The sequence below is a fragment of the Rhizobium sp. UFLA01-1127 genome (assembly GCF_059803845.1).
This window is the reverse complement of record NZ_JAUQTZ010000001.1, coordinates 57338-111925: the sequence shown is the minus strand read 5'-3', so window position 1 is coordinate 111925 and position 54588 is coordinate 57338. Positions and strand designations below refer to the sequence as shown.

Annotated in this window: 60 protein-coding genes (1 of these 60 running past the window's edge); 31 read left to right on the top strand and 29 right to left on the bottom strand. The window is 60.3% G+C overall.

From position 1 onward, the window contains the following. Nucleotides 1-84 precede the first annotated feature (84 nt). Complete coding sequence (locus tag Q4Q11_RS00555; RefSeq protein ID WP_112513335.1) at nt 85-705, bottom strand: hypothetical protein; 621 nt, start codon at nt 703-705, stop codon at nt 85-87. 313 nt (nt 706-1018) lie between these two features. On the opposite strand from Q4Q11_RS00555, the gene thrC reads away from it, so the two are divergent. From thrC to Q4Q11_RS00535, 4 genes are read left to right on the top strand one after another with little or no spacing between them, the layout of a single operon-like run. Continuing rightward, on the top strand, nt 1019-2416 hold the full coding sequence (thrC, locus tag Q4Q11_RS00550; RefSeq protein WP_498568233.1) for a threonine synthase: 1398 nt from the start codon (nt 1019-1021) through the stop codon (nt 2414-2416). 20 nt (nt 2417-2436) lie between these two features. Next, nucleotides 2437-3735, top strand: a complete 1299-nt coding sequence (locus Q4Q11_RS00545; RefSeq protein ID WP_498568232.1) for a M16 family metallopeptidase — start codon at nt 2437-2439, stop codon at nt 3733-3735. A 50-nt stretch (nt 3736-3785) separates the two neighbouring features. Beyond that, the gene (locus Q4Q11_RS00540) at nt 3786-4400 is read left to right on the top strand and encodes a GNAT family N-acetyltransferase (protein WP_112513332.1); all 615 of its coding nucleotides are present in this window, start codon (nt 3786-3788) and stop codon (nt 4398-4400) included. Continuing rightward, the gene (locus tag Q4Q11_RS00535) at nt 4397-7309 is read left to right on the top strand and encodes a sensor domain-containing phosphodiesterase (RefSeq protein ID WP_112513331.1); all 2913 of its coding nucleotides are present in this window, start codon (nt 4397-4399) and stop codon (nt 7307-7309) included. Before Q4Q11_RS00540 ends, Q4Q11_RS00535 begins: the two co-directional genes overlap by 4 nt. Nucleotides 7310-7445: 136 nt before the next feature. Here the strand turns inward: Q4Q11_RS00535 and Q4Q11_RS00530 are convergent, their stop codons facing one another. The 3 genes from Q4Q11_RS00530 to Q4Q11_RS00520 all read right to left on the bottom strand — a co-directional run bounded on the left by Q4Q11_RS00530 (nt 7446) and on the right by Q4Q11_RS00520 (nt 9530). Further along, nucleotides 7446-8501, bottom strand: coding sequence for a zinc-binding metallopeptidase family protein (locus Q4Q11_RS00530; protein ID WP_498568231.1), 1056 nt, complete (start codon nt 8499-8501; stop codon nt 7446-7448). A 136-nt stretch (nt 8502-8637) separates the two neighbouring features. Further along, complete coding sequence (locus Q4Q11_RS00525; protein WP_112512351.1) at nt 8638-8829, bottom strand: CsbD family protein; 192 nt, start codon at nt 8827-8829, stop codon at nt 8638-8640. Nucleotides 8830-8924: 95 nt separating this feature from the next. After that, entirely contained in the window at nt 8925-9530 is a 606-nt protein-coding gene (locus Q4Q11_RS00520; protein ID WP_112512299.1) for a YqgE/AlgH family protein, read from the bottom strand. Between the two features lie 140 nt (nt 9531-9670). On the opposite strand from Q4Q11_RS00520, the gene Q4Q11_RS00515 reads away from it, so the two are divergent. Together Q4Q11_RS00515 and Q4Q11_RS00510 are read left to right on the top strand one after the other, a co-directional pair. Continuing rightward, nucleotides 9671-10498, top strand: coding sequence for a protein-disulfide reductase DsbD domain-containing protein (locus Q4Q11_RS00515; protein ID WP_498568230.1), 828 nt, complete (start codon nt 9671-9673; stop codon nt 10496-10498). Nucleotides 10499-10581: 83 nt separating this feature from the next. After that, nucleotides 10582-11067, top strand: coding sequence for a peroxiredoxin (locus Q4Q11_RS00510; protein WP_113213744.1), 486 nt, complete (start codon nt 10582-10584; stop codon nt 11065-11067). Between the two features lie 44 nt (nt 11068-11111). Here Q4Q11_RS00510 and Q4Q11_RS00505 read toward each other — a convergent pair whose 3' ends face one another. Continuing rightward, complete coding sequence (locus tag Q4Q11_RS00505) at nt 11112-11420, bottom strand: type II toxin-antitoxin system RelE/ParE family toxin (RefSeq protein WP_498568229.1); 309 nt, start codon at nt 11418-11420, stop codon at nt 11112-11114. Further along, entirely contained in the window at nt 11421-11768 is a 348-nt protein-coding gene (locus Q4Q11_RS00500; RefSeq protein WP_498568228.1) for a type II toxin-antitoxin system ParD family antitoxin, read from the bottom strand. A 79-nt stretch (nt 11769-11847) separates the two neighbouring features. On the opposite strand from Q4Q11_RS00500, the gene Q4Q11_RS00495 reads away from it, so the two are divergent. The 4 genes from Q4Q11_RS00495 to Q4Q11_RS00480 are packed head-to-tail and all read left to right on the top strand — an operon-like array spanning nt 11848 to nt 14544. Next, nucleotides 11848-11976 (top strand): hypothetical protein, encoded by a 129-nt coding sequence (locus Q4Q11_RS00495; RefSeq protein WP_498568227.1) that lies wholly within the window; start codon nt 11848-11850, stop codon nt 11974-11976. Then, complete coding sequence (locus Q4Q11_RS00490; RefSeq protein ID WP_498568226.1) at nt 11973-12755, top strand: metal ABC transporter ATP-binding protein; 783 nt, start codon at nt 11973-11975, stop codon at nt 12753-12755. Before Q4Q11_RS00495 ends, Q4Q11_RS00490 begins: the two co-directional genes overlap by 4 nt. Then, a complete protein-coding gene (locus tag Q4Q11_RS00485) occupies nt 12752-13624 on the top strand; it encodes a metal ABC transporter permease (protein WP_498568225.1) in 873 nt (290 codons plus the stop codon). Before Q4Q11_RS00490 ends, Q4Q11_RS00485 begins: the two co-directional genes overlap by 4 nt. A gap of 17 nt (nt 13625-13641) precedes the next feature. Then, the gene (locus tag Q4Q11_RS00480; protein WP_498568224.1) at nt 13642-14544 is read left to right on the top strand and encodes a metal ABC transporter substrate-binding protein; all 903 of its coding nucleotides are present in this window, start codon (nt 13642-13644) and stop codon (nt 14542-14544) included. Between the two features lie 49 nt (nt 14545-14593). On the opposite strand, the gene Q4Q11_RS00475 is transcribed toward Q4Q11_RS00480, so the two are convergent. After that, nucleotides 14594-14902 carry a Dabb family protein gene (locus tag Q4Q11_RS00475; RefSeq protein ID WP_112512306.1) on the bottom strand — a complete coding sequence of 103 codons (309 nt, stop codon included), beginning with the start codon at nt 14900-14902 and terminating at the stop codon, nt 14594-14596. Nucleotides 14903-15027: 125 nt separating this feature from the next. Next, the gene (locus Q4Q11_RS00470) at nt 15028-15927 is read right to left on the bottom strand and encodes a LysR family transcriptional regulator ArgP (protein ID WP_498568223.1); all 900 of its coding nucleotides are present in this window, start codon (nt 15925-15927) and stop codon (nt 15028-15030) included. Between the two features lie 99 nt (nt 15928-16026). Here Q4Q11_RS00470 and Q4Q11_RS00465 point away from each other — a divergent pair, with 99 nt between their 5' ends. Further along, nucleotides 16027-16635 carry a LysE/ArgO family amino acid transporter gene (locus tag Q4Q11_RS00465; protein ID WP_113213748.1) on the top strand — a complete coding sequence of 203 codons (609 nt, stop codon included), beginning with the start codon at nt 16027-16029 and terminating at the stop codon, nt 16633-16635. Nucleotides 16636-16662: 27 nt separating this feature from the next. On the opposite strand, the gene rnhA is transcribed toward Q4Q11_RS00465, so the two are convergent. The 5 genes from rnhA to Q4Q11_RS00440 all read right to left on the bottom strand — a co-directional run bounded on the left by rnhA (nt 16663) and on the right by Q4Q11_RS00440 (nt 20602). Next, nucleotides 16663-17103: a ribonuclease HI gene (gene rnhA, locus Q4Q11_RS00460; protein WP_498568222.1), complete on the bottom strand. Its 441-nt coding sequence runs from the start codon at nt 17101-17103 to the stop codon at nt 16663-16665. Continuing rightward, nucleotides 17100-18065 carry a homoserine kinase gene (locus Q4Q11_RS00455; protein WP_498568221.1) on the bottom strand — a complete coding sequence of 322 codons (966 nt, stop codon included), beginning with the start codon at nt 18063-18065 and terminating at the stop codon, nt 17100-17102. Before Q4Q11_RS00455 ends, rnhA begins: the two co-directional genes overlap by 4 nt. Nucleotides 18066-18258: 193 nt before the next feature. Next, nucleotides 18259-19266, bottom strand: a complete 1008-nt coding sequence (gene ispH, locus Q4Q11_RS00450; protein ID WP_112512353.1) for a 4-hydroxy-3-methylbut-2-enyl diphosphate reductase — start codon at nt 19264-19266, stop codon at nt 18259-18261. 162 nt (nt 19267-19428) lie between these two features. After that, a complete protein-coding gene (locus Q4Q11_RS00445; RefSeq protein WP_498568220.1) occupies nt 19429-20214 on the bottom strand; it encodes an SURF1 family protein in 786 nt (261 codons plus the stop codon). Continuing rightward, nucleotides 20183-20602, bottom strand: a complete 420-nt coding sequence (locus Q4Q11_RS00440) for a DUF983 domain-containing protein (RefSeq protein WP_113213750.1) — start codon at nt 20600-20602, stop codon at nt 20183-20185. Before Q4Q11_RS00440 ends, Q4Q11_RS00445 begins: the two co-directional genes overlap by 32 nt. A gap of 151 nt (nt 20603-20753) precedes the next feature. Here Q4Q11_RS00440 and Q4Q11_RS00435 point away from each other — a divergent pair, with 151 nt between their 5' ends. Further along, nucleotides 20754-21404: a chloramphenicol phosphotransferase CPT family protein gene (locus Q4Q11_RS00435; protein ID WP_498568219.1), complete on the top strand. Its 651-nt coding sequence runs from the start codon at nt 20754-20756 to the stop codon at nt 21402-21404. A 56-nt stretch (nt 21405-21460) separates the two neighbouring features. Here Q4Q11_RS00435 and Q4Q11_RS00430 read toward each other — a convergent pair whose 3' ends face one another. The 6 genes from Q4Q11_RS00430 to coxB all read right to left on the bottom strand — a co-directional run bounded on the left by Q4Q11_RS00430 (nt 21461) and on the right by coxB (nt 26777). Further along, nucleotides 21461-22339 carry a cytochrome c oxidase subunit 3 gene (locus Q4Q11_RS00430; RefSeq protein WP_498568218.1) on the bottom strand — a complete coding sequence of 293 codons (879 nt, stop codon included), beginning with the start codon at nt 22337-22339 and terminating at the stop codon, nt 21461-21463. Nucleotides 22340-22402: 63 nt separating this feature from the next. Next, on the bottom strand, nt 22403-23014 hold the full coding sequence (locus Q4Q11_RS00425; protein ID WP_498568217.1) for a cytochrome c oxidase assembly protein: 612 nt from the start codon (nt 23012-23014) through the stop codon (nt 22403-22405). A 9-nt stretch (nt 23015-23023) separates the two neighbouring features. Next, entirely contained in the window at nt 23024-23161 is a 138-nt protein-coding gene (locus Q4Q11_RS00420) for a cytochrome c oxidase system small membrane protein (RefSeq protein WP_498568253.1), read from the bottom strand. Then, nucleotides 23161-24120, bottom strand: coding sequence for a heme o synthase (locus Q4Q11_RS00415; protein WP_498568216.1), 960 nt, complete (start codon nt 24118-24120; stop codon nt 23161-23163). Before Q4Q11_RS00415 ends, Q4Q11_RS00420 begins: the two co-directional genes overlap by 1 nt. A 58-nt stretch (nt 24121-24178) precedes the next feature. Continuing rightward, nucleotides 24179-25873: a cytochrome c oxidase subunit I gene (gene ctaD, locus Q4Q11_RS00410; RefSeq protein ID WP_112512316.1), complete on the bottom strand. Its 1695-nt coding sequence runs from the start codon at nt 25871-25873 to the stop codon at nt 24179-24181. A 13-nt stretch (nt 25874-25886) separates the two neighbouring features. Then, nucleotides 25887-26777 carry a cytochrome c oxidase subunit II gene (coxB, locus tag Q4Q11_RS00405; protein WP_113213753.1) on the bottom strand — a complete coding sequence of 297 codons (891 nt, stop codon included), beginning with the start codon at nt 26775-26777 and terminating at the stop codon, nt 25887-25889. Nucleotides 26778-27113: 336 nt separating this feature from the next. Between coxB and Q4Q11_RS00400 the strand changes: the two genes are divergently transcribed. Together Q4Q11_RS00400 and tldD are read left to right on the top strand one after the other, a co-directional pair. Further along, nucleotides 27114-27737, top strand: coding sequence for an invasion associated locus B family protein (locus tag Q4Q11_RS00400; protein ID WP_112512355.1), 624 nt, complete (start codon nt 27114-27116; stop codon nt 27735-27737). 63 nt (nt 27738-27800) lie between these two features. Beyond that, entirely contained in the window at nt 27801-29216 is a 1416-nt protein-coding gene (tldD, locus tag Q4Q11_RS00395) for a metalloprotease TldD (protein ID WP_498568215.1), read from the top strand. A 16-nt stretch (nt 29217-29232) separates the two neighbouring features. Here tldD and Q4Q11_RS00390 read toward each other — a convergent pair whose 3' ends face one another. Continuing rightward, the gene (locus Q4Q11_RS00390) at nt 29233-29538 is read right to left on the bottom strand and encodes a nucleoside triphosphate pyrophosphohydrolase family protein (protein WP_112512356.1); all 306 of its coding nucleotides are present in this window, start codon (nt 29536-29538) and stop codon (nt 29233-29235) included. 108 nt (nt 29539-29646) lie between these two features. Further along, on the bottom strand, nt 29647-30939 hold the full coding sequence (locus Q4Q11_RS00385) for a serine hydrolase (RefSeq protein WP_498568214.1): 1293 nt from the start codon (nt 30937-30939) through the stop codon (nt 29647-29649). Nucleotides 30940-31165: 226 nt separating this feature from the next. Between Q4Q11_RS00385 and Q4Q11_RS00380 the strand changes: the two genes are divergently transcribed. Then, entirely contained in the window at nt 31166-32224 is a 1059-nt protein-coding gene (locus tag Q4Q11_RS00380) for a polysaccharide deacetylase family protein (RefSeq protein WP_498568213.1), read from the top strand. Between the two features lie 3 nt (nt 32225-32227). On the opposite strand, the gene pdxH is transcribed toward Q4Q11_RS00380, so the two are convergent. Further along, entirely contained in the window at nt 32228-32848 is a 621-nt protein-coding gene (gene pdxH, locus Q4Q11_RS00375; protein WP_112512321.1) for a pyridoxamine 5'-phosphate oxidase, read from the bottom strand. A 64-nt stretch (nt 32849-32912) separates the two neighbouring features. Between pdxH and Q4Q11_RS00370 the strand changes: the two genes are divergently transcribed. The 4 genes from Q4Q11_RS00370 to Q4Q11_RS00355 all read left to right on the top strand — a co-directional run bounded on the left by Q4Q11_RS00370 (nt 32913) and on the right by Q4Q11_RS00355 (nt 36398). After that, a complete protein-coding gene (locus Q4Q11_RS00370) occupies nt 32913-33371 on the top strand; it encodes an RT0821/Lpp0805 family surface protein (protein ID WP_112512322.1) in 459 nt (152 codons plus the stop codon). 307 nt (nt 33372-33678) lie between these two features. Beyond that, nucleotides 33679-34842, top strand: a complete 1164-nt coding sequence (locus Q4Q11_RS00365) for a DnaJ domain-containing protein (RefSeq protein ID WP_498568252.1) — start codon at nt 33679-33681, stop codon at nt 34840-34842. A 122-nt stretch (nt 34843-34964) separates the two neighbouring features. After that, entirely contained in the window at nt 34965-35783 is an 819-nt protein-coding gene (fabI, locus tag Q4Q11_RS00360) for an enoyl-ACP reductase FabI (RefSeq protein WP_069613741.1), read from the top strand. A gap of 18 nt (nt 35784-35801) precedes the next feature. Beyond that, complete coding sequence (locus tag Q4Q11_RS00355) at nt 35802-36398, top strand: histidine phosphatase family protein (protein WP_112512323.1); 597 nt, start codon at nt 35802-35804, stop codon at nt 36396-36398. Nucleotides 36399-36510: 112 nt separating this feature from the next. On the opposite strand, the gene Q4Q11_RS00350 is transcribed toward Q4Q11_RS00355, so the two are convergent. After that, nucleotides 36511-36771, bottom strand: a complete 261-nt coding sequence (locus tag Q4Q11_RS00350) for a DUF1344 domain-containing protein (RefSeq protein ID WP_112512324.1) — start codon at nt 36769-36771, stop codon at nt 36511-36513. 374 nt (nt 36772-37145) lie between these two features. Here Q4Q11_RS00350 and aroC point away from each other — a divergent pair, with 374 nt between their 5' ends. Together aroC and ribB are read left to right on the top strand one after the other, a co-directional pair. Then, on the top strand, nt 37146-38243 hold the full coding sequence (gene aroC / locus Q4Q11_RS00345) for a chorismate synthase (RefSeq protein ID WP_498568212.1): 1098 nt from the start codon (nt 37146-37148) through the stop codon (nt 38241-38243). Between the two features lie 10 nt (nt 38244-38253). Then, nucleotides 38254-39357, top strand: coding sequence for a 3,4-dihydroxy-2-butanone-4-phosphate synthase (gene ribB, locus Q4Q11_RS00340; protein ID WP_498568211.1), 1104 nt, complete (start codon nt 38254-38256; stop codon nt 39355-39357). 177 nt (nt 39358-39534) lie between these two features. Here ribB and Q4Q11_RS00335 read toward each other — a convergent pair whose 3' ends face one another. Continuing rightward, a complete protein-coding gene (locus Q4Q11_RS00335; RefSeq protein WP_498568210.1) occupies nt 39535-40779 on the bottom strand; it encodes an argininosuccinate synthase in 1245 nt (414 codons plus the stop codon). Nucleotides 40780-40917: 138 nt separating this feature from the next. On the opposite strand from Q4Q11_RS00335, the gene Q4Q11_RS00330 reads away from it, so the two are divergent. Next, nucleotides 40918-41379, top strand: coding sequence for an Lrp/AsnC family transcriptional regulator (locus tag Q4Q11_RS00330; protein ID WP_498568209.1), 462 nt, complete (start codon nt 40918-40920; stop codon nt 41377-41379). Nucleotides 41380-41497: 118 nt separating this feature from the next. Here the strand turns inward: Q4Q11_RS00330 and Q4Q11_RS00325 are convergent, their stop codons facing one another. Both Q4Q11_RS00325 and Q4Q11_RS00320 read right to left on the bottom strand, forming a co-directional pair. Further along, nucleotides 41498-42094, bottom strand: coding sequence for a GNAT family N-acetyltransferase (locus tag Q4Q11_RS00325; RefSeq protein WP_498568208.1), 597 nt, complete (start codon nt 42092-42094; stop codon nt 41498-41500). Continuing rightward, nucleotides 42094-43287: a winged helix-turn-helix domain-containing protein gene (locus tag Q4Q11_RS00320; protein ID WP_498568207.1), complete on the bottom strand. Its 1194-nt coding sequence runs from the start codon at nt 43285-43287 to the stop codon at nt 42094-42096. Before Q4Q11_RS00320 ends, Q4Q11_RS00325 begins: the two co-directional genes overlap by 1 nt. Nucleotides 43288-43394: 107 nt before the next feature. Here Q4Q11_RS00320 and Q4Q11_RS00315 point away from each other — a divergent pair, with 107 nt between their 5' ends. From Q4Q11_RS00315 to Q4Q11_RS00305, 3 genes are read left to right on the top strand one after another with little or no spacing between them, the layout of a single operon-like run. Next, nucleotides 43395-44072, top strand: coding sequence for an energy-coupling factor ABC transporter ATP-binding protein (locus Q4Q11_RS00315; protein WP_498568206.1), 678 nt, complete (start codon nt 43395-43397; stop codon nt 44070-44072). After that, nucleotides 44072-44674, top strand: a complete 603-nt coding sequence (locus Q4Q11_RS00310; RefSeq protein ID WP_498568205.1) for an energy-coupling factor transporter transmembrane component T family protein — start codon at nt 44072-44074, stop codon at nt 44672-44674. The genes Q4Q11_RS00315 and Q4Q11_RS00310 overlap by 1 nt, the downstream gene beginning before the upstream one ends. Before the next feature lie 28 nt (nt 44675-44702). Beyond that, nucleotides 44703-45260, top strand: coding sequence for a biotin transporter BioY (locus Q4Q11_RS00305; RefSeq protein WP_498568204.1), 558 nt, complete (start codon nt 44703-44705; stop codon nt 45258-45260). Between the two features lie 121 nt (nt 45261-45381). Here the strand turns inward: Q4Q11_RS00305 and Q4Q11_RS00300 are convergent, their stop codons facing one another. After that, nucleotides 45382-45783 (bottom strand): thioesterase family protein, encoded by a 402-nt coding sequence (locus Q4Q11_RS00300; RefSeq protein ID WP_112512330.1) that lies wholly within the window; start codon nt 45781-45783, stop codon nt 45382-45384. 168 nt (nt 45784-45951) lie between these two features. On the opposite strand from Q4Q11_RS00300, the gene Q4Q11_RS00295 reads away from it, so the two are divergent. The 4 genes from Q4Q11_RS00295 (at nt 45952) to dxs (ending at nt 50197) form a co-directional block, all read left to right on the top strand. Further along, nucleotides 45952-46893 carry a histone deacetylase family protein gene (locus Q4Q11_RS00295; protein ID WP_498568203.1) on the top strand — a complete coding sequence of 314 codons (942 nt, stop codon included), beginning with the start codon at nt 45952-45954 and terminating at the stop codon, nt 46891-46893. A 2-nt stretch (nt 46894-46895) separates the two neighbouring features. After that, on the top strand, nt 46896-47147 hold the full coding sequence (locus Q4Q11_RS00290) for an exodeoxyribonuclease VII small subunit (protein ID WP_069613731.1): 252 nt from the start codon (nt 46896-46898) through the stop codon (nt 47145-47147). 84 nt (nt 47148-47231) lie between these two features. Then, nucleotides 47232-48155 (top strand): pirin family protein, encoded by a 924-nt coding sequence (locus tag Q4Q11_RS00285; RefSeq protein ID WP_112512332.1) that lies wholly within the window; start codon nt 47232-47234, stop codon nt 48153-48155. Between the two features lie 125 nt (nt 48156-48280). After that, a complete protein-coding gene (gene dxs / locus Q4Q11_RS00280; RefSeq protein WP_112512333.1) occupies nt 48281-50197 on the top strand; it encodes a 1-deoxy-D-xylulose-5-phosphate synthase in 1917 nt (638 codons plus the stop codon). A 146-nt stretch (nt 50198-50343) separates the two neighbouring features. Here the strand turns inward: dxs and Q4Q11_RS00275 are convergent, their stop codons facing one another. Together Q4Q11_RS00275 and Q4Q11_RS00270 are read right to left on the bottom strand one after the other, a co-directional pair. Further along, on the bottom strand, nt 50344-52290 hold the full coding sequence (locus Q4Q11_RS00275; RefSeq protein WP_112512334.1) for a methyl-accepting chemotaxis protein: 1947 nt from the start codon (nt 52288-52290) through the stop codon (nt 50344-50346). Between the two features lie 311 nt (nt 52291-52601). Continuing rightward, complete coding sequence (locus tag Q4Q11_RS00270) at nt 52602-53609, bottom strand: DUF4424 domain-containing protein (RefSeq protein ID WP_498568202.1); 1008 nt, start codon at nt 53607-53609, stop codon at nt 52602-52604. A gap of 110 nt (nt 53610-53719) precedes the next feature. Between Q4Q11_RS00270 and Q4Q11_RS00265 the strand changes: the two genes are divergently transcribed. After that, the gene (locus Q4Q11_RS00265) at nt 53720-54460 is read left to right on the top strand and encodes a TlyA family RNA methyltransferase (RefSeq protein WP_498568201.1); all 741 of its coding nucleotides are present in this window, start codon (nt 53720-53722) and stop codon (nt 54458-54460) included. Continuing rightward, nucleotides 54457-54588: the beginning of a class I SAM-dependent RNA methyltransferase gene (locus tag Q4Q11_RS00260; RefSeq protein ID WP_498568200.1), read on the top strand. The gene runs 1119 nt beyond the window's last position; 132 of the gene's 1251 nt are visible here — the first part of the coding sequence; the start codon lies at nt 54457-54459; the stop codon falls past the right edge of the window. The genes Q4Q11_RS00265 and Q4Q11_RS00260 overlap by 4 nt, the downstream gene beginning before the upstream one ends.

Genomic DNA, 54588 nt, shown 5'->3' with positions numbered 1-54588 from the left:
ATAGGCAATAGATGTTGCTGCTAAGGGCCGGCGGCAGCAAGGACAAGGTGACCTTTGCCTACTGCCTACTGCCTGACCCCAACCTCAGTGGCGCTTCTTGCGCACCGGCCTTTCACCCTTCACAGGCTTCTGCGGCCCCTGATCGAAACCGATCTGTACGATGGTGAAACCGCCCGAACCTGCGGCAACCTGGATGTCGCTATAGTCGAAGAGGAACTGGGTCGCAGTTTCCCCCGGCGGGATTTCTGCGACATAGTTGATGGTCTTGCTGAAAAGGGCTTTATCGTTGTCCATGACGGCAACGTGGATCGGCAAATTCACCTTCCCGGAGCTGCCCATCGGGCCGGTAACCAGGCGCCCTTGCGCGACGACGTGAATGCCGAGGTTTGTGCCATCGCTCGTGCACTGGCGGGTCGCCTGCGCAAGCGAAGCTTGATATATCAACTGGTTCGCATCGTCCTTGGCGCCTTTGGCGTAGGTGCGATAGACCGAGTCTTCGTCGCGGATGACCGCCTGCGGGCACTTGCCGGCGACGTAGGTCTGAGCGGCGGCCGGAGCCGCGCTGGCTGCTCCCGCTTGCGGTGCCACCGTAACATCCGTTGCCGGCTGCTTGTCACTGTTGCCGCCGATACCGAGAGTGCTGCAACCCGTCAGCAATGCCAGAAGCGAAGCGGAGAAAAGACGACGAGAAACCTTGCCAAACACTATTATTCCACCCTCTCGATATAATTCACATTATCGGCCTGCAGCCTGTCAAACGGGCCTTTTATGACACTTGGCGATGGTCTATACCAGCGACGCAGCGAAAAATCGATTGGGTAGACACCGTTTTGGCTCACTTTTCGGGATCGACAGATTGGCACGAACAGCCTCCGCCCGGCGCCGATCCCACGCGCCTTGCGCAAACGCGAAAACCACGCGGCTGATCCGACGCAAAAAGACCGGCCGTCGTCGCTTCGTTCCTCTACCCTCTCATTCGATCACTCAGGCAATTTTGCGACCAAAGGAATTCTAGACCGTGGACTATATTTCAACGCGGGGAGAAGCCCCGGCCCTTGGCTTCTGCGACGCTCTCCTGGCTGGCCTTGCCCGTGACGGCGGGCTTTATGTTCCCCGTGAATGGCCTGCCCTGACCAAGAAGGAAATCCGTGCGTTCCGCGGCAAGAGCTATCAGGACGTCGCCTTCGCGGTACTGTCGCCCTTCACCAATGGGGAGATTCCGGCGGACGTGTTCCGCAGCATGATCGATGATGCCTACGCAACCTTCCGGCATCCGGCGGTGACGCCACTCGTCCAGACCGGGCCGAACAGCTTCGTCATGGAGCTTTTCCACGGCACGACGCTTGCCTTCAAGGACGTTGCGATGCAGCTGCTCGCGCGGCTGATGGACTATGCGCTGGAAAAGCGCGGCCAGCGGGCAACCATCGTCGGCGCGACATCGGGCGATACCGGCGGTGCCGCGATCGACGCCTTTGCCGGCCGCGAGCGCACCGACATCTTCATCCTCTTCCCGCATGGTAAGGTCTCGCCCGTACAGCAGCGGCAGATGACCACGTCTACGGCGGCGAACGTGCATGCGCTGGCGGTCAAGGGCAATTTCGACGATTGCCAGAACCTCGTCAAAGCCATGTTCAACGACGCCGCTTTCCGCGACAAGGTCAAGCTTTCCGGCGTCAATTCGATCAACTGGGCGCGCATCATGGCGCAGGTGGTCTACTACTTCACGACAGCGGTCGCCCTTGGCGGACCGGACAGGAAAGTCTCCTTCACGGTTCCGACAGGCAATTTCGGCGACATTTTCGCCGGCTATGTCGCCAAGCGCATGGGCCTTCCGATCGAGCGCCTGGTCATCGCCACCAACGAGAACGATATTCTGGCGCGCACTCTGAAGACCGGCCGCTATGAAATGCGCTCGGTCAAGGCCACCACTTCGCCGTCGATGGATATCCAGATCTCTTCCAACTTCGAGCGGCTGCTGTTCGAGGCAAACGGCCGCGACGCCTCCAAGGTGCGCGCCGCGATGGAAAGCCTGAAACAATCGAACGGATTTTCAATCGGCGAAGAGGCCGTGAAATTCATCAGGAAGGACTTCCGTGCCGGCCGAGCCAGCGAGAAGCAGGTGGCGGAAACCATCCGCAAAACCCTTGCGGATACGGGCTATCTGCTCGACCCGCATACGGCGATCGGCGTCTTCGTCGCCGAGAAGAATGAGCGTCCCAGCAGCCCGATGGTGACGCTTGCCACCGCGCATCCGGCAAAATTCCCCGCCGCAGTAAAATCCGCATCCGGTATTGACCCGGGGCTTCCGACGTGGCTTGCTGGTCTGATGACCAGGGAGGAGCGTTTCGACATTCTCGATCCGGAACTTAAAGTCGTTGAAAACTTTATCGGCAAGCATGCCCGGGCCGGCGAATAACAGACGCGGAAAGACAAGCGATGACAGTGGAGTGCACCCGGCTCGCGTCCGGGCTGACAGTAGCGACCCAATCGATGCCACATCTCGAAAGCGTGGCACTCGGCGTTTGGATCAAGTCGGGTTCGCGTAACGAAACCGAAGCAGAACACGGTATCGCGCATCTGCTCGAGCATATGGCGTTCAAGGGCACGGCGCGACGTTCGGCCCGGCAGATCGCCGAGGAAATCGAGAATGTCGGCGGCGAAGTCAATGCCGCCACTTCGACCGAAACCACTTCCTATTATGCCCGCGTGCTGAAGGACCATGTGCCGCTCGCCGTCGATATCCTCGCCGATATCCTGACCGAGTCCGCCTTCGACGAAGAAGAGCTGGCGCGCGAAAAGCAGGTGATATTGCAGGAAATCAACGCCGCGAACGACACGCCCGACGATGTCGTCTTCGACAAGTTTTCCGAAGTCGCCTATCGCGGCCAGACTCTCGGGCGCGCCATTCTCGGCACGCCGGAAACCGTCGTCTCATTCTCGCCGGAGCAGATCCGCCACTATCTCGGACGCAACTACACGACGGACCGCATGTTCGTCGTGGCGGCCGGCGCGGTCGATCATGAAAGCTTCGTGCGCCAGGTCGAGGAGCGCTTTTCCAGCCTGCCGGCGAAACCGTCCGCTCCGCCCGTTATCGAGCCGGCGCGTTATATCGGCGGCAACATCCGCGAAACGCGCGATCTGATGGATGCTCAGATCCTGCTCGGCTTCGAAGGCCGTGCCTATCACACCCGCGATTTCTACTGTTCGCAGATTCTCGCCAACATCCTCGGCGGCGGCATGTCCTCGCGTTTGTTCCAGGAAGTGCGCGAGTTCCGCGGCCTCTGTTATTCCGTCTATGCCTTCCATTGGGGCTTTTCCGACACCGGCATCTTCGGCATCCATGCCGCGACCGGCGGCGAGAACCTGCCGGAACTGCTGCCTGTCATCGTCGGCGAACTGCACAAGTCGTCCCATGATATCCAGCAGCAGGAAATCGAGCGCGCCCGCGCCCAGATCCGCGCGCAGCTGTTGATGGGCCAGGAAAGCCCGGCCGCCCGTGCCGGCCAAGTTGCCCGGCAGATGATGCTTTATGGCCGCCCCATCCCGAACCAGGAGATGCTGGAACGCCTGGAAGGAATTACGATCGACCGTCTGACGGATCTTGCCGGCCGCCTTTTCTTCGATACAGTACCGACGCTTTCGGCGATTGGGCCGCTGGAGCAGCTCGCACCGATGGAAGACATCGTCACCTCGCTGTCGTCGCCGGCGCCCGCTTGCAAAAGCGCAAGCGGCTAAGGGCACGCCGCAGGCCTATGGGTTCAATTCTCGGGGGAGTGCTTGGCGGCATGCAAAAATCTGTGTTTCGGTTTCTCTCACGTCATTCGGACGCGGTTGAACTCGAAAACGACACATATTTGCTGCGGCTGCCGCGCTACTCCGATTTCAACCAATGGCACAGGCTACGCGCGGAAAGCCGCCGCTTTCTGGAACCATGGGAGCCGACCTGGCGGCACGACGAGCTGACCGAGGGTGCCTATCGGGCACGCGTCATCCGCGGCAAGCAGGAATACAGCTCCGGCCAAGCCATACCGCTCTTCATTTTTCTCAGGGAAAACATGACGCTGGTTGGCGGCATTACGATCGGCTATATTCGCCGCGGTGCCGCGCAGAGCTGCATGATCGGATATTGGATGGGCGAGCGCTACTCCGGTCAGGGCCATATGTTCGCCGCACTTCAGTTGGTTATACCCTATATCTTTTCCGGACTTGAGTTGCACCGAATTGAAGCAGCCTGTATTCCGGATAACGAGCGTAGCATGCGGCTTTTGGAAAAAGCCGGTTTCCAGCGGGAAGGTCATTTGCGCGGTTATCTTAAAATCAACGGTCAGTGGCGCGATCATGTGATGTTTTCAAGGTTGGCATCAGATACCAACCCGAACCGAAATTTCGACCAGCGATGATCGCCGGACTCCTGCAGACATGGCCGATGGCCAGGCGGCTATCCGCACTGATCGCAACGCTTGCCGCCATCACGATGCTGTTGATCGCCGGGATGGCCAATGCGGCCGAGCCCGTGAAGATCTCACGCGACGATACCGCGCTCGACCTGACGGCGACCACGGAAATCTATACCAATCAAGGCGAAGCCTTCCAGGTTTCGACAGCCGCCGGCGCCGACGGCATCCGCCGCCGCATCGAGGTTCGCTCCTCCTCGCCGAACCACCAGGGCGACTGGGCCGTTTTCGCGCTCGCCAATGTTTCCGAAGAGCAGCTTGAGCGCGTCATCGTCGCCCCGCATTTCCGCCTGGTGAATTCGAAGGTCTTCTGGCCGGATCTAGGCTCGCAGCGCATCGTCGCGATCACGCCGAGCGAAGGTTTCGCGCTCGACCGCCAGCCAAGCGACGAGGCGGACGTCTTCCGCATCACGCTGAACCCCGGCGCCGTCGTCACCTTCGTCGCCGAACTTTCGTCGCCGAACCTGCCGCAGCTCTATCTGTGGGAACCGAACGCCTACAAGGATACGGTCAACGCCTTCACGCTCTATCGCGGCATCGTGCTTGGCATCGCCGGCCTGCTGGCTGTCTTCCTGACCATTCTTTTCGTGGTCAAGGGCACATCAATGCTGCCGGCAACGGCGGCGCTTGCCTGGGCGGTGCTCGGCTATATCTGCGTGGACTTCGGCTTTCTCGGCAAGCTCATCAGCATCACGTCCAGCGATCAGCGAATATGGCGCGCCTGCGCGGAGGTGGCGCTCGCGTCGAGCCTGGTGATCTTCCTGTTCACCTATCTTAACCTCAATCGCTGGCATGCCCATCTCGGCTATGTGACGCTCGCCTGGGTTCTGGGCCTCGCCCTGCTCTTCGGCGTGGCGATCTACGACCCGTCGATTGCGGCGGGTATCGCGCGGCTGTCGCTGGCGCTGACGGCAACGGCGGGCCTGCTGCTCATCATCTATCTGGGCTTCAGCCGCTATGACCGCGCCATCCTGCTCGTGCCCGCCTGGGCACTGATCCTCGTCTGGCTGTTCGGAGCCTGGATGACGGTCATGGGCAAGCTCGATAACGACATCATCCAGCCGGCTCTCGGCGGAGGCCTCGTGCTTATCGTCCTGCTGATCGGCTTCACCGTCATGCAGCACGCTTTTGCCGGCGGCGCTTTCCAGCAGGGCCTTTTCTCGGATCTGGAGCGGCAATCCCTGGCCCTCACCGGCTCCGGCGATACCGTCTGGGACTGGGACGTAGCGCGCGACCGCGTCGTGACGACGCCCGACATCTCGATGAAGCTCGGCCTTTCGCCCGGCACCATGCATGGTGCCGCACGCAACTGGCTGCCACGGCTGCATCCCGACGATCGCGACCGTTTCCGCGCCACGCTCGATGTGCTTCTGGAACACCGGCGCGGCCGGCTGAATCACGAATTCCGCATCCGCGCCGAGGATGGGCATTTCCACTGGCTGTCGATCCGCGCCCGGCCGGTCCTTGGATCGAATGGCGAGATCATCCGCTGCGTCGGCACCATCGTCGACATCACCGAACAGAAGAATTCGGTCGAACGGCTGCTGCACGACGCCGTGCATGACAATCTCACCGGATTGCCGAACCGCCAGGTCTTTCTCGACCGCCTGCAGGCCGTTCTAACGCTGGCATCCGACGGAAACCACTTGCGGCCGACGGTGATGGTGATCGACATCGACCGCTACAAGCTCGTCAACGATACGCTCGGCTTTGCCGCGGGCGATAATATCCTGATTGCGCTGACACGGCGTCTTCGCCGGCTGATGAAGCCGCAGGATACGCTGGCGCGTCTTTCGGGCGACCAGTTCGGCCTCATCCTCGTTTCAGAGCGCGATCCGGCCAAGGTTGCGGACTTCGCCGATGCGATCAGCAAGGCGATCATGGTGCCGATCAATTTCGCCAATCGCGAAATCATCCTCACCGCATCGGTCGGCCTGACGTCTTGGGTCGACCAGCAGGAAAATGCCGCCGGAATGCTGAGCGACGCGGAACTTGCCATGTACCGCGCCAAGCGCGCCGGCGGCAATCGCGTCGAACCCTTCCAGCCGGCCTTCCGCAGCTTCGGCACCGACCGGCTGCAGCTTGAAACTGACCTGCGCCGCGCCGTCGAGCGCAAGGAACTCTCGCTCGTCTACCAGCCGATCGTCCGGCTTGAGGACGCCGAGATTGCAGGTTTCGAGGCACTGATGCGCTGGGAGCATCCGAAGCGCGGCAATATCCCGCCGTCGGAATTCATCCCGATCGCCGAGGCTTCCGACATCATCGGCCCGCTCGGCATGTTCGCTCTGGAGCAGGCGACCAACGACCTGATGGCATGGCAGCGACAGACCGGCGACCTGCCGCTGTTCGTTTCCATCAACCTTTCCAGCGTGCAGCTGCTCAACAACGAGCTTTACGACGATATCCGCGCCCTGCTCGCCAAGACCCATTGCGATCCGCACCGGATCAAGCTGGAGCTGACGGAATCGCAGGTGATGGAGAATCCGGAGCAGGCTCGGCTCGTGCTCGACAAGCTGCGCGAAGCCGGCATCGGTCTGGCGCTCGACGATTTCGGCACCGGCTATTCCTCGCTCGCCTATCTCACCCGCTTCCCCTTCGACACGATCAAGCTCGACAAGGCGATGGTCCGCGATGACAGCGACAAGAAGGCCGTGCTGCTGCGCTCGGTCATTTCCATGGCGCGCGAACTCGATATGCGCGTCGTCGCCGAAGGCATCGAATCCGAAGAGGACGCGCTGGAGCTTGCCAAGATCGGCTGCACCTACGGACAGAGCTTCATCTTCGGGCCGCCGATGGGTACGGATTCCGTGGTGCGTTTGCTGAAGGAACGCTTTCCGCTGACAAAGCGGGCCTAGCGCGTTTCCGCTTTTCTTCGAATCGCGAAAGCGCCCCATCCTTTGTCTTTACGCAATTCCGGACGGGAAACCGCCGCGCACTTTTCCTGGAATTGCTCCAAGCAACATTTCTCCCTCCCATCTGCGGCGGTAGCGATCACACGCTGTCGATCATGTCCCGGATATAATCCAGCTTCGCGACCACCGGCGGCGAAAGGATGAAGGGGTAGGAATCCGGCTGTCCCATGCTGCGCTGGATGGAATTGATCGCAACGCTCAGCGGGATCCAGGCATTGACGAGCTGCCCGGCGCTTTCGGCCTTGTAGGGATTGAAATCCACCTCCGCAGCCATGCCGTGGTAGCTACGGGGATCAATCGCCAGGCCGAAGGAACGCGCCGTTTCCAGCGTATCGGCGATATGCAGATAATGCGCGAAGCATTCGGCAAAATCCTCCCAGGGATGAGAGCTTGCATAGGCGCTGATGAAGCTTTCCTGCCAGTTTGCGGGTGGGCCATTGTCGTAATGGGCCTGAAGCGCCATGCCGTAATCGGCACGTTCGTCGCCGAAGACGGCACGAAAGCCGTCGAACCTGCCGCGGTCGCGGACAAGCTTGTTCCAGATGAAATGGCCGGTCTCGTGGCGAAAGTGACCGAGCAAGGTGCGATAAGGCTCATTCATCGACGTGCGCGCCTGCTCGCGCGTCACGTCGTCAGCCTCGGCAGCGCGGATGGCGATCAGCCCTTCCTCGTGGCCGGTCATGGCCGGGACGACGGTGTCGCCCTGCACGTCATCCTCCAGGAAATCGAACACCAGCCCGCCTTCAGGGTCCTCTATCCGGTCGGGATGCGGCAGGTTCCAGCGCAGAAGGGAATAGAACAAATGCCGCTGTGCCTGCCCGATACGCCGCCATCGATCGATCCCTTGCTCCGTATCGGTATTCGGTACGAGGCGATTATGACGGCAGGCGACGCAATAGGGTTGCGGATCGTCCGCGTCGAGGAGCCAGTTGCAGATATCGAGTTCAGCATTGGCGCAGAAGCGGGCATTCCGCCTCGGTTCGGAAACAAGATGCCAATTCGCATCAGCCTCGGCTTCCAAGGCATATACTGCCAAGAGATCCGGGACAAAACCGAGTTGGCGGCCGCAGCGGATGCATTGCCTGTTATCGAAATGAACAGGCTGGCCGCAATGATCGCAGGTAAAAAGCCGCATGTTTCCTCGGAGAGCAGTGTGTACCATCGTAAAGAGCCTGCCACGTTTCCGCAACAGGCTCCTCCTCCCACTATCGCTGCTTCCACGTCGTTTCAGACGGAGCAACGACCATGGATTGACAAATACAAGCGGCCGGTCACATCCGATCGACTGCGCCCTTGACCTTATCCTTGGCCTTGCCGACGGCGGTCTGCATCTTGCCCTTGGCTTGCTGGGCAGAGCCCTTGGCGCGCATTTCCTTGTCGCTGGTCGCCTTGCCGGCCATCTTCCTGGCCTTGCCGGCCATTTCGTTCATCTTACCGGACACTTTATCGGTCGTGCTGCTCATGTCTGACGCCTCCTTGGTCGGCACGGCAGAATTGCCGTTGCCCCATCCAGAAAACGTCATATGCGCCATTTCGTTCCTAAATAACGCAAATCGGCTCAGCTATGGCCCGCCTGCAGCGACAGCATCGCGGGATTGATGCCCATCAGAGCCAGGGCGCGATCATACTTGTTGTCGAGACTGCGATCGAAGATCAGTTCTTCATTTGCCGGACAATTCAGCCAGCCGTTGTTGCCAATCTCCGCTTCGAGTTGTCCTGCACCCCAGCCTGCATAGCCGAGCAGCATGGTCGCGCGTCTCGGGCCGCTCCCCTTCGAGATGGCCCGCACGATATCGAGCGTCGCCGTCAGGCTGATGTCATCGCTGACCGGAATGCTGCTGTCGCTGATGTAATCGTCGGAATGCAGGACGAAGCCGCGGCCGCTTTCGACCGGGCCGCCGGTCTGGATCGGAAAATCGCGCGCCATTTGCGGAAGCACGATAGCATCGTCGTCCTTGATCATCTCGAGATGCAGAAGGACGTCGGTGAATGTCAGTTTCTGTGCCCGGTTGATGACGAAGCCCATGGCACCGGCATCGGAATGAGCGCAGATATAAACGACGGTCCGATGGAAGTTCCGATCCTCCATGCCGGGCATCGCGATCAGGAACTGACCGTCGAGAAAGCCTCTTTCGCGTCTATTCTTCAGCGTCGATAGGGACATTGTGCCTCCTGACCGCAGTCCACAACTGCTCCGCCTATTATCAAGATGGGGCAATGTCATAAATCAATCAACTGAAAATGATCATTTCCTTCTCCGGTCGTGCTGGCTCCGGGCAATCCGATCCGCTAAATCCTTGTTTCATGATTGAAATAAGAAAGCTCATCCGTCTGGCGGCACCGCTCGCCGCTCTCCTGTTCAGCGCCTCGATGGGCCATGCCGCCACGAGCGAGTGGGTGGATAATCAGGGCGGCCGAATGCGCCTGATCGCACTGGCACCCGACGCCCAGGGGCACATCCGCGCGGCCCTGCAGATCGAACCGGAACCGGGCTGGATTACCTATTGGCGCGAGCCCGGCCAGGGCGGAATTCCGCCGCAAATAACGCCGGCGCCCGGCAGCGGCGTGATAGTGGAAAAGACCGGATATCCGATACCGAAACCGATCAGCGCCGGCCCCATACAGGAAATCGGCTACGATGCGCCGGTCACATTGCCGATCGACCTTCGTGTCACGGGCAAGACGCCGGCAAAGCTCGAACTGACCGCCTTCGTCGGCCTTTGCAAGGATATCTGCGTCCCCTTCCAGGTCGAATATTCGCTACCGCTGCCAGCAAACGAGCAGCCGACATCGCACGAGCTGGCCCTGCTGGATGCGGCAAAAGCTCTGCTGCCGGAAGCACCCTCGTCGAGTTTCGCAGTCCAGAGCTACAAAATTTCTCCCGACGCCAAGAGCCTTTCGCTGCATCTGACGCTGCCGGAGGCGGCGGGGAAAGCGCCTGAAATCTACGTCACGGGGCCATCGGGCTATGTGTTCTTTCAGCAGGCGAACGCAAAGCGGGAGGGAGCTGCTTTTTCGGCCGATATAGAGATCGGCAAGCTGCCGAAGGATTATGATCCGAAGGGCAAGAGCTGGGGCATCCTTGTCATCGACGGCGATCGCGCGATGGAAACCACCCTTGCACTTGAATAGGCCGGGTCTATAGTCCCCTGAACCGTCTTCATGTCATCGGCGGCCGTTCAAGCGCCCCGAAACCACGACCCAAGGAGAGAGCCATGACCATCGCCATCGGCGACACGCTGCCTGCCGCCACCTTCAAGGAAAAGACCGCCGACGGCCCGGTCGAGATCAGCACCGAGCAGCTGTTTGCCGGCAAGCGCGTCGTGCTCTTCGCCGTTCCCGGCGCGTTTACGCCCACCTGCTCGCTCAACCACCTGCCGGGCTTTCTCGAAAACCGCGACGCTATTCTCGGCAAAGGCGTCGACGACATCGCCGTCGTCTCCATCAACGACTGGCACGTCATGGGCGCCTGGGCACAATCGTCCGGCGGCATGGGCAAGATCCATTTCCTCGCCGACTGGGACGGTTCTTTCACTAAGGCGCTCGGTCTCGACGTCGATCTCTCGGCCGGCGGGCTTGGTATCCGCTCCAAGCGTTATTCCATGCTGGTGGAAGACGGCGTGGTGAAGACACTGAACATCGAAGAAAACCCCGGCCAGGCAACCGTTTCGGGTGCGGCTGCGATGATCGGGCAGCTCTGAGACTATCGGACGGAAAATGCAGAGCGCCTCAAAGGCGCTCTGCCTCATTCTTCTTCATTGAAATAGGCATCGAAATCGCGATGCCCTTCGAGCACATTCAAAACCTCGAAAACGTCATCGATATAGCGGAAGAAGATCACATAACCACGAAATGCGAAGCTACGAATATCGTCTCTGAGCTCCGGCCGCAGGCGACCCATGTGGCCGGGTAAAGCCGCAAGATTTACGCACTTGCGACGTAGTTGCTCGGTAAATTGCAGAGCGATCGTTGGGCTGCCGCTTTGGCGCGGTATAAATACAAGAATATCGAGGATATTTTCCTGAGCTGCGGCTGTATAACGAAGCCGAGACACTCAATGGCCTTCCTTTGCCAGTTCAGCAGCCTTGACTTCCAAAGCAGCACCAAGTTCCTCGTCAGATATATCGCCTCCGCGTTCGATCGATACCTCCAGAGTACGCCGTAGCGCTGCCATTTTTGCTTCACGCTCTTCCACGAGCCGGAGACCTTCCCGCACAACTTCGCTGGCAGAGCTGTAACGGCCCTCTTCCACCGTTTTCTCAACGAATTTTTCCCAGCGCTCGCCGATAGAAACGTTCATGTGCGTCACCTCTTGCAGCTCGATCGAGGGCTGAATAACAGATAATGCACTATATATAGCATCCGAGGCATAAAATGCCAATTGCCGGTGCCCAACTGCCATCAATTCCCTCTCCGCCTCTTTCTCGCCGCATTTGATTGCCTACAACGTGTAATGTTATTACATACTAGAAAGCCCTGAAATGTCCTTTGACCGTGATCCCTTTGCGTCGTCTCTTATGGGACGCTCCGCCTTGACGCGCCTTGCCTATGTGGCCATTGGCATTGCGGCGCTTTGGGCAGCCATCGGCTGGGCGGTGGCGCTGGCATGAGCGATTTCATCCGCCTCGATAATCTCACCGTCACCTATGAGCGCCATCCCGCCGTTCATCACATCTCGGGCGGCTTTGCAGCCGGCAGCCTGACGGCGATCGCCGGGCCGAACGGGGCCGGCAAGTCGACGCTGCTCAAGGCGATTATCGGCGAATTGCGGCCGGCGGGAGGGTCGATCGATCGCGGCGCATTGATGCGCAACGATTTCGGCTATCTGCCACAGGCGGCAGATATCGTCAGGCGCTTTCCGATTTCGGTTGCCGATACCGTCATGCTCGGCGCCTGGAAGAATACCGGAGCCTTTGGCCGGTTCTCCCGCAAGGATGCCGAGCGGGCGCGCGAGGCGCTTGGCATCGTCGGGCTGTCAGGCTTCGAAAAGAGGCATATCGGCTCGCTTTCGGCCGGGCAGTTCCAGCGCGTGCTCTTTGCGCGGCTGCTGCTGCAGGATGCCCGTGTCATCTTGCTGGACGAACCCTTCACGGCGATCGACCAGCGCACGACGCGCGATCTTCTCGACCTCGTGCTGCGATGGAACCAGGAGGAACGGACCGTCATCGCCGTGCTGCACGATTTCGAGCAGGTGCGAAGCTATTTCCCGGAAACGCTCCTGATCGCCCGCGAACTTGTGGGATGGGGCAAGACGCAGGAAATTATGAGCCCCGCCAATCTCATCAAGGCGCGCGCCATGGCCGAACGCTGGGATGAGGAAGCCGAAACATGCCTGCCGAAAGAAGAGCATTACGGTGGTGAGCTTGCGAAGCGGGAGCCGGCCGAATGACCGTCTATGACATCTTCCTCGCGCCCTTTGCGGATTACGGCTTCATGCGGCGCGCCCTGATCGCCTGCATCTGCCTCGGCCTCGGCTCCGGGCCGATCGGCGTCTTCCTGATGCTCCGACGCATGAGCCTGATGGGCGATGCCATGAGCCATGCGGTCCTGCCCGGTGCCGCCATCGGCTATCTCGTTGCCGGCTCGCTGTCGCTGACCGCCATGGGACTCGGCGGTCTGGTCGCCGGTCTTTCCGTGGCGCTTCTGTCCGGCCTCGTCAGCCGTGCGACCGTGCTGCAGGAGGATGCGAGCTTTGCCAGCTTCTATCTGACCTCGCTGGCGCTCGGCGTTCTCATCGTGTCTCTGCGCGGTTCGAACATCGATCTCCTGCATGTGCTCTTCGGCACCATTCTCGCAATCGACGCGCCTGCCCTCTACCAGATCGGCGCGATCACCACGGCAACGCTGCTGGCGCTTGCCGTCATCTACCGGCCGCTCGTCATGGAATGCTTCGATCCGGGATTCTTGCGCGCCGTCGGCGGGCGCGGGCCGCTTTATCACTTCCTGTTCCTGCTGCTGGTCGTGCTCAATCTCGTCGCAAGCTTCCAGGCGCTCGGCACACTGATGGCCGTCGGACTGATGATGCTGCCGGCGGCCGTGGCGCAGCTTTGGTCACGCAGCCTGCCTGCCATGATGATGATCGCAACGGGTACGGCGACGGCGTCGGGCTATCTCGGTCTCATTGCCTCCTACCATCTCGAATTTGCATCAGGCCCGACCATCATCATCACGGCCAGCCTGATCTATGGCTTCTCCATTCTCTTCGCACCTTCGGGCCTTGCCCGGCGGTTCTTCCCCCGTCCCCATCTCCGGGGCTAATCCACAAGGAGACTCGCATGAACAAACAGAGACTGCTCCTCTCAGCCGCTGCGGCAGCCTTCCTGGCCTTCGGCGTCGCTGCACCCGCTTCTGCCGAGACGCTCAATGTCGTGGCGTCCTTCACCGTGCTTGCCGACGTCGTCAAACATGTCGGCGGCGACCATGTGAAGGTGTCGAGCCTCGTCGGCCCGAACGGCGATCCGCATGAATTCGAGCCGTCGCCGGCCGATGCCAAGACGCTGAATGCCGCCAAGGTCGTCTTCGTCAGCGGCGAAGGCCTGGAAGGCTGGATGGACCGGCTGATCAGCGCCTCCGGCTACAAGGGAACGCCTGTTATCGCTTCCGAAGGCATCAACACGCGCACCATGGTCGATGATGGCAAGACGGTCACCGATCCGCATGTGTGGAACAGCCCAGTCAATGTGAAAATCTGGGTCGCCAATATCGAAAAGGCACTGTCATCAGCCGATCCGGCCGACGCCGCCGATTTCAGGGCCAATGCCGAGCGCTATACGAAGATCCTGACTGAACTCGACGCCTATGCACACAGCAAGTTCGATAAGATCCCGGACGATCGCCGCAAGGTGCTAACCAGCCATGACGCCTTTGGCTATTTCGGCCGCGAATATAAGGTCAGCTTCCTATCGCCGCTCGGCGTTTCCACGGAAACGGAAGCGTCGGCCGCCGAGGTCGCCAAGCTGATCGAACAGATCAAGACCGAGCATGTGAAGACTTACTTCTTCGAGAATTCGAACGATCCGCGCCTCGTCGGCCAGGTCGCCAAGGCAACCGGCGCCGAGCCTGGCGGCGAGCTTTATGTCGAATCGCTTTCCAAGGCCGACGGACCGGCTTCGACATACGAAAGAATGTTCCGTTATAACGTTGATCAACTCGTTGCAGCGATGGCCAAATCGAGCTGATCAATCAACGAGCATGGTCGCAGGCCTAGGCTGCCTGCGACCATGCCGCTTAAATGTTGAAATCAAAGACCATCAGGCCGGCCAGACCGCCGTCCGTGGATGAAACGATCCGCTCGCCGACAGCGACGTGATCGGGATGCACCAGATAGGCATCGCGCGCTTCGACGCTCTCGAAGGTGACGACAAATCCGTCGGCGAAGCCGCCATGCAGGCCCTCGGGCGAGACGTTCGGCCCGTGCTTCACATCCACAATGCCCGGAATGACCTTCTGCAAGGCGACGACGGAGTCGAAGAGCGCCCTCTTCTCGTCCTGTGTTAGGGCGGATTTGAGTCTCAGAAAAACGCAATGCAGGATCATAAGGCGATCTCCCTTGAAGTCGGGGGGCAGCATAGAGGGAAAGGGCAACCGGGCAAGGCGCCAATTCGCGAACATTGCGTTCCAGCAGCCGGACGAATGGCAACCTGTTCAGCTCGAAGCAGAGCTCACGCTGACAGATGAGCTTTGGCTGTTGCAGTGATCTCGCGTGTCAGCTCGGCAAGCCGGTCGGCGGCGAGGCGGCTCACCTGCCAATATAACGGAATGTCCAGCGGCGTGCCGGGGATCAGTTCAACCAAGCGCCCGCTTTCCAGATGCTCCCGTACAAGCTGAATGGGATTCATGCCCCATCCCATGCCTGAGAGGCTGGCATCGACAAAGCCTTGAGTCGATGGCAGCCAATGGCTCGGATAGGCAAAATCCTCTCCGAAGGTCTGGCATATCCACCGGGTTTGAAGCCTGTCCTTCTGGTTAAAGGTCAGGGCCGGCGCGTTCCGGATCGCTCCAGGGGTAACTCCCTCTGCGAAATACCTGGCAATGAAATCGGGGCTTGCAGTCGCATGATAGCGGAGCGCGCCGAGAGATGTGCGCCGGCATCCCTGGATCGGCTTTTCCAGGCTGGTGACGGCAGCGATCACCCGGCCGCGCTGCAGCCATTCGGCCGTATGATCCTGGTCGTCGATGGCGACATTCAGCAGATAGGGCGAGCGCCTGGCAAAACCCGATATGGCTTCCACGAACCAGGTCCCGAGGCTATCGGCATTCGTGGCGATGTGAAGCGTGACTTTTTGCTTGGGTTCGCCCGGATCGACGAGGGCCGGCAGGCGGCCGAACAGCTCGTCTTCGAGCATGCCGACATTCTCCATATGACGGCAGAGCCATTCGCCCTTCTCCGTCGCGGTGCAGGGATTGCCCCTCACGATCAGAACGATGCCCAAGCGTTCTTCGAGCTGCTTCACCCGCTGCGAGACGGCCGAAGGCGTAACGTTGAGAGTGGCCGCGGCCCTTTCGAAGCTGCCGGTCTGGACGACCATGGAGACGGCACGGAGAGCGGAATAGTCGAGCATGGCTTAGTTTTTCTTAATCTGGATTAGCAACATTAATTAGCCTAAACCCACACGCGGCGATACGAAAATGCTCATTCATTTCGGAGCCTTTCCCCAAACATGAATTTTTCGATTTATCTGACAGGCCTGACGATGGGGCTTAGCCTGATTGTTGCGATCGGCGCGCAAAACGCCTTCGTCCTGCGCCAGGGTCTTCGCAACGAACATGTGTTCGCCGTCTGCCTCGCCTGTGCTCTTTCCGATGCAGCGCTCATCGTGCTTGGGGTGACGAGCTTTCGCCAAATCGCCGCCCTGCTACCCTGGCTCGATCCGGTCATGCGCTATGCGGGAGCGGCATTCCTCATCTGGTATGGAGCCAAGAGCCTCTATTCCGCCTTCCGCTCCTCCGCGGTCCTGGCTGCTGGAGAAGTGAAATCAGCGAGCTTTCGGCAGACGCTTGCCATGTGCCTGGCGCTGACTTGGCTCAACCCGCACGTCTATCTCGATACCGTCGTGCTGCTCGGCACGATTTCGACGCGGTTTCCCGGGCACGAGATCTCGTTTGCAACGGGTGCCATGACGGGCTCTTTCCTGTTCTTCTTTTCGCTCGGCTTCGGCGCGAGATGGCTGCGGCCGATCTTCGCCAAACCCTCGTCCTGGCGCATTCTGGAAACGCTCATCGCCTTTACGATGTGGATGATCGCTACCAAACTGCTGAGCGGGATATGACTAGCGCGGCATGGTCCATCGGCGGAACTATCTCCGCTTGAAAGGCTCCATGCCCTTGCGGGCCAGCTCGTCAGCCCGCTCGTTTTCCGGGTGTCCTGCGTGCCCTTTCACCCAGTGCAGCGTCACCTTGTGTCTGTTATAGGCCTCGTCCAGCGCCTGCCAGAGTTCGGCATTCTTCACCGGCTTCTTGTCCGCGGTCTTCCAGCCATTCTTCTTCCAGCCGAAGATCCACTTGGTGATGCCATCCTTGACATAGACGCTGTCGGTATAGAGATCGACCTCGCAGGGGCTCTTCAGGGCGCCAAGCGCCGAGATCGCCGCCATCAGTTCCATGCGGTTGTTGGTCGTCTCCGCTTCGCCGCCGGACAATTCCTTTTCAATCTCGCCATAGCGAAGCACGGCGCCCCAGCCGCCGGGACCGGGATTGCCCGAGCAGGCACCATCCGTAAAAATGTCGACGTGCTTCATGCCTTCAGCCCGTATTCGGCTGCAGATGCGATCTGACGATGGAAGCGCAGCTTACGCAGATATTCGATCGGGTCCTTCTTGGTGACCATCGCACCGGCCGGCGTCGTCAGCCAGTCGTAGAGCCGCGTCAGAAAGAAGCGCAGCGCCGAGCCGCGCGCAAGCGTCGGCAATGCGGCGATTTCGGCTGCATTCAGCGGTCGCACGCTCTGATAGCCCTCGAGCAGCGCCATGCCCTTGGTGATGTTGTAGGCGTGATCCTTCTCGAAACACCAGGCGTTGAGGCAGATCGAAACGTCGTAAGCCAGCTGGTCATTGCAGGCGAAATAAAAATCGATCAGGCCGGAGAGCCTGTCGCCGAGGAAGAAGACATTGTCCGGGAAAAGATCGGCATGGATGACGCCTTCGGGCAGATCCTTCGGCCAATGCTTTCCGAGGAAATCGAGTTCGCCGCGGATTTCGTCCTGCAGACCGGTCTCAACCTCGTCGGCACGCGCCTCGGATTTTTCCCAAAGCGTCTGCCAGCCCTCGAGCGACAAGGCGTTTGGGCGGCGGATGTCAAAGCCCTCACCGGCGATGTGCATGGCCGCCAGCGCCTTGCCGACTTCGCGGCAATGATGCGCCTCAGGCTTGCGCAGCCACATGCCTTCGAGAAAAGAGATCAAGGCGGCAGGGCGGCCGGAGAGATGGCCGAGCAAGGCGCCGTCTCGGCGCGGCAAGGGCAGCGGGCAGGACAGACCGCGGCTTGCCAAGTGCTGCATCAACCCCAGAAAGAACGGCAGGTCGCCCTTGTCGACACGCTTTTCATAGAGCGTCAGGATCAGTGGATCGCGGCTCGTATGCAGCAGGAAGTTCGAATTCTCGACACCTTCGGCAATGCCCTTGTAGGAGAGCAGCTCGCCGACATCGTATTCGGTCAGAAACCACTTCAAATCGTCTTCGGTAATATCAGTATAAACAGCCACGAATTATTCCCTTGATACATGCATGCCACCGTAGCCAGCCGCCCCCGCGGTTCGAGACGGCCCTTTGGGCCTCCTCACCATGAGGGCTGACCTCCTTGGCATCTGCGGCGAAACTCGCTCCACCTCATCCTGAGGTGCTTTGCCGATGCAGCGTCAGCGCAAGCGGCAAGGCCTCGAAGGAAGAGCGGCCCTGTCATTCTCCGTTGACGAAAGCCATGTCCGCCGTCGTCAGCTCTATACTGCGAAGCTCGCGATTGACGAGGAAATTCTCGGTTTCCTTCACAGTTTCAGCGAGTTCCACCACGGCATTATAGCGGGCGCGGAAGGCTTCGATGATCTCATTGACGATGACTTCCGGCGCAGACGCACCAGCCGAGAGGCCGACCGTTTTGATATCGCCGACATTGTCCCAGTCGATCTCGGCCGCGCGCTGGACGAGGACGGATTTCTTCGCCCCTGCCCTCAGCGCCACTTCGACGAGGCGTTTGGAATTGGAGGAATTCGGTGCGCCGACGACGATGAAGAGATCGCAGCCCGGGGCCGCCTCCTTCACCACTTCCTGGCGATTGGTCGTGGCATAACAGATCGAATCCGCAGCCGGCGCCGTGAGGTTCGGGAAGCGCTCCTGCAAGCGCGCGATCACGCCGGCGGTATCATCGACCGAGAGCGTGGTCTGCGTGACGAAGCCGAGATTGTCGGGATCATCAGGCTCATAGACGTCGGCATCCTCTACCGTCTCGATCAGCGACACCGCGCCCTCAGGCAGCTGGCCCATGGTGCCGATCACTTCCGGATGGCCGGCATGACCGATCAGGATGACATGGCGACCGAGGCGATTGTGACGCATGGCCTGCTTGTGCACCTTGGAAACCAGAGGACAGGTAGCATCGAGATAGAAGAGGTTGCGCGCATCGGCATCGGCCGGCACGGATTTCGGCACGCCATGGGCCGAGAAGACGACGGGCTGGGCACGATGTTCGGCCGGGATTTCATCCAGCTCCTCGACAAAGATGGCACCCTTGGCCTCGAGCCCTTCGACGACGTAGCGATTGTGCACGATCTCGTGGCGGACATAAACAGGCGCGCCATAGGCCTTCAATGCCAGAACGACGATCTGTATGGCGCGGTCGACGCCGGCGCAGAAGCCGCGCGGCCCGCAAAGCCGGATGGTCAGGTCAGGTTTGGAAACGGCTATGTTCATATCTCTTCCGAAATGCGCGACGGTGGCTGAGCCATAGATGGGGATGCCCAGCCGCCTGCTCCATTCAGTCCGCATGATCTTATCCAAAAACCGCTGCGCACTTTTTGGGATCATGCTCTAGCCGAATATTCCATCGAAATGAAGCTATTCTATTGCATGTCCCTATTGTGAGGGCGCATCCGGATGGCGCTTGCGCCACCAGGAGATTGCAACGATGGCAGCCAGCGCCACCGCCAGCCCATACCACGTCACGGCATATTGCAGGTGATTGTTCGGCAGATCGATGATGGTAACACCGCCGATCGGCAGGCCCTGCGGGTTCGGTGTCTTGTCGGCATCGATGAAAAAGGGCAGCATCTTGTCCTTCGGCAGGCCGACGCTCTCCGCCATGACGTCCAGATCCTTCCAGAAGAAGATGTTCCTGGCGAGATCATTATCCGGCATGCCGTCCGGCCGCTCGGCAAGTTTGGCGCGGGCAAGACCGGTAACGGTCTGTTCGCCGGTCAGCTGGCCCTGCCTGCGCTTTTCGGGTTCCTTGGCCCCGGTTGGGACGAAGCCTCTGTTGACAAAGACGTAGCGGCCGTCGTTGAGCTGCAGCGGCGTGTAGACATGATAGCCGGGATCGCCGTCATAGGTGGCGAGGAAGTGCCGCTCCTTGTCATTGAGGTAATGGCCTGTCGCCATCACCACGCGATATTCGATGTCGCCGCCGGAAGTGGCCATCGTCTCGATCGCCGACAACGGCACGGCGGGTGCGTCCTTGCGGGCGGCGATGTCGGCCAGCAGGCCTTCCTTCCACTGCAGCCTCTCGACCTGCCATGTACCAAGGCCGAGCAGAATGACGAACGCAACGAGCAGCAGCAATGCCTTGCCGATCTGCCACAAGGGATTGGCGCGGCGCACAGGCACTGCGGACTCAATCACGATGGACGCGTCCTTCGGCTGCATTGTTGCGATATTGCAGGGCGATCAGAATGCCCTTGCACCAGCGTAGGGACAGAAGCGACAGAACAATCGTCAACGGCGCGAACAGCACGATATAGACCCAGATCGGCGGCGCATAATTGATCTGCATCCACAGGACCGAGCCGATGACGATGAAACCGACGATCAGGATGACGAAGACCGCGGGACCATCGCCTGCATCGGCGAAGGCGTAATCGAGATTGCAGGCGGTGCAACGCGGTTTCAGCGACAATAATCCATCGAAGAGCTTGCCTTGGCCGCACCGCGGGCAACATCCCTGTATACCGACCTTGAACGGATCGACCGGCGCAAAGAGAGCGCTGTCGCTATGGGATGCTTCGTCCGGCGTCTTGTCCTGCTCTGAGTTCAAAGTTCTATCTCGATCAGCCTGCGATTGCGGGCGATCGTATGAACCTCGCCCCCTAATCACTATAACTAGCCGCGATGGGCGCATCCGTCCAATCGAAAAGCTTTCAAGTCCTCCTTATCAGCCTGAAAAACATGCAAAAGGGATTGAATTCATGCCATTCAGAGAAGGCAGGCCGATCGGCCAGATCATCATTCTCAACGGTGCGCCGCGATCGGGGAAAAGCAGCATCGCCGATGCGATTCAGGCTAATTTCGAGGGCGTATGGGTCAATCTTGGCGTCGACGCTTATGTGCGGCACATCACGCCCGCCCGCTACCGTCCGGGCATCGGCTTGCGGCCGGGCGGCGAGCGATCCGATCTCGAGCCGCTGGTTCCGCGCTTTTATGCCGCACTCTATGCCTCGATTGCCGCACATAGCCGCCTGGGGCTGAACGTCGTCGCCGAGTTCGGCCATCACGACGCCTATTCGCAACCGCTCGGCATCCTTGCCGATTGCGCCCGGCTGGTTGCGGGGCTGCCCGTCCTGTTCGTCGGCGTGCGCTGCCCCCTCGAGGTCGTGATGCAGCGGCGGCTGACGGAGGGGCCGGAAAGACAGGGCACTTACGTGAAGGTTGAGGCAGGCATGCCCGTTCCGGCGCAGGTCATTGCATGGCAGGAGCAGGTGCATCGGCCCGGTATCTACGATCTGGAAGTCGACACATCGGTGAAGAGTCCCGAGACCTGCGCTGAGGAAATCAGGCGGTTGCTCGCCGGCGGCCTGCCCCATCCGACTGCGTTCGAAAGGATTGTCTCGAGAGATTGAGAACGCAAAAGGCGGACGCCGAGCGCCCGCCTTTGCTTTCTAAAGATCGATACCGATCAGCCGGCCGCGAGCGGCGCGCCCCAGCTGCCCCAGATGTAGATGCAGAAGAACAGGAACAGCCAGACGACGTCGACAAAGTGCCAATACCAGGCCGCCGCCTCGAAGCCGAAATGCTGCTTCGGCGTGAAATCGCCGCGGATGGCGCGGACCAAGCAGACCAGCAGGAAGATCGTGCCGATCAGAACGTGAAAACCGTGGAAGCCGGTCGCCATGAAGAAAGTCGCACCATAGATCGAGTTTTTGAACGCGAACGGAGCGTGCGCATATTCATAGGCCTGGACGCAGGAGAATAGCGCACCGAGCAGCACGGTCAGCGTCAGCCCCTGGATCAGCCCCTTGCGGTCGCCATGCAGCAGCGCATGGTGCGCCCAGGTAACCGTGGTGCCGGACAAAAGCAGGATGATGGTGTTGTAGATCGGCAGGTGCCAGGGGTCGAGGACCTCAAGGCCCTTCGGCGGGAACTGACCGCCAAGAAAGGCCGTGCGCGATGCCTGGATCGCCTCGCTCGGGAACAGGCTGACATCGAAATAGGCCCAGAACCAGGCGACGAAGAACATCACCTCGGAGGCGATGAACATGATCATGCCGTAGCGCAGATGCAGCGAGACGACGCGGGTGTGCGCGCCCTCTTGCGCTTCCTTGATCGTGTCTGCCCACCAGCCGTACATGACGTAGAGGATCACGGCCAAGCCGATGAAAAACAGCCAGGGCTGGGCGAAATTGATCCCGAACAGATGCACCGCCCCGCCGTTCAGGTAGCGCATGAAGCAGACACCGCCGAAGGTGATCACGAAGGCCCCGATGGCCGCGATGATCGGCCAGGGGCTGGGATCGATAATGTGATAGTCGTGTTTTCTCTGATGCACTTCGGCCATATCAGCAATCCCCGAATAACTTTTTCCCATATTGCTTCCGGTCGAACCGAAAAGCAGTCTCCATCAAAGTTTCTTTTCCACCGGCTTCGCAGCGCCGTCATTCGATGCCACGGGCTTTGCGCCTTCCCGCGGGTAGTAGGTGTAAGACAATGTCAGCGCGTTGATCGTCTTGGTTTCCACGGCCTTGGTGATCTCTGGATCGACGTAGAAAACCACCGACATCTCGCGCTTTTCCCCTGGCGCGAGATCCGTCTCATTGAAGCAGAAGCACTGGACCTTGTTGAAATAGACCCCCGCTTCCAGCGGCGTGACGTTGAAGATCGCCTGGCCGCGCTCCGCCTTGTCCGACTTGTTTTCGATCTGGAACTTGACCTCGACCGTCTCGCCGACCTTCGGGCTCACCGATTTCTGCAGCGGCTTGAAATCCCATGGTAGGCCCGCCGCGACATTGGCGTCGAAGGACACCTGGATTTTCTTGTCGAGGATGACGTTGGAAACCTGCTCGACGCGCTGCGTCGTGCCGTTATAGCCTGTCACCTGGCAGAACATGCGATAAAGCGGCACGGCAGCCGCGCACATGGCGGTCATGCCGATGACGAAGCTCAGGCACATGGCAACGACCAGCCCGTTGTTCCGGGTGCCGCCCTTCGTGCTCTTTGTGACCTCCCCCTCCATCACGCCTCCTCAAACGTGTCCGGAACCGACCTTGATGATGGTGATCGCATAGAACACGATCACCAGACCGGCTAATACCAGGCCGAGCGCGATGTTGCGCCCTCGCCGCGATTTCTTCTGCGCTTCCGTTAGCTTGACGAGTTCGATCATAGCCAGCCTCCAGCGCCGCCCGACATCAGAACTGCAACGAGCCGGTCGATCAGCAGCGCGGAAAAGATCGCAAAAAGATAGAAAATGGAGAAGCCGAAGAGCTTCTTTGCCGGCACCATCTTCACATCGCCATCGGCCATGCGCCAGACGGCGATGGAACAGTGCACGAAGATCACGCCGAGCGCTGCGGCAACGACGCCATAGCCAAGGCTGGCAAAGCCCATGAAGGCCGGCGCGACACCGACGATGGCGGTGAGCACCGCATAGACGACGATCTGCTTCTTCGTCGTCGGAATGCCCGAGACATTCGGCAGCATCGGAACGTCGACGGCTTCGTAGTCTCGCATCTTGAACAGGGCCAACGCCCAGAAATGCGCCGGCGTCCAGAGGAAGATGATGAGGAAGAGTACGATGCTCTCAACCGGCACGCTGCCGGTCACGCAGGCCCATCCGATAACGGGCGGGAAAGCGCCGGCGGCACCGCCGATGACGATGTTCTGCGGCGTCGAGCGCTTGAGCCACATGGTGTAGACGACGGCATAGAAGAAAATGGTAAAGGCGAGTATGCCAGCGGAAAGCCAGTTGACCGCCAGGCCTAGGATCACCACCGAAAAGCCCGACAGCACGAGGCCGAAGGCCAGAGCTTCCGACGGGGTGATGCGGCCGGACGGTATTGGCCGGCGTGCCGTGCGGCTCATCACTGCGTCGATATCGGCGTCATACCACATGTTCAAGGCACCGGATGCACCGGCACCAACGGCAATGCAGAGAATGGCGATGAAACCGAGAACGGGGTTGATGTGACCGGGAGCCAGCACCAGACCGGTGAAGGCGGTGAAGACGACCAGCGACATCACGCGCGGCTTCAACAGCTCGAAATAATCGCGTGCACCCGCTTCCGACAGGCCGGTTTCGCCTTGCTTCGCGAGCGCTTCGTGATTGTCGATGACCGTCATTCGTTCTTCCAATTGTCAGTTGAGCCGGACGCCGTTTATCACGGCATCCGGAAATGAGTTACCTGATGCGCGGTAGCTCTTCCCATTGGTGGTGCGGCGGCGGCGACGACAGCTGCCACTCGAGCGTGGTCGCACCATCGCCCCAGGGATTGCTGCCGGCAACGCGCTTCTTCGCGAAGGCATCTATAACGCCCCAGAAGAAGAAGCAAAGGCCTACGGCTGCGACATAGGAGCCGATGGAGGACACGAAGTTCCAGCCGGCATAGGCATCAGGATAATCGATGTAGCGGCGCGGCATGCCCGCACGCCCCAGGAAGTGCTGCGGGAAGAACACCATGTTCACACCGATGAAGGTGATCCAGAAGTGCCAGTTACCGATCCGCTCATTGTACATGTAGCCGGTCATCTTCGGGAACCAATAGTACCACGCGGCGAAGATGGCGAAGACGGCGCCGAGCGACAGAACGTAGTGGAAGTGCGCGACCACATAATAGGTCGCATGCAGTTCGCGATCGAGGCCGGCATTGGCAAGCTGAACGCCGGTGACGCCGCCGACCGTGAACAGGAAGATGAAGCCGAGCGCCCAGATCATCGGCGTGCGGAACTGGATTGAACCGCCCCACATCGTCGCAATCCACGAGAAGACCTTGACGCCTGTCGGCACGGCGATGACCATCGTCGCAAAGACGAAGTAGCGCTGCGTGTCGAGCGAAAGACCCGTCACGTACATGTGATGAGCCCAGACGACGAAGCCAACGGCGCCGATCGCGACCATGGCGTACGCCATACCGAGATAACCGAAGATCGGCTTGCGCGAGAAGGTGGAGATGATGTGGCTGATCATGCCGAAACCGGGCAGGATCAGGATATAGACTTCCGGATGGCCGAAGAACCAGAACAGGTGCTGGTAGAGCAGCGGATCGCCGCCGCCTTCCGGCGCGAAGAAGGTCGTACCGAAGTTGCGGTCCGTCAGCACCATGGTGATGGCGCCGGCGAGAACGGGCAGAGACAGGAGCAGCAGGAAGGCCGTGATCAGGACGGACCAGGCAAACAGCGGCATCTTGTGCAGCGTCATGCCGGGCGCGCGCATGTTGAGGATGGTGGTAATGAAATTGATTGCGCCAAGGATCGAGGAGGCGCCCGCGATATGCAGAGCGAAGATGGCCAGATCGATCGCCGGACCCGGATGGCCGACAATACCCGACAAGGGCGCATACATCGTCCAGCCTGCGCCGGCGCCATAGGCACCCGCCGGTCCTTCGACAAACATCGAGAGAATGAGCAGCAGGAAGGCCGGAACGAGAAGCCAGAACGAGATGTTGTTCAGGCGCGGGAAGGCCATGTCAGGCGCGCCGATCATGATCGGCACCATCCAGTTGGCGAAGCCGCCGATCATCGCCGGCATGACCATGAAGAAGATCATGACCAGCGCATGGGCGGTGACGAAGACGTTGTACATCTGCTTGCCGCCGTCGATGGCGGCGTCGCCGGAATAGCCATAGACCATCGATGCCAGACCGCTGAAGATCTGGATGCCCGGTTCCTGCAATTCCATGCGGATGGCAACGGACAGCAGGAAGCCGATCACGCCCGCGAAAATCGCGAAGATCAGATAGAGCGTGCCGATATCCTTGTGATTCGTCGAAAACAGCCAGCGATTGGCGAAAGATTGCTTATGAGCGTGATGATCGTCATGCGCATGGGCGTCGTGAAGATCATGCGCGTGATCGTCGTGTGCCGTGGATCCAGCCATTGTTCCTATCCCCTTACTTCGCCGTATTTTCGGCGACCTTGACGGTCGTCGGCTGATCGACGGCGGCCATCAGAGCCTTGTTCGCCTTGCCGACATCGGTCGCAGCGGCCGCCAGCCACTGCTTATACTGATCGTCGGAGACGACGCGGATGGCGATCGGCATGAAAGAGTGATCCTTGCCGCAGAGCTCGGAACACTGTCCATAATACAGGCCTTCGCGGTCGGCATTGAACCAGGTCTCGTTCAGACGGCCCGGAATGGCGTCGATCCTGACGCCGAAGGCAGGCATGGCGAAGGAATGGATGACGTCGGTCGGCGCGGCCGTGACGAGAACGCGCACGTTCTTGCCGACGGGTACGACCATTTCGTTATCGACGGCAAGAAGGCGCGGATACTTCGACTTGTCGTCCTTGCCGGCAGCAGTGCGATCCTGCTCCTTCAGCATGAAGGAATCGAAGGCGACCGGAGTCGCGCCGCTACCCTCATATTCGTAGTTCCACTGCCACTGGGTCGCCGTCGCCTTGACGGTGACATCCGTCTTTTCCGGAAAGGTTAGCTGATCGGTCAGCAGGTTGAAGGAGGGAATGGCCAGGAAGAGAAGAATGAGCACCGGTCCGATGGTCCAGATGACCTCGATCAGCGTGTTGTGGCTCGTCTTGGACGGAACCGGGTTCCTGGAAGCCCGGAACTTGACCATGACCACCACCAGGAGGGCCAGAACAAGCAGCGTGATCGGAATGATAAACCAAAGCGTGTATGCCTCAAACCAGCGGATTTGATGCATGTTGCCGGTTGCCGGCTGCTGCAAACCGATTTCCCAGGGTCTCGGCTGATCGGCATAGCTGCCTGTCGCAAAAAGCAGACAGATCACAGCCGTCAGAGCCGCGTAAGCTCTCTTAATCACGATGTCTCTCCCTCCAGCGTTTGATCCCAGATCTTCCTCAAACGCAGTATCCCTACAATCCATTGCGCTTCAAACCACAGTTTGGGGTGCTCCGCAACAACTCAAGACATTTGTTAGTGCGGCATTTTTGCGCGAATCTCCCCCATGCTTGTTCCGCACATGGCAAGCATTTCATCATCATACGAAAAATTGCATGATGGTCCATGGCGCCGCCGGGACAAAATGGAGTAGAGGTCGTATTTCCGCCGTAGTCGGTTGGAATCCAGCAGCCGGGGCTTTTCATTTGCCGGCCTGGGCTTCAACAATAGCGGCACTGATTCGAATCTAGAGGTTTCCATGGGTTTTCGTTCCCTCGCCCGGCTTTTGCTTGTTACCGGCAGCGTCGCTGCCACGGTTGCGGCGCCCGTATGGGCGCAACAGGCACAGCAGACTCAGCCGCCGGCGCAGCAGACCCAGCAATTGCAGCCCCAGCAGCAAGGCCAGCCGCAGCCGCATACGCAGCAGGTTCCGACAAGCCAGGTTCCGCAACCGCCGGGTACGGTCCGTTCCAGCCATGGCGCGTGGTCCGTTGTCTGCGACAAGCCGGCCGGCGCTTCGACTGAGCAATGCGCGCTGATGCAGAACGTGATCGCCGAGGACAGGCCGGAAATCGGCCTCTCCGTCGTCGTGCTGAAGACCGCCGACCGTAAATCCAAGATCCTGCGCGTACTGGCGCCGCTCGGCGTGCTGCTGCCGAACGGTCTTGGCCTGAACATAGACGGCAAGGATATCGGCCGCGCTTATTTCGTACGCTGCTTTTCCGACGGCTGCTACGCTGAAGTCGTGCTTGAAGACGAGTTGCTGAAGACGCTGCGCAGCGGCGCGACCGCAACCTTCATCGTCTTTCAGTCGCCGGAAGAAGGCATCGGCATTCCTGTGGACTTGAAGGGCTTCGCAGACGGTTACGACGCCCTTCCCTGACGGCATGGGCTTGCTCTTGCGCCGTGCGAAGCCTACATCGGCTCTGAACGGAGCACCTGACCCATGAATACCGATCTCCTTACTCTTTTCGATGCCGACGAGGCAAAACTGCGCGGCATCGTTGCTGAAGCGCTGTCGGGCGCCGACGATGGCGAGCTTTTCGTTGAGCATGTCCAGGCCGAATCGCTGACATTCGACAACGGCCGCATGAAGGGCGGCAGCTTCAACACCGAACAAGGCTTCGGCCTTCGCGCCGTTGCAGGCGAAGCGGTGGGCTATGCGCATGCGGGCGATCTCTCCGAAACCGCGTTGAAGCGCGCCGCCGATGCGGTGCGCGCGGTAACAGCGGGCTATGCCGGCTCCTATGCGGCCGCGCCCCAGCGCACCAACAAGGTGCTCTATGGCGACGAGAACCCGATTGGCACGCCGAGCTTCGAAGAAAAGGCGAAGCTCCTGCAGCGGATCGACACCTATCTGCGCGACAAGGACCTCAAAGTGCGTCAGGTGACGGCATCCATCGCCGCAAGCTGGCAGGTGGTCGACATTCTGCGCGCCGACGGCCACCGCGTGCGTGATGTCAGGCCGATGACGCGCGTCAACATTTCCGTCATCGTCGGTGACGGCGACCGCCAGGAATCCGGCTCCTTCGGCACGGGCGGACGCATCGGCTTCGGTGATTTTGTGACAGAGGACAATTGGCACCACGGCGCAGACGAAGCGCTGCGTCAGGCGCTGGTCAATCTCGAAGCGATCGAGGCGCCGGCAGGTACGATGGACGTCGTGCTCGGCTCCGGCTGGCCGGGCGTCATGCTGCATGAAGCCGTCGGCCACGGGCTGGAAGGCGATTTCAATCGTAAGAAGACTTCAGCCTTCGCCGGCCTTTTGGGCCAGATAGTGGCCGCTTCCGGCGTGACCGTCGTCGATGACGGCACGATGGAGAACCGCCGTGGCTCGATCACGGTCGACGACGAAGGCACGCCCTCAGCCTATAACGTGCTGATCGAGAACGGCAAGCTTGTCGGTTACATGCAGGACCGTCAGAACGCCCGGCTAATGGGCATGAAGGCGACCGGCAACGGCCGCCGTCAGGGCTATGCCCATACGCCGATGCCGCGCATGACCAACACCTATATGCTCGGCGGCGACAAGACGCCGGAAGAAATCATCGCCTCGGTGAAGAAGGGCATCTATGCCGTCTCCTTCGGAGGCGGACAGGTGGATATTACCTCGGGCAAGTTCGTTTTCGGCTGCACCGAGGCTTACCTCATCGAGGACGGCAAGGTCGGCGCTCCGATCAAGGGGGCCATGCTGATCGGCAATGGTCCGGATGCCATGAAGCGCGTGACGATGATCGGCAATGACATGAAGCTCGATACCGGTATCGGCAATTGCGGCAAGGCGGGCCAATGGGTTCCCGTCGGGGTCGGCCAGCCGCATCTGCGGATGGATCAGATCACAGTGGGCGGCACGAAGGCTTAAAACCCACCTGCCCTCATTATTCCCGAGGGCGGAAACGCCATTTGCGTTCGACGGCAGCGCTGAGATCGAGGCCGTTGCGATGCGCAAAGAGAAGGACATGGCCGAGTACATCGGCAGTTTCGTCGGCAAGCGCCGTCGCCAGCTCCGATTGGCTCATGCCCTTGCGGCGCCCCCGCCCCGTGATCCTGTTCCATATCTGGATCAGTTCGCCCATCTCCTCCTGGAGTTTCAGGACGAACCAATCGTCGTCACGTTCCATGCCGTTGTCGGCGGCATAGGTCGCCGACGCCCTTTCGAATTGCGTCATCAGATCTTTCAGCATCGGAATCGTTCCTCTTATGTTCTCGACATCAATGAACGATTCCGGCAAAAAAGTCGAGCCGGCGGAAATCTGCTCCGCCGGCTCGCTTCTATCCAATGGGGATTAATCTCAGCCCTTGTTCGGCAGCAGCATGCAATCGAAGTCCTTGCGCTTCAAAGCGGAGCAGGCGGAATTTGCGTCGTCGCGGCTTGCAAAGCCGACAAAGCGGGCGCGATAGACCGTGTTGCCGCCCTTGCCGACGGCTTCGGTATAGGGCGAGGCGTTGGCAAGCGCGTTGCCTGCGCGAGATTTCGCTTCCGAAAGCAGCTCCTTGGCAGCCTGGGCGCTCGGTGTCGCGGCAATCTGCACCTGCCAGCCGCCGGTGGCTGCCGCTGACGGCTTGTTGGCAACGAGGATCTCGTCCATCGCAGCCGGACGATCCATCGGCACGGTGACGTTCGAGGCAGCCGCAAACGCCATCGGAACGACTTCGGCGCGCTTGCGCGGTGCCGAGGCGGTGGTCTGCGTATCGACATTGACTGCAACATCGTCCGATGCCGACGCTACTTCGACCTGATTCGCTACCTTGCCGCCGCCGACGCTCGCCAGCAGACGCGATGTTGCGACCGGGCTTGCCTTCGGCACATAGCGATCCAGCAACGACGCCATCATTGCATCGCGGCCGCGTGCGGTGGCACCGCCCATGACGACGCCGATCACGCGGCGATTACCCTGGCGCACGGCGCTGACGATATTGAAGCCCGAGGCATTGGTATAGCCGGTCTTGATACCGTCCATGCCCTCATAGCGATACATCAGATTATTGTGGCCGCGCACATAGTGACCGCGGTAGTTGAAGCTCACCTGCGAGAAGAGCCGGTATTCCTGGGGATAGTTGTTGATCAGCGCGACGGCGAGTGTCGACATGTCGCGGGCCGTCGTCACCTGCTGCATGTTCGGAAGGCCGGAGGCGTTCAGGAAGACGGTGCGGCGCATGCCGATTTCGCGAGCCTTCTGCGTCATCAGCCGGGCAAAGCCGCTTTCGCTGCCGCCGAGCGCTTCGGCCATGGCGGCTGCAGCGTCGTTGGCGGACTTGATGATCATGCCATCGACTGCTTCGCGGACGGTCACCGTGCCGCCGGGCTTCAGGCCGAGCTTGGTCGGAGGCTTGGCGGCGGCGGCGCGCGAGACCGGGATCCTGGTGTTCCAACTCAACTTGCCGCGGTGGATGGCCTCGAAAGTCATGTACAGGGTCATCATCTTCGTCAGCGACGCCGGATGGTTGAGGTCATCCGCATTGCTCGATGCCAGCACCTTGCCGGTCTTCGCATCCATGATGAAATAGGCGCTGCCCGCGAAGCTCGCCACCGGAGCGCTCAACAGCAAGACGGCCGCAGACAAAGCCATCAGAAGTCGTTTCATAATTGTCCCCAACCGAAAGAATGCCAACACACCGCATCAATCCCTGTATGATTTTGCGACAAAAACCTGATACCGGTGCGATATTGAGGCAACAGCCTCGATAGTTCTTCAATTTTGCCTTTCCTGGTAAAATAAGCATTAACGCATTGGAAATTATGGCAAAGATTCAGTAAGGTTTAACGGGGATGCGCTAGAGCGTTGGCATTGGTCAACCGGGTCGATCCGCATGGAACAGGGCATCAAGGTCCGCCTCAAGCGCGCGATGATCTCCAGCGGGCTTGAAGCTGCCGCAATCTTGAAGGGTGCGGGCCTGGTGCGCGACGTTGCGGGTCTCGGCACGATATTCACCCTTCACCACGTCCGACCTGCCCTCCCTCACCGCTTTGCCCCCAATGCGCATCTGGAGGTCTCGCCCGACTTTCTCGATCAGGCGATCGCGCGGTTGAAACAGGATGGCTACGAGTTCATCGCGCTCGACGCACTGCCCTCACGAGCCGAAAGCGCTGCCGGTAACCCGCCCTTCGTCGCCTTCACGCTCGACGACGGCAACAGGGACAATCTTGACCACGCCCTACCAATCTTCGCGCGCCACGATGTGCCCTTCACCATCTTCGTCGCCCGAGGGCTTTCGGAGTGCACCCATAGTTTATGGTGGGAGACGCTTGCCGACCTGTTCGCGCGGCTTGATCGCCTGACATTCGATTTCGGGTCGGGAGAGGAGTTTCTCCCGCTGGGCAAGGGCAGCCAGAAGTATGCGGCCTTTGCCCGCTTCGCCGCCTTTGTCCATAGTCATGAGGAAAGCGAAGCCGTCAGCCGGATCGATGAGCTTGCCCGGCGCCACGGCCTGGAACCGCTCGACATAGTCCGCGCATCGATCATGGATCGGAACGAATTGCGGCAGCTCGCACGCCATCCGCTTGCCTCGCTCGGTGCGCATACGGTGAGCCATCGGGCGCTGGCGAGGCTCACGGAAGCGGAGGCCGCCGCCGAGATGGCGCTTTCGGCCGATTATGTCGCCGACATCACGGGAGAGCGGCCGACCGCGATCGCCTATCCCTATGGCACGAACGAAGCCGTCTCGCCGCGCGAGGGACGGCTTGCGGCAGAACTCGGCTTTTCCGTCGGCGTCACCACACGCCCCGGTACGATCACGGCAACAAGCGGCAATGCGCCGCTATTGCTGCCGCGACTATCGCTGAACGGCCACTATCAGAAGCCCCGCTATGCATCGGCGCTCGCGTCCGGCATCCCCATGTGGCTGATGAGGCGCCGGGAGACGGCATAGGTTTTAGGGATACATCCGCACCTTCTGCCAGGCACCTTCCGGTACGTCGCGGCGAAACTCGATGCGATCATGCAGGCGGAACTGGCGGTCATGCCAGAATTCGATCGACAACGGCCGAATGCGGAAGCCGGACCAGTAGGGCGGACGCGGAATGTCGCCGATCGCGTAACGGGCGGTATACTCGGCAACGGCCTTTTCCAGCGCGAAACGGCCTTCCAAAGGTCGCGACTGCTTCGAGGCCCAGGCACCGATGCGGCTGCCCCGCGCCCTGGTCTTGAAATATTCGTCCGCCTCCTTGTCGCTCACCACTTCAACCAGACCGCGCAGGCGTACCTGGCGGCGCAGCGACTTCCAGTGGAAGCACATGGCCGCTTTCTTCTGGGAAAGAATTTCTTGACCTTTCTGGCTCTCGAAATTCGTATAGAATACGAATCCGTCGCTATCGAAACCCTTCAGAAGAACCATACGGACATTTGGCAAGCCATCCTCATCCACCGTTGCCAGCGCAACTGCATTCGGATCGTTCGGTTCGGTGGTCTCGGCTTCGCGCAGCCAGGATGCAAAAAGAGTGAAAGGCTCGTTCTGCTCGGTGAAGTCACCGCTTGTTAACTCGTTTTCCGACATATTAGTTCAAATGCTCCGCAATTCCTAATAACCGCTGGCCCCTCTGGCTGGCCAAAATATTCGGGTGGAAGTCATAGCAAAGTCGACCGTTCATACAAAGCGCAAGCTTGCAAAAGGCCTGACCATGGCTGTCGTCCTGGCTTCCCTTTTCACCCTTGGCGGCTGCGTCGGCGGCGGCATGGACTATCTGAGCTCGGCCAAGGTGGATCGCAGCGTCTCTACCGGCACGGTGCCGACGGCGCCCGTGACGACCGACAGCATGTCCGATGAAACCACGGTGCGCAATGCCGTTACCTCGGCGGACCTGCACAAGCTCAACGGGCAGCCCATTCCCTGGGCAAATACCTCGACCGGCAGCGCCGGGGTCATCGACACCATCGTCGAAAGCAATGCCTCCGGCGTCGTCTGCCGGCAATTCCGCACCAGCCGCCACTCCTATCAGGGCGTCGCCAACTTCTCCGGCAGAACCTGCCTTGTCGGCCTGGGTGAATGGCAACTGCTGAGTTTCCAGCAGGCCGGCTGACCGCCTCATCTTCATGGACGTTTGAAACAGGGATCGCTCCGCGGTGCATCACCCTGCATACGCCATTTCCCCTATCGGCTGCGAATTCTCGGCATCAACCGTTAGCGATCGGCTAACCATGCCTTAAATGGCGGATCGCTGTCCCTTCGAGCGTAACGCCTGATTAGCGACTCTTCCCGCAGGATCGGCTCGACCGCGTATGCGCCAAGCCTCCCGTGCGGAAGCGTGGTGCGCAAACGCGATCAACGAGTTGCAGTATTTGGGCTGCCCCAAGGAGCCGGGACGCCCAGGAACGATGGCGGGAAAGATGCGCGATCCTTACAAGGTGCTGGGCGTTCGGAAGGACGCCGGAGCGGACGAAATCAAGGCAGCCTGGCGCAGCCTCGCCAAATCCGAACATCCGGACCACAATTTGGGCGATCCGACAGCGACCGAGCGCTTTGCCGAAATCGGCCGCGCTTACGAAACACTGAAGGACCCGCAAAAACGCAGCCGCTACGATCAGATCGCGCGCATGGCCGAGGCAAAAGGGCAGAGCCAGGAAAAGACGATCATGCAGCAGCGGCAGGCGGCTCGAGAGGCTGCCGAGCGTGCCAGGGCGGCCCGCGCCAATGCCGACAAGATCATGGAGGAGCTTGCCCGCGCCAATGCCCGCAAGGCGGCAGCCTCCGCCGCATCCGGCCAGCAAGCCGGCGCAAGCGAATCTCCCGAGGATATGGTCGAACGCATTTTCGGGGTGAAGGCGGGCCAGGCGCAGCAGCCGCAAGCCACGGTGGCAGCCGGCGCGCAACAGGCGGAAAAGCCGCAGGAGCAACCCAATGCCACGGCACCGGAAGAGCCGCTGGTGGAAGAAGAGCAGCTCGCAACAGTCGCCGCTTCGGCTGGCTCGCGCTCCGCCTTCGGCATCATCGGCTCGCTTGTGCGGCGCATCACCGGCAGCAACGCCCCTGAAAAGCCGCCGGAAAAAACCCCGGAGGTCGCAGCTGAGGCAACGGTGACGCTCGACGACATGCTGAAGAGCCGCTGGATCACCGTGCCGCTGCCGGACAACCGCGAGGCGCGCTTCCAGGCGACGACGGATATTTCCAACGGCCAGGTGCTTCATCTGAAGGGTCAGGGACTGAAACTGCAGGGCATGCTGCGCGGCGATGTCGCCGTCACCGTTCATCTGTCGACAGACGGTCGCTTCACGCTCGACGGCAGCGATGTGCGTACAATATTGCCCATCACCATCGAGAACGCGGTGCTGGGCTGCGAGGTCATGGTCGAAGGACTGAGCGGTCCCGTCAAGATTACGGTGCCGGCCTGGTCCGGCTCGGATCAGATCGTTCGCATTTCCGGTGAGGGGTTGCCCGACGGCAATGGCGGAAAAGGCGATCTCGTCGTCGAATTGCGGCTGATGCTGTGGGAAAAACCGGATGATAAGGTCACGGATCTCATGCGCAGCATGCGCGAAGGGCTTTTCCTGTGAAATTTTGGTGACAACAGCACCCTTTGTTACGATCCCTAACAGTTGATGATCTTTACGATGCTTGAACAGGGGAACGGCCTATGCCATAGGCAGGGTCATTCGAAAGTTCAAGGGAGCAGAATATGGCTCAATCCACTGGCCTCATGGCAGGCAAGCGCGGCGTCATCCTCGGCGTAGCAAACAACCGTTCGATAGCGTGGGGTATTGCCAAGGCCTGTTCGGATGCCGGAGCCGAAATCGCGTTGACGTGGCAGGGCGATGCTCTGAAGAAGCGCGTCGAGCCGCTCGCTCAGGAACTCGGCGCCTTCATGGCCGGCCATTGCGACGTGACCGAGCCGGCAACGATCGATGCCGTCATGGACACGCTTGAGGCGAAATGGGGCAAGATCGATTTCGTCGTGCACGCCATTGCCTTTTCCGACAAGGACGAGCTGACCGGCCGCTACCTCGACACCAGCCGCGACAACTTCACGAAGACGATGGACATCTCCGTCTATTCCTTCACGGCGGTTGCACAGCGTGCCGAGCGAATCATGAACGACGGCGGGTCGATGATCACCCTCACCTATTACGGTGCGGAGAAGGTCATGCCACACTACAACGTCATGGGTGTTGCCAAGGCCGCTCTCGAAGCAAGCGTGCGCTACCTCGCCGTCGATCTCGGCAGCCGCGGCATCCGCGTCAATGCGATCTCGGCAGGCCCGATCAAGACGCTTGCCGCTTCCGGCATCGGCGATTTCCGCTACATACTGAAGTGGAACGAATACAACGCGCCGCTGAAGCGGACTGTCACGATCGACGAAGTCGGCAACTCTGCCCTCTATCTGCTGTCCGATCTCTCGACGGCCGTGACAGGCGAAATCCATCACGTCGATTCCGGCTACCACACGGTCGGCATGAAGGCTGTGGATGCGCCTGACATTTCCGTCGCGAAGGACTGATCAACAGGAAATCTGACCGTGTCGCCCATCCTCTATGTGATACGTCACGGTCAGACCGACTGGAATGCCGAGCGACGCCTGCAAGGGCAAAAGGATATCGATCTCAATGCCATCGGCCGCGAACAGGCGCGGCAGAACGGCATCGACCTCGCCGAAATCCTCACCTTCGAAAACACGCCCTTCGATTTCGTTGCCAGCCCTTTGCTGCGCACGCGCGAAACCATGGAAATCGCACGCGATGCCATGGGTTTGCCGCCCAAGGACTATCGCACGGACGAAAGGCTTGTCGAACTTTCGTTCGGCGCCTGGGAAGGCTTCACCCTCAAGGAATTGAAGGCGACGGCGCCAGACCGGCTTGCCGAGCGCAAGGCGAACAAATGGGATTTCATTCCGCCCGGCGAAGACGCCGAAAGCTATGAGATCCTCTCATGGCGCGTAGGCTCATGGCTGGCATCCGTCGATCGTCCAACGGTTTGCGTCACGCATGGCGGCGTGATCCGCACGCTGTTCCGTCTGATCGGGGATATCGACAAGGAAGAGGCGGCCGATATCCCGATCCATCAGGACCAGATCCTGAAAGTCGATCCACAGATGAAGATTATCGGCTGGATTTAGAGCGGCCCCCAAGTGAGCGCGATGGCTGCGTGATCGGGAAATTGCGGCAGAATAATCGTTTTCAAAGCGCTGTATTCGGAATTGGCCGCCAGTTGTCCAGCGGCTGCGGCACCTACTGGACGACATCCAGGTCGTTGACGACGCGCTTGCCGTCGACTTCCGTGTAGAAGACCACGACCTTGACGCCTGCCTGCAGACCGCTGAAATCGAAATCCTCGGGCACCTGGTAATTCTTGCCGTCATCCAGCGTGATGCTGAAATTCTTCGTATCAACCTTCTTGATGATTGCTTCGACATCTGCACTTTCGGCAAAGCTGGCGACGGGAGCAAGCAAACTGGCCGTGGCCAAAAGCGTCGCTACAAAGAAGCGCATTGTCGTTATCCCTTAACTTCAATTGAATGGTAATTTCTTATGTCTCGTAGAAAACACGTCGAATATGGCGGAAGTTGCCCCCAATAGTGGCTTCGCTCGCCCAATTGGTGAATGCATCGTCACAATCCACAGCGCAGATTAATCTTTGTTTACCATGCCGATGGCGCAACGAAAGTGGCCAAGGCAACCGTTTAGGCCCAGTCAGAAAGAAAGATTTTGTCTCGTCGGCATTCGGCGCTGGAATGAAATAGGCAGAGCATGATGCCGCCCGAAAACCGCTTACACTTTTCGGCATCATGCTCTATGAGTGGGCCGAAATTGCAAGTGACAAGACGCAGTCTTGCACGTCAGGCTGCAACAAACCGGTCGTTTTCATGTCGCACAATACATTCGGTCATCTTTTCCGTGTCACCACCTGGGGCGAAAGCCACGGCCCGGCGCTCGGCTGCGTCGTCGACGGCTGCCCTCCCGGCCTCCGCTTCAAGCTGGAGGACATTCAGACCTGGCTCGACAAGCGCAAGCCGGGGCAATCCCGCTTCGTGACGCAGCGGCGCGAGGACGATCTCGTCAAGGTTCTTTCGGGCGTGATGATGGACGAGGACGGCGAGACGATGATCTCGACCGGCACGCCGATCTCGATGCTGATCGAGAATACGGACCAGCGCTCCAAGGATTATGGCGAGATCGCGAGGCGCTACCGCCCCGGCCATGCCGACTACACTTACGACGTCAAATATGGCATCCGCGATTATCGCGGCGGCGGTCGCTCATCGGCTCGCGAAACCGCAGCGCGCGTTGCCGCCGGCGGTATCGCCCGCCTCGTCGTGCCGGGCGTGACGATCCGCGGCGCGCTGGTGCAGATCGGCAAGCACAAGATCAACCGTGCCAACTGGGATTGGGCTCAGGTCGATCAGAACCCCTTTTTCGCTCCTGATCCCGAGATCGTGCCAGTGTGGGAAGAGTATCTCGACGGCATCCGCAAGGCCGGCTCCTCGATCGGGGCTGTGGTCGAAGTCGTGGCCGAAGGCGTGCCGGCCGGTCTTGGCGCTCCGATCTACGGCAAGCTCGACCAGGATATCGCCTCGCTGCTGATGTCGATCAATGCCGTCAAGGGCGTCGAAATCGGCGAAGGCTTTGCCTCCGCTGAACTCACAGGCGAGGAAAATGCCGATGCGATGCGCATGGGCAATGACGGCAAGCGCATATTCCTGTCCAATCATGCCGGCGGCATCCTGGGCGGCATTTCCACGGGCGAGCCGATCGTCGCGCGCTTTGCCATCAAGCCAACCTCCTCGATCCTGACGGAACGCCAGTCGATCGATGCGGACGGCAACAATGTCGATGTGCGCACCAAGGGCCGCCACGATCCTTGCGTGGGCATTCGCGCCGTGCCGATCGGCGAGGCAATGGTCGCCTGCGCCGTTGCCGACCATTATCTGAGAGATCGCGGCCAGACGGGCCGGCAGAGGTAGGAACGTCGAGATGTCTTACGACCAGAAGCGTGTTGCCGATGCCATCCGGGCTTTCGAAGCCGGCGAGATCGTCGTCGTCATGGACGACAACGACCGCGAGAACGAAGGCGACCTGATCGTTGCCGCCGTTCACTGTACACCCGAGAAGATGGCTTTCATCGTCCGGCACACGTCCGGCATCGTGTGCACGCCGATGCCGCGCGAAGAAGCCAAGCGGCTGAACCTCAACGCCATGGTCGCGGAAAACGATTCGGCCCATACGACGGCCTTCACCGTCTCGGTCGATTTCAAGCACGGCACAACGACCGGCATTTCCGCCGACGACCGGACACTGACGGTGCGCAATCTGGCGAACCCGAATGTCGGTCCCACGGATTTCGTCCGTCCCGGCCATATCTTTCCGCTGGTTGCCCGCGAAGGCGGCGTGCTGATGCGGTCCGGCCATACGGAAGCCGCCGTCGATCTCTGCAAGCTTGCCGGCCTGCCGCCGATCGGCGTTATCAGCGAGCTCGTCAACGACGACGGCACGGTGACACGCGGCCAGCAGGTGGTGGAATTTGCCGAACAGAACGGCCTGAAGCTCGTCTCCGTTGCCGACCTCATCGCCTATCGCCAGCGCAAGGAGACGCTGATCGAGCTCGGCACCAGTTTCGATATCGAAACACCGTTCGGCAATGCACGCGCCCACACCTACTCGCTGCCCTGGGACCCGATGCAGCATCTTGCCGTGGTCTTCGGCGATATTCGCGACGGCGTCGATATCCCGGTCCGCCTTCATCCGGAGAACGTCGCCGAGGATCTGTTCGGAAAGCGCCGTCCGGTCGATTTCTACATGAAGAAGATCGCCGAGGAAGGCCGCGGCGTTATCGTCTACCTGCGCGAAGGCTCCGTCGGCGTCGGTCATTTCGACAATGGCCGCAAGACGCGTCAGACCGAGCGCGAAAGTCATGCCGAAGCGCAGGCTCGAGAGAGCGAATGGCTGGAAATCGGCCTCGGCGCTCAGATCCTGAAGGATCTCGGCGTCAGCTCGATCAAGCTGCTCACCAGCCGCGAACGGCACTATGTCGGCCTCGAAGGCTTCGGCATCAAGATCGCCACGACAGAGATTTGCTGATTTCATCCGATCCTGGAGGGAAAGGCAATCGCATATAAACTGAAGTCGTTGCCGCGTCCCCCTTCTCCCCTCGGGGAGAAAGGGCTTCCCCTGCCGATCCAGCTCATATGCGATTCCCCTGCCATTGAGGAGCAGATGATTGATGCGGCCATCCTCAGCCGTGTTTTTGTCCGATACTTATGGACTTTGCAGTGGGCCGTGCTCACCCAATTTCCTGTTGCGTGCCGCCCAGCTCCGAAGGCGCAGCCCGTTGAGCCTGATGAAGCCTTCTGCATCGTGATGGTCGTAGTTGGCCAAACCTTCCTCGAAGGTGACGAGGTCGGCAGAATAGAGCGAGTCAGGCGAGCTGCGGGCGATGACGCTCGCCGAACCCTTGTAGAGCCTCACCGTCACCTCGCCGGTAACGTAGGCTTGACTGTGGTCGACGAGCGCCTGCAGCATCTCCCGCTCGGGCGAATACCAGAAGCCGTTATAGATCAGCTCAGCATAGCGCGGCATGATCTCGTCCTTCAGATGGGCAGCAGCACGATCAAGCGTGATCGACTCAATCCCACGATGGGCCGCAAGCAAAATCGTGCCGCCGGGTGTCTCGTAGACCCCACGCGACTTCATGCCGATAAATCGGTTCTCAACGAGATCGAGCCGGCCAATTCCATGACTGCCACCGAGTTCGTTGAGTGAGGTTAGTAACGTCGCTGGCGGCAACCTCTCGCCATTGAGGGAAACCGCATCGCCCTTCTGGAAGCCGATGGTAATGACCTCCGGCAGATCGGGTGCATCGACGGGATCGACCGTCCGCTGATAGATATAATCCGGCGCAATATCAGCCGGGTCTTCGAGCACTTTGCCTTCGGTCGAGGTATGCAACAAATTTGCATCGATCGAAAAGGGCGCCTCCCCTCGCTTGTCCTTGGGAACGGGAATCTGATGCTTTTCAGCATAGTCAATCAGCTGCGTCCGGGACTGAATGGCCCACTCGCGCCATGGGGCGATGATCCTGATTGAGGGATCAAGGGCATTGACGGTCAGCTCGAAGCGGACCTGGTCATTACCCTTTCCGGTCGCCCCGTGGGCAATAGCGTCGGCGCCGACTTCCTGGGCAATGCTGACAAGATGCTTTGCGATCAGCGGGCGGGCAATGGAGCTGCCAAGAAGATATTGGCCCTCATAGAGCGTATTGGCGCGGAACATCGGGAATACAAAATCGCGGACGAATTCTTCGCGCACATCCACGATCCGGACGTCCCTGATCCCTAACATCTCGGCCTTCTTACGCGCTGGTTCCAGCTCCTCGCCCTGACCCAGATCCGCCGTGAAGGTCACGACCTCGTACTTATACGTCTCCTGCAGCCATTTCAGGATGATCGAGGTGTCCAGACCACCTGAATAAGAGAGCACGACCTTCTTGAGCTTTTTCGGCATGAACGAGTTTCCATCTTCGTGTTGAATAGATGGAATGTTAAGCTAACCTGCGCGCAATAACCTTGCAAAGAAGGCAAGGAAATATCGAAATATGGCATAAAGTACCAAAGATGCCAAAATATGAGGCTGAAAACGCCAATGAACTTAGACGATATTGACCGCCGCATCTTGCGGGTGCTCCAGCGAAATGGGCGTATCTCCAATGTGGAACTGGCGAAAGAAGTCGGATTATCGCCTTCGCCTTGCCTGCGCAGAGTACGATTGCTGGAGGAAGCTGGTGTTATTGACCGCTATGTCGCCGTGCTTGATCCGACAAAGGTCGGCGCCGGTCTTACCGTTTTCGCACGAGTTTGGTTCAAGACGCAGGACGCCGAGATAACGGTCCAGTTTGGCGAGGCAATCCGGCGATTTCCAGAAGTGGTCGAATGCCACCTCACGACGGGGGAATGCGATGCAATCCTGCGGATCGTCACCGCGGACCTGCACAGCTATTGGCGCTTCCAAGCCGACTATCTGACACGTATCCCAAGTGTGCTGAACGTCAAGACGGATGTGCCCATGGAAACGCTCAAGCACAGTTATGAGTTGCCGGTGAGATAGGTCGGCAAGGGGCGCTTGGGTTCATTGTGAATGAGCCGGATAAAGCGCATCGCACCCGTCTTTGCCCTGTTGCGGGCGTTTTATGTCGCTGCATTGCAAGCTCGCTTTCGCTTTTGTCTCACAGTCCCTTCGATAAAAACTCGCGATCCAGCAGACCCATCATGATGTCATCGTGCCAGCTGCCGTTGACGTAAGCCGTCTCGCGCTCCCGGCCCTCGATGGTGAAGCCGCATTTCTCATAGGCGCGGATGGCGCGCTTGTTATAAGCAAGCACGCGTATTCCGATACGATGCAGGCCCATCTCTTCGAAGGCATGGCGTAGTAGAAGAGTGATCGCCTCGGTGCCAAAACCTCTGCCGAGCAAGGAGGGATTGCTGATACCGATCGCCATCGTCGCGCGTCTGTCTTGGAGATTGACGTTATCCAATCTGATTTCACCGGCGAAAGCGCCGTTGATCTCGATGACCCAGGCATTCGGGCGCTCGGCAAACGACTGCCTCCATCGAGCCGCGCCCTCGCGGGTCATCGGCTTGATATCGTCCTTGTTGATGCCGTACATCTCCGCGATCTCAGCGTTCGTGCCCAAGGAGAAACGCACATCAGCATCTCCGTCACATGGCGGGCGGAGCCTGACATTGCGGCCTTCGAGAATTGGCAACAGCAATGGACCTTCTCCTTTCCCATACGCTCTCACAAGCCAATGAAGCCGGCACATTAAGTGCCGCGCCACCCGTCGAGAAATACGACCTTCTCGACTCCGGTAAAGCGCGCGACACGCTCCAGCTCCGCTTTCAGCTTCTCCAGCCGCCCGGCAGATGCCTTGACGCCCGGTTCCAGCCACAGACGTTTGACATCCAGTGTTCCCGCCTTGCGATCGGCCTTCATGTCGATCCGTCCGATCAGCCGGTCGCCTTCCAGCAGCGGGAAGACGTAATAGCCATATTCGCGCTTGGGCTCGGGCACGAAAATCTCGATGCGGTAGAAGAAGCCGAACAGGCGTTCGGTGCGGTTTCGGTCGCGCAAGGTCGGATCGAAAGGGCTCAGCACGCGGATGCGCGCCGGCGCCTCGGCGTGATTGTCGAGCGTGTCATGGAAATCGAAGAACGCGAAGGATGGTCGCGGCTTACCGGCGCCAGCAGGCTCGATCAATACCTCGGTCAGTTCGTCGCGATGGGTCTCGACCCAGCTCTTGGCCTCCTGCGGCGTCACCAGATCCCAGAAGGCGGCAATCTCGCCCGAAGTCGCGAAGCCGAGGCGCTGCAGTGCGCTGCGGCAGGCCCAGTCGACGAATTCGTCATGCTCGACTTCCGGCTCGCGGAAATGGCGCGGCAGCACGCGCTCCACAAGGTCGTAGACCTTCTGGAAATTGGTGCGGCCGGCAATCGCGAATTTGCCGGTGCGCCAGAAATATTCGAGCGCCGTCTTGTTCGGATGCCAGTTCCACCAGCCGCCGGAGACATGATCGTCCGCCTTGACCTCGCGGGCGGTGATGGCGCCATTCTTCAGCACGCGCTCGTAGGTTTCCTCGAATGCCGCCTCGAACCCCTCCCCGCGCCATTTGCGCCAGCGTGCGATGATTGCCTCGTCCTCACGGCGAAAGCGGTGCTTCCAGTAGACGAAGAAGGCGCTCGGCAGGATGGAAGCGTCATGCGTCCAGTTCTCGAAGAGTGCGCCGTCTTTTTCCAGGAGTTCCGTCAGATGCTCGCGCCGATAGGTCTGGTTGCGCGAAAACAGGATCTGATGATGGGCGCGCTCGACGGTGGCGATGCTGTCTACCTGCACGAAACCTATGTCGTGGATGAGCTGCAGCAGGCCCGCCTTGGTCAGGGCGCGGTTCGGCGGGTTGGCTAGCCCCTGCTTGGCAAGGAACACGCGGCGGGCGTCACGATTCGAAAGCAGATTCGTCATAGTAGGATCATAGGCATAAATTCCCATGCTTTCAAAGAGGTCCCGATTTGATAAATCGATGCGATGCGCTATAGCTCCGCGACTGTGCCATGGAATAGGGAAGCCGCTTGGATATCCGCTTCGACAATGCCGGCGTCGATTACGGCCCGCGTACCGCACTGTTTCCGCTGAGCCTTGCGCTTCAGGAGCGCCGAATAGGGGTGATCGGCCTCAACGGCTCCGGCAAGACGACCTTCGCGCGGCTGATCAACGGGCTCGTCAAGCCGACGATGGGACGTGTCACTGTCGATGGGCTCGATACTGTCGCCGAAGCCGCCAAGGTGCTCGGCAAGGTCGGCTACATCTTCCAGTCGCCGCAGAACCAGATCATCCTGCCCATTGTGCGCGACGACATCGCCTTCGGGCTCAAGGCGCGTGGATACGACAAGGCGCGGATCGAGAGGGCCGTCGACAGCATTCTCGATCGCTTCGGCGTCGGCCATCTCGGTTCGCGGCGCGCGCATGAGCTTTCCGGCGGCGAGTTGCAGATGGCGGCCCTGTGTTCGGTGCTGGTAACGGGTCCGGACATTCTCATTCTGGACGAACCGACAAATCAGCTCGACCTCAAAAACCGGGCGCTCGTACAGAGGACCATCATGGGCCTACCGGAAAGCGTCATCGTCATCAGTCACGATCTGCCTCTGCTCGACGACTTCGAGAGGGTATTGGTGTTCGACCAGGGCCGGCTCCTCGCCGACGCACCGGCGGCGGAAGCGATCGCGCGCTACAGAGAGCTGGCGGCCTGATGCAGACGCTGCATGTCGACGTCGATACATGGCTGCATCGGCTTTCGCCGCGCGTAAAGCTGCTCGTGCTGACCGCATGCGGCGTATTGCTGTTTCTGACGCAGTCCATTGTGCTGCTTGCTTGCGCAAACATTGTCGGTGCTACCCTGTATCTTCGCAGCGGCCTGCCGATCGCAGAGGCGTTGAAGCGGCTTCGGCCTATCCTGATCTCGATCGCTGTCCTCTCGATTTTCGCGGCACTTGTCGGCCCGCTCAACGCCGCAATCGTCACCGCACTCAGACTCGTTGCGCTGGCGCTGTTTGCCGCCACGGTGACGGCCACCACGTCGATGGCCGCTTTCATCGACGAGATCACCGTGCTTGCCATGCCGCTCGAAAAGCTCGGCCTCCTCAAAGCGGCCGATATCGGGCTTGCGATCGGCCTCGTCGTCCGTTTCGTGCCTGAAATCCTCGATCGCTACCGCGCGATCCGCGAAGCGCATCAGGCGCGCGGGATCAAGATCCGCCTGGCAACCACGCTCGCGCCGCTCATCATTCTGACGCTGCGCGATGCCGACAATATTGCGGCGGCGATTGACGCGCGCGGCATTCGGCGGCAATGAACTGAGAGCTTTTTCGAAAGGAACCGCCATGAACACCCGCGATCTCGTCCTCTCGGCGCTTTTTGCCGCCATCATCGTGGCGCTCGGCCTCTTGCCGCCGATCCCGATCGGCATCATTCCGGTTCCGATCACGGCGCAATCGCTCGGTGTCATGCTCGCCGGTGTCGTACTTGGCGCCAAGCGCGGCGCCATTGCGGTGCTACTGGTGGTCGTGCTTGTCACGATCGGCCTGCCGGTACTGTCGGGCGGTCGCGGCGGCCTTGCGGTTTTTGCCGGTCCGACGGCCGGCTTCTTCGTCGGCTGGATATTCGCAGCCTTCGTCACCGGCTATCTCTCGGAACGGCTGGTGAGCCCGGAACAGGGCGGCCTAGTGCAAGGCGTCGGCTTCTTCATCGCCGCCGTCGTCGGCGGTGTCGTGGTGCTCTATGCGTTCGGCATCGCCTGGCTCGCCGGCAATATCGGCTTCAGCAAAGCTTTTCTCGGCTCCATGGGCTTTGTGCCGGGTGACATCGTCAAGGCCGTGGTCGCGGCGCTTGTAGGCCGTGCCGTCATGGCAGGTTATCCGCTTCTGCCGCAGCGGAGCTAAAGCGGGATGCCGGAAAATGTGCGCGGTTTTCGAGCAACATCCCGCTCTAGCTTTTTGATTTAGAGACGGATTCAGATTTCAGGTCGAACAGACCTGAAATCATCCGGCTCGAAAGCTCGGCTCAGGCCAGATATTTATAGAGCCAGTCGCGCGTATCCTCCGGCAGCGGAGCCGGATCGTGCTCGTCGCCGCGCACCGCGAGCCAGAGGATTTCTACCTCCGCCGCCAGTTCATTGCCGGTCTCGACCATGACCATGAAGCCGATCGACTTGCCACCGATCTTGTTGACGCTGACCGAGAAACGGGCAAGATCGTCATAGTGCAAGGCCCGGTGCAGCGCGCAGGACGCCTTCCTGGCGATGTAGAGGGGCTCGTCGTCGACTATCGGCCGTGTGCGCCAGAAATTCGAGAGCGCGGTTTCCGCCTGCGAGATGTAGGAAGCGATGAACATTTGGCCATGCCGATCGACATCGCGCGGCGGCACCCGTACCTCGATGACATCGGATCGCTCTACTCTCGCCATCACGCAACAACCCTGGCCGACGCCATACTGACCTTAATGGAAGCTTAACACCGCGCCTCGATAAGTAAACGGGCGCCATTCCAAAGTGGTTAAGATGGATTGTTGACATTGTAGTGACATGGCCCATGTCCTGTAATAGGCGTCATATCCCATCTATAGATTGGTCCCATGAGCACACGTCTTTACGAACACCCGATCTTTCTTGAACATATTGTTCCGCCGGGCCACCCCGAGCGGCCGGATAGGCTGCGCTCGCTGAACATCGCGCTCGAGCATCCGAACTTCGAGCGGCTGGACCGGCGGAAGGCGCCGCCCGCTCATGAGGATGCGATCCTGCTTGCGCATCCCGAAGAGCATCTGGAATTCGTCCTGCGCTCGATGCCGGACAAAGGCGACGAGGATGAGATCGGCCAGATCGAAGCCGATACCTATGCCAGCCCGAAGACGCTCCAGGCGATCATGCACGGCGTCGGCGGTGCCATGGCGGCGGTCGACGACGTCTTTTCCGGTGCAGCAGACAATGCCTTTGTCGCTGCCCGTCCGCCGGGGCATCATGCGGAGAAGACCAAGGCCATGGGCTTCTGCTTCTTCAATAATGCCGCGATTGCCGCCCGCCATGCGCAAAAAGCCCATGGCGCCGAGCGCGTCGCCATCGTCGACTGGGACGTGCATCACGGCAACGGCACGCAGGACATCTTCTGGGACGATCCCTCCGTGCTCTTCTGCTCCACCCATCAAATGCCGCTCTATCCGGGCACGGGCAAGAAGGACGAGCGCGGCACGCACAATACCATCGTCAACGCACCGCTTTCCCCCAATACCGGCGGCGAACATTTCCGCGAGGCCTTCAAGTCGCGCGTGCTGCCGGCATTGCATGATTTTCGCCCCGATATCATCATCATCTCGGCCGGTTTCGACGCCCATCATCGCGATCCGCTGGCGCAGCTGAACCTGACCGGCGAAGATTTCGACTGGGCGACGGGGCGGCTGCTCGAAGCCGCCGATCGCAGCGCCAAGAACCGGGTCGTCAGCCTGCTCGAAGGCGGCTATGATCTGGAAGGCCTCGCCGAGTCGGCGGGGATGCATATTCTGCGCATGATGAGAGGTTGACGATGAGCGAGAACGCCAAGGCAGATGTTTCGGGCTATTCCTTCGAGAAAGCCGTGGCGGAGCTTGAGAGCATCGTAGCCCGTCTCGAACGCGGCGATGTGGCGCTGGATGAATCCATCGCCATCTATGAGCGCGGCGAAGCGCTGAAGAAGCATTGCGAGGCGCTGCTGTCGGCCGCCGAGAACCGTATCGAGAAGATCCGGCTCGACCGCGCCGGCAAGCCGCAGGGCACGGAAGCGCTGGATGGCGCCTGAGATCGGGCGGGAAAGTTTGAGTTTGGCCGATATTGCCGGTAGGTTGACCCGGTAGGTTGTGTCCCGACCGAAAGGAGAGCCGATATGTCCTTTTTCCCAGGCAACGATCCGCAGGCCGGTGACGCCTTCGCCTGCGATGCGATCGAAAACCTTATCATTCCGCGCACCAGCGACCTCGGCGGCTTCTCCGTGCGGCGCGCGCTTCCGAGCAGCCGGCGCCGGCTGGTGGGACCGTTCATCTTCTTCGATCGCATGGGTCCTGCCATTTTGCGCCCCGGTCAGGCGCTCGACGTTCGTCCGCATCCGCATATCGGCCTTTCCACCGTCACCTACCTGTTCGACGGCGAGATCCGCCATATGGACAGCCTCGGCACGGCCAAGGTGATCCGCCCGGGCGATATCAACCTGATGACGGCCGGGCGTGGCATCGTGCATTCCGAGCGCACGCCGGAGAGCCTGCGCGACCATCCGTTCTCCATGTCCGGCCTGCAGACATGGCTGGCGCTCCCCGACGACAAGGAGGAGATCGATCCTTCCTTTGCCCACACGGAAAAGGACGAATTGCCTGTCATCGCCGATGGCGGCGTGACCGGGCGCGTGGTGATCGGCGATTTCGAAGGCCTGAAGTCGCCGGTAAAGTCCTTCTCCGATACGCTCTATGTCGATCTTCAGCTGCAGCCGAACACGACGTTTCCTTTTGGAGCAGCGCATGAGGAGCGCGCGGTCTATATTCTTTCCGGTTCGCTCGTCGTCGCCGGTGATCGCTTCGAACAGGACCAGCTCCTCGTTTTCCGCCCCGGCGATGCGATTACGCTGGAGGCCGGCGAAAAAGGCTGTCATCTCATGCTTTTTGGCGGTGCAGCACTCAATTCGAAGCGCTATATCTGGTGGAATTTCGTCTCGTCCTCAAAGGAGCGGATCGAAAAAGCCAAGGAAGAATGGCGCACCGGCCGCTTCGATATCGTGCCGGGCGACGAGGAAGAGTTCATTCCCCTGCCGGAGGGCTAACGCGTTCATAACACTCCCACATGTTTCTTGTTCGGGAACACCTTGAATTCGGCGTCTTTTGTCGCAATCTGTTTTGACGTAAAGGCGGACAACCGCCCAAGAATAGCAAGAAAGAGGCTTCAGCCTTGACACAAATGCCACAGACGCCCCTGCTGGACCGGGTCCAATATCCTTCCGACCTGCGAAAGCTGGAGGACCGGGAATTGCCGCAGCTCGCCCGTGAAGTCCGCGATGAGATGATCGATGCGGTATCGCGCACCGGCGGACATCTTGGCGCCGGCCTTGGTGTCGTCGAATTGACCATTGCCATCCACAGCGTCTTCGATACGCCGAACGACCGGCTGATCTTTGACGTCGGGCATCAGTGTTATCCGCACAAGATCCTGACCGGGCGGCGCGGCCGCATCCGCACGCTGCGTCAGGAAGGCGGCCTTTCCGGTTTCACGCGCCGGGCCGAAAGCGAATATGATCCCTTCGGCGCCGCGCATTCCTCCACATCCATTTCCGCCGGTCTCGGCATGGCGGTTGCCGCCGAGCTTGATAAGACCGACCGCCGCGTGATCGCCGTCATCGGTGACGGCGCCATGTCGGCCGGCATGGCCTATGAAGCCCTGAACAATGCCGGCGCGCTCGACGCACGGCTGATCGTCATCCTCAACGACAACGATATGTCGATCGCGCCGCCGACGGGCGCCATGAGCGCCTATCTCGCCCGCCTTGCCTCCGGCCGCACCTATATGGGCTTCCGCGATTTCGGCAAGAAACTGACCGCCTATCTCGGCAAGAAGGTCGATCGCGCCATCACGCGGGCGGTCGAGCACGCACGGGGCTATGTGACCGGCGGCACCATGTTCGAGGAAATGGGCTTCTACCATATCGGGCCGATCGACGGTCATTCCTTCGAGCACCTGCTGCCGGTGCTGCGCAATGTCCGCGACAACGCGCAAGGACCGGTGCTGATCCATGTCGTGACGCAGAAGGGCAAAGGCTACCCCCCCGCCGAAGCGGCTGCCGACAAATATCATGGCGTCAACAAGTTCGACGTCATCACCGGTGCACAGACGAAGGTGAAGCCGAATGCACCGAGCTACACAAGCGTCTTTGCGGACGCTTTGGTGCAGGAGGCTGCGCTCGACGAAAAGATCGTCGGCATAACCGCCGCCATGCCGAACGGCACCGGCCTCGACAAGCTGCAGGAATTTTTCCCCAAGCGTTGCTTTGACGTCGGCATCGCCGAGCAGCATGCCGTAACTTTCGCAGCCGGCCTTGCCGCCGAAGGCTACAAGCCCTTTGCCGCGCTCTATTCCACCTTCCTGCAGCGCGCCTACGACCAAGTGGTGCATGACGTGGCGATCCAGGGCCTGCCCGTGCGCTTCCCGATCGACCGTGCCGGATTTGTCGGCGCCGATGGCCCGACGCATGCAGGTTCCTTCGACACCGCCTTTCTGGCGACCCTGCCCGGTTTCGTCGTCATGGCAGCCGCCGATGAGGCGGAACTCAAGCATATGGTGCGCACGGCCGCCGCCTATGATCTCGGCCCGATCTCCTTCCGTTATCCGCGCGGTGAAGGCGTCGGTGTCGATCTGCCGGAGCGCGGCCTGATCCTGGAAATCGGCAAGGGACGCGTGGTCAAGCAGGGCTCGACGGTCGCGCTGCTGTCTTTCGGCACGCGCTTGGCCGACAGCCTCGCGGCGGCCGAGGATCTCGATGCTGCCGGCCTGTCGACCACGGTTGCCGATGCGCGCTTTGCCAAGCCGCTCGACCACGCTCTCATCCGGCAGCTTGCCGCCCATCACGAAGTGCTGATCACGATCGAAGAAGGTTCGGTCGGCGGCTTTGGCAGCCAGGTCATGCAGTTCCTTGCCAATGAGGGTCTGCTCGACAACGGCCTGAAGATCCGCTCGCTCGTCATGCCCGATATCTGGATGGAACAGGCCAAGCCCGAAGCCATGAACGCCATGGCCGGGCTCGACCGCGCCGGCATCGTGCAGACCGTATTCAAGGCGCTCGGCCACAGCCGGATTATCGAGGCGGCAGGCTAGCCTTACCTTCTCCTCAAGGGGAGGTCGCCGCAGCACGGCGAGTGGGTTGATCTGCCGTGAAGCAGGAAGAGGCTTCGGCGTTTGTCGCCGTCACTCCTCTCCCTGGCACGATACGCAGATCCCTCCCATCAAGGGGAGGTGCTAAATCAAAATTCCTCCCAATCGTCCCGGGCAGCGGCGGCAGCCGTTGCGGTTGCCTTGCCGGCGAAAGCTTTGGCAACGGTGCGGCCGAGGGCACGGGCCGGCGATGCGGCCGGCTTCGAGCGTGCGGTCGCAACGGCTGGCCGAGCCTGCGCAACCTGCGCGGCGTCGCCGAGGCGGAACTGCCTGAGCAACTCGTTGAGGGCCGCGGCCTCGCTGGCGAGCGCATGGCTCGCCGCCGTCTGCTCCTCGACCATGGCGGCATTCTTCTGCGTACCCTGATCCATGTTGTTGACCGCCGTGTTGATCTCCTGCAGGCCAGTCGACTGTTCGCGGGTCGCAGTCACGATCGCGCCGACATGACGGTTGATCTCCTGCACTTCGGATACGATCAGTGCCAGCGCCTTGCCGGTTTCGCCGACCAGAGACACGCCTGTATTGACCTGATCGCCTGAGGTCGTGATGAGCGACTTGATTTCTTTCGCGGCGTTGGCGGAACGCTGGGCGAGTTCGCGCACCTCTTGAGCAACGACGGCAAAGCCTTTGCCGGCATCTCCGGCGCGCGCGGCCTCTACGCCGGCGTTCAGCGCCAAAAGATTGGTCTGAAACGCAATGTCATCGATGACGCTGATAATGTTGCTGATTTCGCCCGAGGACTTTTCGATCTGGTGCATGGCCGAAACGGCGTTGCGAACCACTTCGCCTGAGCGTTCCGCGCCGAGGCGGGCACGCTCGACGAGATGGCCGACATCTTCGGCGCGTTTGGCAGAGTCGCGAACCGTAATCGTCACCTGCTCCAGAGCTGCGGCGGTCTCTTCGACCGCGGCAGCCTGCTGTTCAGTGCGATGTGCCAGGTCGTCGGCGGCCGAACGGATTTCGTCGGCGCCGGCATTGATGGCGGCGGCATTTCGGCCCACGGACTGCAGGGCTGCTTCGAGCTTTTCGACGGCATTGTTGAAATCGGCGCGAACGCTGTCGAGTTGCGGAGCAAAACCGTTGCGAAGGCGGATTGCGACATTTCCGGAAGACAACGCCGAAAGGCCACCTGCAAGCGCTTCCATGGCGAAACGGATTTCACCCTCTTCACGCGCCTTCTGCTCGTCGTTCATCTGACGCTGGCGTTCGGCATCGCCACGCATGCGTTCGGTTTCACCGGCCAGACGCAGCTTCTCGATGCCCGCCTGCTTGAAGACGAGAACGGCGTCAGCCATGCGGCCGATTTCATCGCCGCGGCCGACAGCCGGCACTTCGACATCATGCTCGCCATTTGCCAGACGACCCATTGCCGCCGTCATGCCGACGATCGGGCGCACGATGATGCGTGACAGCAGCCAGGCAAGTACGGCGGCAGCGAGCGACCCGAAGATACCGCCGACGATGAGGGTGAGGCGAAGATCGCCGTTGGCATCGGCCTGCATGGCCGCCAGATCGCCTGCCTTGGCACGAGCGGCCTGCTTGATCTTCGCGGCAGCTTCGCGAAAGCCGTCAAGCTGGCCCTTGGTTTCGTTCTGACCGATCTTGACGATCTGATCGAGCGGCATCTCGGTTTCCTTGCGGGCCTTGGCCTGCGGCTCCGCGAGCTGGTGGAAATAGAGATCGGCCGCCTTTTGCATATTGTCGATCGCCTGCAAGAGATCCGGAGAACCGGCTGCGGCCTGCTTGGCGGCGTCGATGCTCTTCAACATCCGTTCGCGATTGTTGAAGATGTCGCGATAGGTGCTGTCGCTGCGCAAAAGCAGGAAGCCGCGCAGATTGACGGCCTGCTCCAGCATGGCCTGAAGCGAGTCGTCGATCAGGCTGACGAGCTGCTGCGAGCCAGCCTGTTCCGTCGCAGCTCCGGCGGAGACCTCTTCCTTGGAATAGACGAATACGGAAACACAGGCGAAAATGGCGATCAGCGCCGTGAACGTGACGGCGAGTTTGCCATTCAACGAGAGTTTTTTCGCAAACATGAGCGAGCGCCTCCTGAGCGCGGTCCTGGCGAGCATCATTGGCCGGGTCTGGGAGGAAAGCGCGGCCAACGCTCGAACAATTCAGGGAGGGCATGATTGGACGCGGGAGCGCAAAGCCTTCATGGCAGGCGGCGACCTCGAAAAGGATTGCCGCAATCGCAGGCATGAGTAGAGGCTTCGGCTTTAAATTTATTTAATTTGTACCGGCGGCTTGGCATGCCACCGGAACGTGTCCGTTTTGAACGCAGTCGCGGAAACGCTCCATCTCTTTGCTTTCACGCAAAACCGTTCGCGCTTTGGCTGGACTTGCGCTAATTCACCGTCGCGGCAGTCAGGATCAATATATCCAGATCGTGCTCAGGATAGAAATCCTGCGCCGTCATCTGGAAGGTCGTCGCTCCGATCTTCTTCACATTCTCACCGCAGAAGCTGATGTAGTTCTCCGGGCTGCCCTTATCGACCGTCAGCTCGAAACGCTTGATCGGACCGGACCAATTGGCACCCGTCGTCAGCACGTAAGATATCCAGTTTTCGGTATAGCCCCGGCCACCCTTTTCAGCCAGCACAGCAAGCTTGGCCGCCGTTTTCAGGAAGGCATCGTCGAGGCAATATTTGCTGCGATAGGCCTGCAGCTGCTGCTTCTGATAGTCTTCATCGCCGGCAAAAGTGATGGCGACGGTGCCGCCGACGCTCGGCTTGTAGCGATGCTCCACGGCGATCCTGGCCTTGGCCGGGAATTTTGTGCGCCACCAGTAGGTCGTATGCAGCGTCCACATCGGCGTCGGATGATGCTTCATGCCCTGGCCGTCATTGTCGTATTCGTCGTCGGCGATCAGGCCGCGGGCGGTCCAATCCTCGATTATGTCGACGGGCAATTTGGCGACAGCGTCCATGGTCGCCTTGCTCAGCGGCAGAAGCGGCACGCCGTGGGCTTTCAACTCATCCGTCATGTCGACGTCGGCCACCGATACGCGCTGCTGCAGGGTCGGGATGATGGCCTTGCCGTCCTGCGTCACCGTGAAGCCGAGGAAATTGTCGGATTCGACGTTTCCCGCATCGACCATGCTGTCTATGTCGCCCTTGATATCGGGCATCGGAAAGGCGACGACGCTTTCGACATCCTTGTCGGACGTATTTTCGAAGAGGTAGTCGACGCGGACTTCGGCCTGCGAAATGAACAGCTTCTCCTCAGCCATGCTGATATCGCCGGTGCGGACATAGGCGAGCCCACCCGTCCTCAGCTCCGCCATGGTGTCGTTCGCAAGAGCTGGAACCGCGAACATCGTCATTAACGCTGCATAGCCACCGATCTTTCGCATGATGCCCTCGCCCGTTGATGCCGGCGATTATCGCCGGCCGCGATCCGCCGTCAACGCCGATTCAGCATAAAAGGCTTGCAACATAACCCATTGCCCTGCATGGACAGCCTATGTCCGAACCGCAACGCCTCGACCAGCTCCTCGTCACCCTCTCCCTTTTCGCCAGCCGATCACGGGCGCGCGATGCCATTCAACGCGGCACGGTGACCGTGAACGGCAAGATCGTGACGAAGCCGGGTGCACTTTTTTCCGAAAGCGCTGATATCAGCATCGACGATCCCGCGCAGGAATACGTCTCGCGTGCGGCCTTGAAGCTGGTGGCGGCACTCGACCATTTCGGCCTCGATCCACAAGGGCAGCATTGTCTCGATGTCGGTGCATCGACGGGAGGCTTTACCGAAGTGCTGCTGCAGCGTGGCGCTTCCCATGTGACGGCGATCGACGTCGGCCACGACCAGATGCATCCGCGGATAGCGGGTGATCCGCGCGTGACCAATATCGAGGGACTGAACGCGCGCAACCTGACTGCAGCGGATATCGGGGAGCCCTTCTCCTTCGTTGTTTCCGATGTCTCCTTCATTTCGCTCAAGCTGGCACTGGCGCCGGCGCTCGCGCTTGCGGAATCCGGTTCGCGGGCGGCGCTGCTGGTGAAACCGCAATTCGAAGCGGGTCGCGATGCGATAGGCAAGGCCGGGCTTTTGAAGGACCCTTCCTCGGCTCCGGCGGTTGCGGCAGAACTCGAGCGCTGGTTTACAGACGACATGGGCTGGCAAAGCTTCGGCCTCATCGCCTCGCCGATCGCAGGCGGCGACGGCAACCAGGAATTTCTTCTCGCAGGGATCAAGCCATGAGCACCGAAACCGTCACCATCCAGAAGCTTGGCGCCCAGGGCGACGGCATCGCGCAGGGCACTGATGGCCCGATCTACGTGCCCTTCACGCTGCCGGGCGAAAGCGTTGCCATCGCGCGGGTGAAGAGC

Excerpts from the sequence above, each read along its gene's own strand:
- Q4Q11_RS00545 (WP_498568232.1), top strand. The coding sequence starts at position 2,437 with ATGACAGTGGAGTGCACCCGGCTCGCGTCCGGGCTGACAGTAGCGACC.
- Q4Q11_RS00540 (WP_112513332.1), top strand. The coding sequence starts at position 3,786 with ATGCAAAAATCTGTGTTTCGGTTTCTCTCACGTCATTCGGACGCGGTT.
- Q4Q11_RS00535 (WP_112513331.1), top strand. The coding sequence starts at position 4,397 with ATGATCGCCGGACTCCTGCAGACATGGCCGATGGCCAGGCGGCTATCC.
- Q4Q11_RS00530 (WP_498568231.1), bottom strand. The coding sequence starts at position 8,501 with ATGCGGCTTTTTACCTGCGATCATTGCGGCCAGCCTGTTCATTTCGAT.
- Q4Q11_RS00525 (WP_112512351.1), bottom strand. The coding sequence starts at position 8,829 with ATGAGCAGCACGACCGATAAAGTGTCCGGTAAGATGAACGAAATGGCC.
- Q4Q11_RS00520 (WP_112512299.1), bottom strand. The coding sequence starts at position 9,530 with ATGTCCCTATCGACGCTGAAGAATAGACGCGAAAGAGGCTTTCTCGAC.
- Q4Q11_RS00515 (WP_498568230.1), top strand. The coding sequence starts at position 9,671 with ATGATTGAAATAAGAAAGCTCATCCGTCTGGCGGCACCGCTCGCCGCT.
- Q4Q11_RS00510 (WP_113213744.1), top strand. The coding sequence starts at position 10,582 with ATGACCATCGCCATCGGCGACACGCTGCCTGCCGCCACCTTCAAGGAA.
- Q4Q11_RS00500 (WP_498568228.1), bottom strand. The coding sequence starts at position 11,768 with ATGGCAGTTGGGCACCGGCAATTGGCATTTTATGCCTCGGATGCTATA.
- Q4Q11_RS00495 (WP_498568227.1), top strand. The coding sequence starts at position 11,848 with ATGTCCTTTGACCGTGATCCCTTTGCGTCGTCTCTTATGGGACGCTCC.
- Q4Q11_RS00490 (WP_498568226.1), top strand. The coding sequence starts at position 11,973 with ATGAGCGATTTCATCCGCCTCGATAATCTCACCGTCACCTATGAGCGC.
- Q4Q11_RS00485 (WP_498568225.1), top strand. The coding sequence starts at position 12,752 with ATGACCGTCTATGACATCTTCCTCGCGCCCTTTGCGGATTACGGCTTC.
- Q4Q11_RS00480 (WP_498568224.1), top strand. The coding sequence starts at position 13,642 with ATGAACAAACAGAGACTGCTCCTCTCAGCCGCTGCGGCAGCCTTCCTG.
- Q4Q11_RS00475 (WP_112512306.1), bottom strand. The coding sequence starts at position 14,902 with ATGATCCTGCATTGCGTTTTTCTGAGACTCAAATCCGCCCTAACACAG.
- Q4Q11_RS00470 (WP_498568223.1), bottom strand. The coding sequence starts at position 15,927 with ATGCTCGACTATTCCGCTCTCCGTGCCGTCTCCATGGTCGTCCAGACC.
- Q4Q11_RS00465 (WP_113213748.1), top strand. The coding sequence starts at position 16,027 with ATGAATTTTTCGATTTATCTGACAGGCCTGACGATGGGGCTTAGCCTG.
- rnhA (WP_498568222.1), bottom strand. The coding sequence starts at position 17,103 with ATGAAGCACGTCGACATTTTTACGGATGGTGCCTGCTCGGGCAATCCC.
- ispH (WP_112512353.1), bottom strand. The coding sequence starts at position 19,266 with ATGAACATAGCCGTTTCCAAACCTGACCTGACCATCCGGCTTTGCGGG.
- Q4Q11_RS00445 (WP_498568220.1), bottom strand. The coding sequence starts at position 20,214 with ATGCAGCCGAAGGACGCGTCCATCGTGATTGAGTCCGCAGTGCCTGTG.
- Q4Q11_RS00435 (WP_498568219.1), top strand. The coding sequence starts at position 20,754 with ATGCCATTCAGAGAAGGCAGGCCGATCGGCCAGATCATCATTCTCAAC.
- Q4Q11_RS00430 (WP_498568218.1), bottom strand. The coding sequence starts at position 22,339 with ATGGCCGAAGTGCATCAGAGAAAACACGACTATCACATTATCGATCCC.
- Q4Q11_RS00425 (WP_498568217.1), bottom strand. The coding sequence starts at position 23,014 with ATGGAGGGGGAGGTCACAAAGAGCACGAAGGGCGGCACCCGGAACAAC.
- Q4Q11_RS00415 (WP_498568216.1), bottom strand. The coding sequence starts at position 24,120 with ATGACGGTCATCGACAATCACGAAGCGCTCGCGAAGCAAGGCGAAACC.
- ctaD (WP_112512316.1), bottom strand. The coding sequence starts at position 25,873 with ATGGCTGGATCCACGGCACACGACGATCACGCGCATGATCTTCACGAC.
- Q4Q11_RS00400 (WP_112512355.1), top strand. The coding sequence starts at position 27,114 with ATGGGTTTTCGTTCCCTCGCCCGGCTTTTGCTTGTTACCGGCAGCGTC.
- tldD (WP_498568215.1), top strand. The coding sequence starts at position 27,801 with ATGAATACCGATCTCCTTACTCTTTTCGATGCCGACGAGGCAAAACTG.
- Q4Q11_RS00390 (WP_112512356.1), bottom strand. The coding sequence starts at position 29,538 with ATGCTGAAAGATCTGATGACGCAATTCGAAAGGGCGTCGGCGACCTAT.
- Q4Q11_RS00385 (WP_498568214.1), bottom strand. The coding sequence starts at position 30,939 with ATGAAACGACTTCTGATGGCTTTGTCTGCGGCCGTCTTGCTGTTGAGC.
- Q4Q11_RS00380 (WP_498568213.1), top strand. The coding sequence starts at position 31,166 with ATGGAACAGGGCATCAAGGTCCGCCTCAAGCGCGCGATGATCTCCAGC.
- pdxH (WP_112512321.1), bottom strand. The coding sequence starts at position 32,848 with ATGTCGGAAAACGAGTTAACAAGCGGTGACTTCACCGAGCAGAACGAG.
- Q4Q11_RS00365 (WP_498568252.1), top strand. The coding sequence starts at position 33,679 with ATGCGCGATCCTTACAAGGTGCTGGGCGTTCGGAAGGACGCCGGAGCG.
- fabI (WP_069613741.1), top strand. The coding sequence starts at position 34,965 with ATGGCTCAATCCACTGGCCTCATGGCAGGCAAGCGCGGCGTCATCCTC.
- Q4Q11_RS00350 (WP_112512324.1), bottom strand. The coding sequence starts at position 36,771 with ATGCGCTTCTTTGTAGCGACGCTTTTGGCCACGGCCAGTTTGCTTGCT.
- aroC (WP_498568212.1), top strand. The coding sequence starts at position 37,146 with ATGTCGCACAATACATTCGGTCATCTTTTCCGTGTCACCACCTGGGGC.
- ribB (WP_498568211.1), top strand. The coding sequence starts at position 38,254 with ATGTCTTACGACCAGAAGCGTGTTGCCGATGCCATCCGGGCTTTCGAA.
- Q4Q11_RS00335 (WP_498568210.1), bottom strand. The coding sequence starts at position 40,779 with ATGCCGAAAAAGCTCAAGAAGGTCGTGCTCTCTTATTCAGGTGGTCTG.
- Q4Q11_RS00330 (WP_498568209.1), top strand. The coding sequence starts at position 40,918 with ATGAACTTAGACGATATTGACCGCCGCATCTTGCGGGTGCTCCAGCGA.
- Q4Q11_RS00325 (WP_498568208.1), bottom strand. The coding sequence starts at position 42,094 with ATGTGCCGGCTTCATTGGCTTGTGAGAGCGTATGGGAAAGGAGAAGGT.
- Q4Q11_RS00320 (WP_498568207.1), bottom strand. The coding sequence starts at position 43,287 with ATGACGAATCTGCTTTCGAATCGTGACGCCCGCCGCGTGTTCCTTGCC.
- Q4Q11_RS00310 (WP_498568205.1), top strand. The coding sequence starts at position 44,072 with ATGCAGACGCTGCATGTCGACGTCGATACATGGCTGCATCGGCTTTCG.
- Q4Q11_RS00305 (WP_498568204.1), top strand. The coding sequence starts at position 44,703 with ATGAACACCCGCGATCTCGTCCTCTCGGCGCTTTTTGCCGCCATCATC.
- Q4Q11_RS00300 (WP_112512330.1), bottom strand. The coding sequence starts at position 45,783 with ATGGCGAGAGTAGAGCGATCCGATGTCATCGAGGTACGGGTGCCGCCG.
- Q4Q11_RS00295 (WP_498568203.1), top strand. The coding sequence starts at position 45,952 with ATGAGCACACGTCTTTACGAACACCCGATCTTTCTTGAACATATTGTT.
- Q4Q11_RS00290 (WP_069613731.1), top strand. The coding sequence starts at position 46,896 with ATGAGCGAGAACGCCAAGGCAGATGTTTCGGGCTATTCCTTCGAGAAA.
- Q4Q11_RS00285 (WP_112512332.1), top strand. The coding sequence starts at position 47,232 with ATGTCCTTTTTCCCAGGCAACGATCCGCAGGCCGGTGACGCCTTCGCC.
- Q4Q11_RS00275 (WP_112512334.1), bottom strand. The coding sequence starts at position 52,290 with ATGTTTGCGAAAAAACTCTCGTTGAATGGCAAACTCGCCGTCACGTTC.
- Q4Q11_RS00270 (WP_498568202.1), bottom strand. The coding sequence starts at position 53,609 with ATGCGAAAGATCGGTGGCTATGCAGCGTTAATGACGATGTTCGCGGTT.
- Q4Q11_RS00265 (WP_498568201.1), top strand. The coding sequence starts at position 53,720 with ATGTCCGAACCGCAACGCCTCGACCAGCTCCTCGTCACCCTCTCCCTT.